General features: G+C 37.9%; 46 protein-coding genes, 1 tRNA gene and 1 pseudogene (1 of these 48 running past the window's edge). 36 read left to right on the forward strand and 12 right to left on the reverse strand.

Translation table 11 applies throughout. The features are described from left to right. The 13 genes and pseudogenes from ACFIKQ_RS07220 to ACFIKQ_RS07280 all read left to right on the forward strand — a co-directional run. Nucleotides 1-65, forward strand: a pseudogene (locus ACFIKQ_RS07220) (elongation factor Tu); the annotation flags it as partial. 47 nt (nucleotides 66-112) lie between these two features. Further along, nucleotides 113-188, forward strand: a tRNA-Trp gene (locus ACFIKQ_RS07225). 205 nt (nucleotides 189-393) lie between these two features. Beyond that, nucleotides 394-606: a preprotein translocase subunit SecE gene (gene secE / locus ACFIKQ_RS07230; protein ID WP_375636240.1), complete on the forward strand. Its 213-nt coding sequence runs from the start codon at nucleotides 394-396 to the stop codon at nucleotides 604-606. A 20-nt stretch (nucleotides 607-626) separates the two neighbouring features. Next, nucleotides 627-1,157, forward strand: a complete 531-nt coding sequence (gene nusG, locus ACFIKQ_RS07235) for a transcription termination/antitermination protein NusG (RefSeq protein WP_375647382.1) — start codon at nucleotides 627-629, stop codon at nucleotides 1,155-1,157. 149 nt (nucleotides 1,158-1,306) lie between these two features. Next, a complete protein-coding gene (gene rplK, locus ACFIKQ_RS07240) occupies nucleotides 1,307-1,735 on the forward strand; it encodes a 50S ribosomal protein L11 (protein WP_273723157.1) in 429 nt (142 codons plus the stop codon). Between the two features lie 4 nt (nucleotides 1,736-1,739). After that, the gene (gene rplA / locus ACFIKQ_RS07245; RefSeq protein ID WP_375636241.1) at nucleotides 1,740-2,444 is read left to right on the forward strand and encodes a 50S ribosomal protein L1; all 705 of its coding nucleotides are present in this window, start codon (nucleotides 1,740-1,742) and stop codon (nucleotides 2,442-2,444) included. 358 nt (nucleotides 2,445-2,802) lie between these two features. After that, nucleotides 2,803-3,321 (forward strand): 50S ribosomal protein L10, encoded by a 519-nt coding sequence (rplJ, locus tag ACFIKQ_RS07250; RefSeq protein ID WP_375636243.1) that lies wholly within the window; start codon nucleotides 2,803-2,805, stop codon nucleotides 3,319-3,321. A 101-nt stretch (nucleotides 3,322-3,422) separates the two neighbouring features. Next, a complete protein-coding gene (rplL, locus tag ACFIKQ_RS07255; protein WP_012755028.1) occupies nucleotides 3,423-3,794 on the forward strand; it encodes a 50S ribosomal protein L7/L12 in 372 nt (123 codons plus the stop codon). Between the two features lie 291 nt (nucleotides 3,795-4,085). After that, nucleotides 4,086-8,234, forward strand: a complete 4,149-nt coding sequence (rpoB, locus tag ACFIKQ_RS07260; protein WP_375656199.1) for a DNA-directed RNA polymerase subunit beta — start codon at nucleotides 4,086-4,088, stop codon at nucleotides 8,232-8,234. Between the two features lie 172 nt (nucleotides 8,235-8,406). Beyond that, nucleotides 8,407-12,618 carry a DNA-directed RNA polymerase subunit beta' gene (gene rpoC, locus ACFIKQ_RS07265; protein WP_375652981.1) on the forward strand — a complete coding sequence of 1,404 codons (4,212 nt, stop codon included), beginning with the start codon at nucleotides 8,407-8,409 and terminating at the stop codon, nucleotides 12,616-12,618. 473 nt (nucleotides 12,619-13,091) lie between these two features. Continuing rightward, the gene (locus ACFIKQ_RS07270) at nucleotides 13,092-13,478 is read left to right on the forward strand and encodes a MerR family DNA-binding transcriptional regulator (protein WP_375656200.1); all 387 of its coding nucleotides are present in this window, start codon (nucleotides 13,092-13,094) and stop codon (nucleotides 13,476-13,478) included. A gap of 210 nt (nucleotides 13,479-13,688) precedes the next feature. Beyond that, the gene (locus ACFIKQ_RS07275) at nucleotides 13,689-14,378 is read left to right on the forward strand and encodes a nitroreductase (protein ID WP_375644668.1); all 690 of its coding nucleotides are present in this window, start codon (nucleotides 13,689-13,691) and stop codon (nucleotides 14,376-14,378) included. A 344-nt stretch (nucleotides 14,379-14,722) separates the two neighbouring features. Next, nucleotides 14,723-16,114 carry an L-serine ammonia-lyase gene (locus ACFIKQ_RS07280; RefSeq protein ID WP_375652983.1) on the forward strand — a complete coding sequence of 464 codons (1,392 nt, stop codon included), beginning with the start codon at nucleotides 14,723-14,725 and terminating at the stop codon, nucleotides 16,112-16,114. Between the two features lie 1,746 nt (nucleotides 16,115-17,860). On the opposite strand, the gene ACFIKQ_RS07285 is transcribed toward ACFIKQ_RS07280, so the two are convergent. Together ACFIKQ_RS07285 and ACFIKQ_RS07290 are read right to left on the reverse strand one after the other, a co-directional pair. Continuing rightward, on the reverse strand, nucleotides 17,861-18,139 hold the full coding sequence (locus ACFIKQ_RS07285; RefSeq protein WP_375626277.1) for a hypothetical protein: 279 nt from the start codon (nucleotides 18,137-18,139) through the stop codon (nucleotides 17,861-17,863). A 32-nt stretch (nucleotides 18,140-18,171) separates the two neighbouring features. After that, on the reverse strand, nucleotides 18,172-19,521 hold the full coding sequence (locus ACFIKQ_RS07290; RefSeq protein WP_375636254.1) for a D-alanyl-D-alanine carboxypeptidase: 1,350 nt from the start codon (nucleotides 19,519-19,521) through the stop codon (nucleotides 18,172-18,174). 234 nt (nucleotides 19,522-19,755) lie between these two features. On the opposite strand from ACFIKQ_RS07290, the gene clpS reads away from it, so the two are divergent. Both clpS and clpA read left to right on the forward strand, forming a co-directional pair. Beyond that, nucleotides 19,756-20,127 (forward strand): ATP-dependent Clp protease adapter ClpS, encoded by a 372-nt coding sequence (clpS, locus tag ACFIKQ_RS07295; protein WP_375636340.1) that lies wholly within the window; start codon nucleotides 19,756-19,758, stop codon nucleotides 20,125-20,127. A 6-nt stretch (nucleotides 20,128-20,133) separates the two neighbouring features. After that, entirely contained in the window at nucleotides 20,134-22,485 is a 2,352-nt protein-coding gene (gene clpA, locus ACFIKQ_RS07300) for an ATP-dependent Clp protease ATP-binding subunit ClpA (protein WP_375656201.1), read from the forward strand. Nucleotides 22,486-22,492: 7 nt separating this feature from the next. Here the strand turns inward: clpA and ACFIKQ_RS07305 are convergent, their stop codons facing one another. Next, nucleotides 22,493-22,915, reverse strand: coding sequence for an HIT family protein (locus tag ACFIKQ_RS07305; RefSeq protein WP_012755038.1), 423 nt, complete (start codon nucleotides 22,913-22,915; stop codon nucleotides 22,493-22,495). Between the two features lie 133 nt (nucleotides 22,916-23,048). Then, entirely contained in the window at nucleotides 23,049-23,510 is a 462-nt protein-coding gene (locus ACFIKQ_RS07310; RefSeq protein ID WP_208439554.1) for a RidA family protein, read from the reverse strand. Nucleotides 23,511-23,655: 145 nt separating this feature from the next. On the opposite strand from ACFIKQ_RS07310, the gene ACFIKQ_RS07315 reads away from it, so the two are divergent. The 14 genes from ACFIKQ_RS07315 (at nucleotide 23,656) to lpxB (ending at nucleotide 37,760) form a co-directional block, all read left to right on the forward strand. Further along, nucleotides 23,656-24,492: a cell envelope integrity EipB family protein gene (locus tag ACFIKQ_RS07315; protein ID WP_375656202.1), complete on the forward strand. Its 837-nt coding sequence runs from the start codon at nucleotides 23,656-23,658 to the stop codon at nucleotides 24,490-24,492. A gap of 167 nt (nucleotides 24,493-24,659) precedes the next feature. Further along, nucleotides 24,660-25,439, forward strand: a complete 780-nt coding sequence (rpsB, locus tag ACFIKQ_RS07320; RefSeq protein WP_375644672.1) for a 30S ribosomal protein S2 — start codon at nucleotides 24,660-24,662, stop codon at nucleotides 25,437-25,439. Nucleotides 25,440-25,541: 102 nt separating this feature from the next. Next, complete coding sequence (gene tsf / locus ACFIKQ_RS07325) at nucleotides 25,542-26,465, forward strand: translation elongation factor Ts (protein ID WP_375636260.1); 924 nt, start codon at nucleotides 25,542-25,544, stop codon at nucleotides 26,463-26,465. A gap of 157 nt (nucleotides 26,466-26,622) precedes the next feature. Then, nucleotides 26,623-27,342, forward strand: coding sequence for a UMP kinase (gene pyrH, locus ACFIKQ_RS07330; protein WP_375636262.1), 720 nt, complete (start codon nucleotides 26,623-26,625; stop codon nucleotides 27,340-27,342). Between the two features lie 37 nt (nucleotides 27,343-27,379). Beyond that, a complete protein-coding gene (frr, locus tag ACFIKQ_RS07335) occupies nucleotides 27,380-27,940 on the forward strand; it encodes a ribosome recycling factor (RefSeq protein WP_375636264.1) in 561 nt (186 codons plus the stop codon). A 99-nt stretch (nucleotides 27,941-28,039) separates the two neighbouring features. Further along, nucleotides 28,040-28,183, forward strand: a complete 144-nt coding sequence (locus ACFIKQ_RS07340; RefSeq protein ID WP_375636266.1) for a hypothetical protein — start codon at nucleotides 28,040-28,042, stop codon at nucleotides 28,181-28,183. A gap of 503 nt (nucleotides 28,184-28,686) precedes the next feature. Further along, the gene (locus ACFIKQ_RS07345; RefSeq protein ID WP_375636267.1) at nucleotides 28,687-29,502 is read left to right on the forward strand and encodes a phosphatidate cytidylyltransferase; all 816 of its coding nucleotides are present in this window, start codon (nucleotides 28,687-28,689) and stop codon (nucleotides 29,500-29,502) included. A 15-nt stretch (nucleotides 29,503-29,517) separates the two neighbouring features. After that, nucleotides 29,518-30,666, forward strand: coding sequence for an RIP metalloprotease (locus ACFIKQ_RS07350; RefSeq protein ID WP_375647390.1), 1,149 nt, complete (start codon nucleotides 29,518-29,520; stop codon nucleotides 30,664-30,666). A gap of 203 nt (nucleotides 30,667-30,869) precedes the next feature. Next, on the forward strand, nucleotides 30,870-33,266 hold the full coding sequence (bamA, locus tag ACFIKQ_RS07355) for an outer membrane protein assembly factor BamA (protein WP_375636271.1): 2,397 nt from the start codon (nucleotides 30,870-30,872) through the stop codon (nucleotides 33,264-33,266). A 65-nt stretch (nucleotides 33,267-33,331) separates the two neighbouring features. Next, a complete protein-coding gene (gene lpxD / locus ACFIKQ_RS07360; protein ID WP_375636272.1) occupies nucleotides 33,332-34,378 on the forward strand; it encodes a UDP-3-O-(3-hydroxymyristoyl)glucosamine N-acyltransferase in 1,047 nt (348 codons plus the stop codon). A gap of 1 nt (nucleotide 34,379) precedes the next feature. Then, the gene (gene fabZ / locus ACFIKQ_RS07365; RefSeq protein WP_375626256.1) at nucleotides 34,380-34,847 is read left to right on the forward strand and encodes a 3-hydroxyacyl-ACP dehydratase FabZ; all 468 of its coding nucleotides are present in this window, start codon (nucleotides 34,380-34,382) and stop codon (nucleotides 34,845-34,847) included. A gap of 24 nt (nucleotides 34,848-34,871) precedes the next feature. Beyond that, the gene (lpxA, locus tag ACFIKQ_RS07370; protein WP_375647394.1) at nucleotides 34,872-35,696 is read left to right on the forward strand and encodes an acyl-ACP--UDP-N-acetylglucosamine O-acyltransferase; all 825 of its coding nucleotides are present in this window, start codon (nucleotides 34,872-34,874) and stop codon (nucleotides 35,694-35,696) included. A 2-nt stretch (nucleotides 35,697-35,698) separates the two neighbouring features. Beyond that, nucleotides 35,699-36,571 carry an LpxI family protein gene (locus ACFIKQ_RS07375; RefSeq protein WP_375652986.1) on the forward strand — a complete coding sequence of 291 codons (873 nt, stop codon included), beginning with the start codon at nucleotides 35,699-35,701 and terminating at the stop codon, nucleotides 36,569-36,571. Next, complete coding sequence (gene lpxB / locus ACFIKQ_RS07380; RefSeq protein WP_375644673.1) at nucleotides 36,564-37,760, forward strand: lipid-A-disaccharide synthase; 1,197 nt, start codon at nucleotides 36,564-36,566, stop codon at nucleotides 37,758-37,760. The genes ACFIKQ_RS07375 and lpxB overlap by 8 nt, the downstream gene beginning before the upstream one ends. 20 nt (nucleotides 37,761-37,780) lie before the next feature. Here the strand turns inward: lpxB and ACFIKQ_RS07385 are convergent, their stop codons facing one another. From ACFIKQ_RS07385 to gltX (ACFIKQ_RS07415), 7 genes are all read right to left on the reverse strand, one after another. After that, nucleotides 37,781-38,554 carry an amino acid ABC transporter ATP-binding protein gene (locus ACFIKQ_RS07385; protein WP_375644674.1) on the reverse strand — a complete coding sequence of 258 codons (774 nt, stop codon included), beginning with the start codon at nucleotides 38,552-38,554 and terminating at the stop codon, nucleotides 37,781-37,783. Nucleotides 38,555-38,632: 78 nt separating this feature from the next. Continuing rightward, on the reverse strand, nucleotides 38,633-39,340 hold the full coding sequence (locus ACFIKQ_RS07390; RefSeq protein WP_375636281.1) for an ABC transporter permease: 708 nt from the start codon (nucleotides 39,338-39,340) through the stop codon (nucleotides 38,633-38,635). Next, nucleotides 39,337-40,059 (reverse strand): ABC transporter permease, encoded by a 723-nt coding sequence (locus ACFIKQ_RS07395; RefSeq protein WP_375636283.1) that lies wholly within the window; start codon nucleotides 40,057-40,059, stop codon nucleotides 39,337-39,339. The genes ACFIKQ_RS07390 and ACFIKQ_RS07395 overlap by 4 nt, the downstream gene beginning before the upstream one ends. A 79-nt stretch (nucleotides 40,060-40,138) precedes the next feature. Further along, nucleotides 40,139-40,891: a transporter substrate-binding domain-containing protein gene (locus ACFIKQ_RS07400; RefSeq protein ID WP_012755056.1), complete on the reverse strand. Its 753-nt coding sequence runs from the start codon at nucleotides 40,889-40,891 to the stop codon at nucleotides 40,139-40,141. A gap of 493 nt (nucleotides 40,892-41,384) precedes the next feature. Next, nucleotides 41,385-42,137: a transporter substrate-binding domain-containing protein gene (locus tag ACFIKQ_RS07405; protein ID WP_375647400.1), complete on the reverse strand. Its 753-nt coding sequence runs from the start codon at nucleotides 42,135-42,137 to the stop codon at nucleotides 41,385-41,387. A gap of 729 nt (nucleotides 42,138-42,866) precedes the next feature. Continuing rightward, a complete protein-coding gene (gltA, locus tag ACFIKQ_RS07410; RefSeq protein ID WP_012755058.1) occupies nucleotides 42,867-44,162 on the reverse strand; it encodes a citrate synthase in 1,296 nt (431 codons plus the stop codon). Between the two features lie 263 nt (nucleotides 44,163-44,425). Next, complete coding sequence (gene gltX, locus ACFIKQ_RS07415; RefSeq protein ID WP_375656203.1) at nucleotides 44,426-45,856, reverse strand: glutamate--tRNA ligase; 1,431 nt, start codon at nucleotides 45,854-45,856, stop codon at nucleotides 44,426-44,428. Nucleotides 45,857-45,968: 112 nt separating this feature from the next. On the opposite strand from gltX (ACFIKQ_RS07415), the gene ACFIKQ_RS07420 reads away from it, so the two are divergent. The 7 genes from ACFIKQ_RS07420 to gltX (ACFIKQ_RS07450) all read left to right on the forward strand — a co-directional run bounded on the left by ACFIKQ_RS07420 (nucleotide 45,969) and on the right by gltX (ACFIKQ_RS07450) (nucleotide 56,301). Further along, nucleotides 45,969-48,233 (forward strand): ComEC/Rec2 family competence protein, encoded by a 2,265-nt coding sequence (locus ACFIKQ_RS07420; protein ID WP_375647401.1) that lies wholly within the window; start codon nucleotides 45,969-45,971, stop codon nucleotides 48,231-48,233. Nucleotides 48,234-48,702: 469 nt separating this feature from the next. After that, nucleotides 48,703-49,407: a ribose-5-phosphate isomerase RpiA gene (gene rpiA, locus ACFIKQ_RS07425; RefSeq protein ID WP_375636290.1), complete on the forward strand. Its 705-nt coding sequence runs from the start codon at nucleotides 48,703-48,705 to the stop codon at nucleotides 49,405-49,407. A gap of 111 nt (nucleotides 49,408-49,518) precedes the next feature. Continuing rightward, on the forward strand, nucleotides 49,519-50,088 hold the full coding sequence (locus ACFIKQ_RS07430) for a DUF2059 domain-containing protein (protein ID WP_375636292.1): 570 nt from the start codon (nucleotides 49,519-49,521) through the stop codon (nucleotides 50,086-50,088). Between the two features lie 205 nt (nucleotides 50,089-50,293). Continuing rightward, the gene (gene gor / locus ACFIKQ_RS07435; protein WP_375656204.1) at nucleotides 50,294-51,685 is read left to right on the forward strand and encodes a glutathione-disulfide reductase; all 1,392 of its coding nucleotides are present in this window, start codon (nucleotides 50,294-50,296) and stop codon (nucleotides 51,683-51,685) included. Nucleotides 51,686-51,753: 68 nt separating this feature from the next. Beyond that, nucleotides 51,754-53,133, forward strand: a complete 1,380-nt coding sequence (locus ACFIKQ_RS07440) for a class II 3-deoxy-7-phosphoheptulonate synthase (RefSeq protein WP_375636296.1) — start codon at nucleotides 51,754-51,756, stop codon at nucleotides 53,131-53,133. A gap of 122 nt (nucleotides 53,134-53,255) precedes the next feature. Further along, entirely contained in the window at nucleotides 53,256-54,917 is a 1,662-nt protein-coding gene (locus tag ACFIKQ_RS07445; protein WP_375636298.1) for an NAD+ synthase, read from the forward strand. A 10-nt stretch (nucleotides 54,918-54,927) separates the two neighbouring features. Beyond that, nucleotides 54,928-56,301: a glutamate--tRNA ligase gene (gene gltX, locus ACFIKQ_RS07450; RefSeq protein ID WP_375636300.1), complete on the forward strand. Its 1,374-nt coding sequence runs from the start codon at nucleotides 54,928-54,930 to the stop codon at nucleotides 56,299-56,301. 59 nt (nucleotides 56,302-56,360) lie between these two features. Here gltX (ACFIKQ_RS07450) and ACFIKQ_RS07455 read toward each other — a convergent pair whose 3' ends face one another. Then, a protein-coding gene (locus ACFIKQ_RS07455; RefSeq protein WP_375636301.1) for a DEAD/DEAH box helicase crosses the window boundary here: on the reverse strand, nucleotides 56,361-57,671 show its 3' portion. It continues 93 nt past the right edge of the window; only the last 1,311 of its 1,404 coding nucleotides appear in the window; its start codon lies beyond the right edge, outside the window — the gene reads right to left on this strand; it ends in the stop codon at nucleotides 56,361-56,363.

Raw genomic sequence — 57,671 nt, forward strand, 5'->3', positions numbered from 1 at the left:
GTTTTGCTATTCGTGAAGGTGGTCGTACTGTTGGTGCCGGTATCGTCTCTAAGATCATTGAATAAATAATGCTTGTTAAAGGGATGTTAAAAGTGTTTTAGTTTTGAGAATTAGGGGTATAGCTCAGTTGGTAGAGCGGCGGTCTCCAAAACCGCAGGTCGCGGGTTCAAGTCCTGCTGCCCCTGCCAAAGGGGAATAGAATTTTACATATAAGGGAGTGGATTTTGCTGCCTTTTTCGCTTTTTTTGATATAGGGCTTGTTTTTTTGTGTATGAAACGGTATTGAATAAGAAGTGAGGAAATTGCATAAGTCTGAAAGTTGGCTTTTGCATTTCGTTCTGTTTATTTTTTTTGTATAAAACACAATAGGGCTAGAGAGAGTATAGTGTGACGATGGCATCTAAAACCAATCCGATTACCTTTTTGAAGCAGGTTTATGCAGAAACAATTAAAGTGAAATGGCCTACACGTCGTGAGACGGTTATTTCTACTGTTATGGTTTTGTTGGTAACTGCGTTGGCTTCAGCTTTCTTTTTTATTGTGGATCAGGTTATGAATTTTGGTGTTTGGCGGGTTATTGATCTTCTGAAATATCTTTTTAGTTGAGAATGTAAGGAAGTGTGACTGTGGCAGCTCGTTGGTATATTGTTCAGGCATATTCAAATTTTGAAAAGAAAGTAGCGGAAGCTATTGATAAGGAAGCAAAGCAAAAAGGACTTGATCATCTTTTTGAAAAGATTTTTGTTCCAACAGAGCGTGTTGTAGAGGTTCGTCGTGGACGTAAAGTTGATGCTGAGCGGAAATTTTTTCCTGGTTATGTTCTTGTTCGTGCTGAGTTAACAGATGAAGTTTATCATCTTATTAAGAATACGCCTAAAGTGACAGGTTTTTTAGGATCGGATTCGCGTCCTGTTCCCATTTCTGATCGAGAGGTTGAGCAAATTCTCAAACAAGTTCAAGAAAGGGTTGAGTCTCCAAAGTCTTCTGTATTGTTTGAGGTTGGAGAGCAGGTTCGTGTTGCTGATGGTCCTTTTGTTTCGTTTAATGGAATTGTTCAAGAGGTTGAAGAAGAGCGCTCTCGTCTTAAGGTTGAAGTGCTTATTTTTGGGCGTCCTACGCCTGTTGATTTGGAATTTGGTCAGGTTGAAAAACTCTGATTAAACTTAGAGTAGTTTTAATTACTTTAAGGAAGGAGTGGGAGGTGATTTATGGCTTTTGTCGGCTTAATGATCCGAACCACGTGACTGCGGCGGGTAATGGGCAAGATAAATTGTCAGTATACCAGTGAAATTAAAGGCAGATTGTTATGGCAAAAAAAAGTATAGGTCAGCTTAAGTTGCAGGTTCCTGCAGGAGCTGCTACTCCATCTCCACCGATTGGTCCAGCTCTTGGGCAACGCGGTATTAATATCATGGAATTTTGTAAGGCGTTTAATGCAGCTACACAAGAAATGGAAAAGGGAGCACCGATTCCAGTTGTTATTACGTATTACCAAGATAAGTCTTTCACATTTTCTCTCAAGACGCCTCCTGTATCATTCTTTTTAAAGAAGGAAGCAAACCTGAAATCTGGTTCAAAAGAGCCTGGTAAAGTGTCTGTAGGAAGCATTTCTCGCGATAAAATTCGTTCGATTGCGGAATCAAAAATGAAAGATCTTAATGCGAATGACATTGAGGCAGCAATGCGTATGGTTGAAGGTTCTGCTCGCTCGATGGGCTTGGAAGTGGTGGGCTAATATTATGGCAAAAGTAGCAAAAAGAATAAAAAATATCCGAAAAGATATTGATTTTAATGAACTTTACGCTTTAAAAGATGCCGTTTCAATGGTTAAGGAGCGTGCAGTTGCTAAGTTTGATGAAACAATCGAAATTTCAATGAACTTGGGTGTTGATCCTCGTCATGCTGATCAAATGGTTCGAGGAGTTGCTCATTTGCCTAATGGAACAGGAAGAAATATTCGTGTTGCCGTTTTTGCTCGTGGGGATAAGGCTGAGGAAGCTAAGGCGGCAGGAGCTGATATTGTAGGGGCTGAAGATTTGTTTGAAAGCATTAATGGAGGGACTATAGACTTCGATCGTTGTATTGCAACACCAGACATGATGCCTCTTGTTGGTCGTCTTGGTAAGATTCTTGGTCCGCGGAGTTTGATGCCGAATCCGAAAGTTGGTACTGTAACACTTGATGTTGCCGGTGCTGTCAAAGCTTCTAAAGGTGGTGCTGTTGAGTTTCGTGTGGAAAAAGCTGGTATTGTGCATGCTGGTATTGGTAAGGCTTCTTTTGGTGTTGAAAAAATCGTAGAAAATATAAAGGCCTTTGCAAGTGCAGTCATTAAAGCCAAACCGCAAGGTGCAAAAGGTGAGTATATTAAGCGCGTTGCTGTTTCTTCGACTATGGGAATTGGTGTTAAAGTTGATCCAGCAACGGTTCGTTCAGAGCTAGTGTAAGCTGATTTATAATTTTATTTTGGGGTATGTGAATATCAAAATTGTATTTAAAATGCTGGTTTTGATCAGCATTTAGCTATCTAAGCTTTATAGGGCTTAGGTTATACCGGAAGAAATTCCGGAATATCCTGTCCGAGATTGTAGGTGATGCTTTTAAGTATCTTAATCAAAAAAAACCTGCATGAGACTGGGGTAAAAACTGAGAGTTAAAAGACTTAAAGGGTTTGAGCCAAGGTTGCCTTTGATCGTTATGCGTGAAAAAGGGGACAGGATCCTCATCGGTGACATGAAGTATTTTATGTTATCAAAGGTAACCAACAGGTTTGTTTTAAGCAAATCTGTTAAATGGAGAGAGACAGTGAATAGAGCGGAGAAACGCGAATTTGTTACATGGCTTAACGAGGCTTTTCGGAAGTCTGGTTCTGTTGTTGTTGCACATTATTCCGGTCTGACAGTTTCACAGATGAATGATCTACGTTCGAAAATGGGTGAAGCTGGCGGTGCCGTTAAAGTCGCCAAAAACCGTCTTGCTAAAATCGCTCTTCAGGGCACGGAATCTGAATCGATAGTGGGTTTGTTTACTGGACAAACACTTATTGCTTATTCAGAAGATCCAATCACAGCACCGAAAGTTGCTGTTGATTTTGCGAAAAGCAATGACAAATTTGTCATCCTTGGCGGTTCAATGGGTGCAACAAGTTTAACTGTAGATGCTGTGAAGTCATTGGCTTCATTGCCTTCATTAAACGAGTTGCGTGCAAAACTTGTGGGTATGATTTCTACCCCTGCGACCCGTATTGCACAGGTTGTTAATGCTCCTGCTGGTCAGGTTGCACGTGTCATTGGAGCATATGCTCAGAAGGATAAGGCGGCTTAAGGCTGTTTGTATTCACGTTTATGGAAGGGCTTTAATGCTTTTCTGTTTTTTTGGATAAGATTTAATAATGGTTCAAATCTTTTAATTGAAGGAATTTAAAAATGGCTGATCTAGAGAAGATCGTAGAAGACCTTTCTAATCTAACCCTTTTGGAAGCCGCTGAGCTTTCTAAGTTACTTGAAGAGAAGTGGGGAGTTTCGGCTGCTGCTCCTGTAGCTGTCGCTGCTGTTGCTGGTGCTGCTGCTCCAGCTGCTGAAGAAAAAACAGAATTTGATGTTATTCTTGTTGAAGGTGGCGCGCAAAAAATTAATGTTATTAAGGAAGTTCGTGCTCTTACTGGACTTGGTCTTAAAGAAGCTAAAGATCTGGTTGAAGGGGCACCTAAGCCTATTAAAGAGGGTGCTTCTAAAGAAGAAGCAGAAAAAATTAAATCTCAACTTGAAGCTGCTGGTGCTAAAGTAGAACTTAAGTAAATTTAATTTTATCGGCGGGCATTTATGTTCGCCGATTTTCTTTCTCTTAATACAAAGAGGAAAAATAATGAGTAAAAAAACCTTTTCCCAACGGTTTCGTAACAATAATGGGATAGGTTTGCACTATCCGTCCCTTCATCATAGAGTCAAAAAGATAAATGGCTTATGTTGATGGGGAAAGTTAAAGATGCTCATTATTGAGTATCAAGTGAACTGGTCTGCATATGCAGGTTAATGATATAAGGCTTTCAAGGTTGGTCTACCTTGAAGAGTAAAGATCAAGGAGCGACGATGGCTCAGACTCACGCAATGATGTCTCAATTCAATGGTCGTAAGCGCGTACGCAAATTTTTTGGTAAGATTCCTGAAGTAGCAGAAATGCCGAATCTTATTGAGGTTCAAAAAGCGTCATACGATCAGTTTCTCATGGTTGAGGAACCGAAAGGTGGACGACCAGATGAAGGTTTGCAAGCTGTTTTTAAATCCGTTTTTCCTATTTCAGATTTTTCCGGTACAGCTATGCTTGAGTTTGTTGGTTATGAATTTGATTTACCGAAATTTGATGTTGAGGAGTGCCGTCAACGTGATTTAACTTATGCTGCCCCATTAAAGGTCATATTACGTTTGATTGTTTTTGATGTTGATGAGGATACTGGCTCCAAAGATATCAAAGACATTAAAGAGCAAGGCGTTTATATGGGCGATATGCCTTTAATGACGACGAATGGTACCTTTATTGTTAATGGTACGGAACGTGTTATTGTTTCGCAGATGCATCGTTCTCCTGGTGTCTTTTTTGACCATGATAAAGGAAAGTCCCATTCATCAGGAAAGCTTCTTTTTGCTGCTCGTGTTATTCCGTATCGTGGTTCTTGGCTTGATATTGAGTTTGATGCTAAGGACATCATTTATGCACGTATTGATCGACGGCGCAAGATTCCTGTTACTAGTCTTTTGATGGCACTGGGTATGGATGCGTCAGATATTTTATCGACGTTTTATGATAAAGTGCCTTATGAGCGTGATGGAGAAGGATGGCGAGTTCCTTATTCTGTTGATCGCTTTAAAGGAATGAAGCTCATCTCTGACCTTATAGATGCAGATAGTGGTGAAGTCGTCGCGGAGGCTGGTAAAAAATTAACAGTTCGTACTGCGAAGTCTTTGGCAGAAAAAGGACTTAAAGCGGTTAAAGTTAGTGAAGATGATTTATTAGGTTGTTATCTAGCCGAAGATATCGTCAATTACGAAACAGGTGAAATTTACCTTGAAGCTGGTGATGAAATTGACGAAAAAGTATTAAAAATTTTGCTTGATGTTAGTGCTGATCAAATCAATATCCTTGATATTGATCACATGAATATTGGCGCTTATATCCGCAATACTTTGAAGGTGGATAAAAATGAAAGTCGGCAGGATGCGTTATTTGATATTTACCGAGTGATGCGTCCAGGTGAGCCCCCAACAATCGATACAGCAGAAGCAATGTTCCATTCATTGTTTTTTGATCCAGAGCGTTATGATCTTTCAGCTGTTGGGCGTGTTAAGATGAATTTGCGTATGGATCTTGATTGTCCAGACACAGTTCGAATTTTACGCCAAGAGGATATTCTCGCTGTTGTTAAGATGTTGGTTGAATTGCGTGATGGTCGTGGCGAAATTGATGATATTGATAATCTTGGCAACCGTCGCGTTCGTTCCGTTGGGGAGTTAATGGAAAATCAATATCGCATTGGTCTTCTTCGTATGGAGCGTGCGATAAAAGAGCGTATGTCATCGGTTGAAATTGATACAGTTATGCCACAGGATTTGATCAATGCAAAGCCTGCAGCAGCAGCAGTTCGTGAGTTTTTTGGGTCTTCGCAATTGTCGCAGTTTATGGATCAAACTAATCCATTGTCGGAGATTACCCATAAGCGCCGTCTTTCTGCTCTTGGTCCAGGTGGTTTGACTCGTGAACGTGCGGGTTTTGAAGTCCGTGACGTACATCCTACGCATTATGGTCGTATTTGTCCGATTGAAACACCAGAAGGCCCCAATATTGGTCTCATTAACTCCTTAGCAACATTTGCGCGAGTTAATAAATATGGCTTTATTGAAAGCCCATATCGAAAAATTGTTGATGGAAAAGTCACAAAAGAAGTTATTTATCTTTCAGCGATGGAAGAAGCAAAGCATTATGTCGCTCAAGCTAATTCTTCATTAGATAGTGAAGGTCGTTTTACAGAAGAGTTTGTTGTTTGCCGTCATGCTGGTGAAGTTTTAATGGCGCCGCGTGATCATGTTGATTTGATGGATGTTTCACCAAAACAGTTGGTTTCAGTTGCAGCAGCGCTTATTCCTTTTTTGGAAAATGATGATGCGAATCGTGCGCTTATGGGATCGAACATGCAGCGTCAGGCAGTTCCTCTTGTACGTGCTGAAGCGCCATTTGTTGGGACGGGAATGGAAGCCATTGTTGCGCGCGATTCAGGAGCTGCTGTGAGTGCAAAACGTAGTGGTGTTGTTGATCAAGTTGATGCTACCCGTATTGTTATCCGTGCAACAGAAGATTTAGATCCTTCAAAATCAGGCGTTGATATTTACCGCCTACAGAAATTTCAGCGTTCTAATCAGTCCACTTGTATTAATCAGCGTCCTCTTGTACATGTCGGTGATAGGGTAGAGAAAGGTGATATCATTGCAGATGGTCCATCCACGGATCTTGGTGATTTAGCTCTTGGGCGGAATGTTCTCGTAGCCTTTATGCCTTGGAATGGATACAATTATGAAGATTCTATTTTGTTATCTGAGCGCATTGTTGCTGATGATGTTTTTACTTCAATTCATATTGAGGAATTTGAAGTTGCAGCACGCGATACAAAACTTGGTCCTGAGGAAATTACGCGCGACATTCCTAATGTTGCGGAAGAAGCGTTAAGAAATCTTGATGAAGCTGGCATTATTTATATTGGTGCTGAAGTTCAACCAGGTGATATTTTAGTTGGAAAGATTACCCCAAAAGGGGAAAGTCCCATGACGCCGGAAGAAAAGCTTCTGCGTGCAATTTTTGGGGAAAAGGCATCCGATGTTCGTGATACTTCTATGCGTATGCCTCCAGGAACTTTTGGTACTGTTGTTGAAGTTCGCGTTTTTAATCGCCATGGCGTGGAAAAAGATGAACGTGCGATGGCAATTGAGCGTGAAGAAATTGAGCGTTTAGCAAAAGACCGTGATGATGAGCAGTCTATTCTTGATCGCAATGTTTATGCGCGCCTTACCGATATGTTGACAGGTAAAGTTGCTGTAGAAGGTCCGAAAGGCTTTTCGGGCAGCAAAAAGCTTGATAGTACAGTAATGGGGCATTATCCACGATCCCAGTGGTGGCAATTTGCTGTTGAGGATGAAAAACTTCAAAATGAAATTGAAGCTTTGCGCAAGCAATATGATGAATCAAAAGAAGCATTACAACGTCGCTTTATGGATAAAGTTGAAAAGGTCCAAAGAGGTGATGAAATGCCTCCTGGTGTCATGAAAATGGTGAAGGTTTTTGTGGCTGTGAAGCGCAAAATCCAACCAGGTGATAAGATGGCGGGACGTCACGGGAATAAGGGTGTTGTTTCACGTATTCTTCCCGTAGAAGATATGCCATTTCTTGAAGATGGGACCCATGCTGATATCGTCTTGAATCCGCTTGGTGTGCCTAGTCGTATGAATGTTGGACAAATTCTTGAGACGCATCTTGGTTGGGCATGTGCGGGGATGGGCAAGAAGATTGGTGATTTGTTAGAATTGTATCAAGAGACTGGGGATATATTGCCGTTGCGTCAGCGTATTGAAAATCTTATGCCTGATGATAATCAAAATGAACCAGTCCGTCAGTATGATAATGAAAGCCTTTACAAATTGGCATTACAGATGAAGAAAGGGGTTTCAATTGCAACGCCTGTTTTTGATGGAGCACATGAGTCTGATATTAACATGATGCTGGAGGACGCAGGCTTAGATAGTTCAGGGCAGGTTACGCTTTATGATGGTCGTACTGGAGAGCCTTTTGATCGTCCAGTAACGGTAGGATATATTTACATGTTGAAATTGCATCACCTTGTTGATGATAAGATTCATGCACGTTCTATTGGTCCCTATTCACTTGTTACGCAGCAGCCATTAGGAGGTAAGGCACAGTTTGGTGGTCAGCGTTTTGGTGAAATGGAGGTTTGGGCACTGGAAGCTTATGGTGCTGCATATACTTTGCAGGAGATGCTAACAGTAAAATCAGATGATGTGGCTGGTCGAACGAAAGTCTATGAGGCAATTGTGCGTGGTGATGATACATTTGAGGCGGGTATACCCGAAAGCTTTAATGTGTTGGTAAAAGAAATGCGCTCACTTGCTCTTAACGTGGAGCTTGATGATGCGCGCGAACTTATTGCACAGCGGGCATTGTCTGATACAGCAGAATAATAATTCAAGGAGCGCAGTAGAAAAAGACTGCGCTCTGATTGCTTTAAGAGGTTCAATAACCTTATTAAGGTTATACAGGTTATTTTTAAAAGTAAATGTATTTTAAAGAAGATCTGTTATAAAACAAATGAGATATTACAACAGGTTCTAAGAATCTTTGAAGGAGAACAGCATGAACCACGAGGTCATGAATCTTTTCAATCCTCAAGCGCCAGCGCAGACATTTGACTCTATTCGCATTTCTATTGCGAGTCCTGAGAAAATTTTGTCCTGGTCGTATGGTGAGATTAAGAAGCCTGAGACTATTAATTATAGGACTTTTAAACCAGAGCGTGATGGTCTTTTTTGTGCACGTATATTTGGCCCTATTAAAGACTATGAATGTCTATGTGGCAAATATAAACGCATGAAGTATAAGGGCATTATTTGTGAAAAATGCGGTGTAGAGGTTACTCTTTCGCGCGTACGTCGTGAGCGTATGGGGCATATTGAACTTGCGGCACCTGTTGCGCATATATGGTTTCTTAAATCATTACCAGGTCGTATTTCTACACTTTTAGATTTAACTTTAAAAGATATTGAGCGGGTTCTTTATTTTGAGAATTATATTGTAACCGAACCAGGATTGACATCTCTTAAGCTCCATCAGCTTCTTTCTGAAGAAGAATATATGCTTGCTATTGATGAGTTTGGAGAAGATCAGTTTACAGCTATGATTGGCGCTGAAGCTATTTACGAGCTTTTAGCTGGTATGGAGTTAAATAAAATCGCCAATGATTTGCGTCTCGAATTAGCTGAAACAACTTCAGAGTTAAAGCAGAAAAAACTGATTAAACGACTTAAAATCGTTGAAAATTTTCTTGAATCTGGAAATAAGCCAGAGTGGATGATTATGAAAACAATTCCGGTTATTCCACCGGATTTGCGTCCATTGGTTCCGCTTGATGGTGGGCGTTTTGCGACATCAGATCTGAATGATCTTTATCGGCGGGTTATTAATCGTAATAACCGATTGAAACGGCTGATTGAATTGCGTGCTCCTGGAATTATCGTGCGCAATGAAAAGCGTATGGTACAAGAAGCTGTTGATGCATTGTTTGATAATGGACGGCGTGGGCGTGTGATTACTGGAGCCAATAAACGTCCTCTCAAGTCCCTATCAGATATGTTGAAGGGTAAGCAAGGACGTTTTCGTCAGAACTTACTTGGGAAGCGTGTTGATTACTCGGGGCGTTCTGTTATCGTGACGGGTCCTGAATTAAAATTGCATCAATGTGGTCTTCCCAAAAAAATGGCTCTTGAATTGTTTAAGCCTTTTATTTATGCGCGGCTTGATGCAAAAGGCTATTCATCAACGGTAAAGCAGGCAAAGAAGCTTGTTGAAAAAGAACATCCAGAAGTTTGGGATATCTTGGATGAGGTTATTCGTGAACACCCTGTTTTACTCAACCGTGCGCCAACATTGCACCGTTTGGGGATTCAGGCTTTTGAACCTATCTTAATTGAAGGCAAAGCTATTCAACTTCATCCACTGGTGTGTACTGCTTTTAATGCGGATTTTGATGGAGATCAGATGGCGGTTCACGTTCCGCTTTCTCTTGAAGCTCAGCTTGAAGCTCGTGTTTTGATGATGTCGACCAATAATATTCTTCATCCGGCCAATGGTGCCCCAATTATTGTTCCCTCACAGGATATGGTCCTTGGTCTTTATTATCTTTCAATTGTTTCTGAAAAAGAACCAGGTGAAGGAATGGCTTTTTCTGACATAGGTGAGCTTCATTATGCCTTGGAAAATAAGGTTGTAACGCTTCATACGAAGATTAAAGGCCGTGTTAAGAATATGGGGAAGGATGGAAAAGAAGTTTCTAAACTTTATGATACGACACCTGGTCGTTTGATTATCGGTGAGCTTTTGCCAAGAAATTCGGATATCTCATTTGATATTGTCAATCAAGAAATGACGAAAAAGAATATTTCTAAAATGATTGATCATGTTTATCGGCACTGTGGACAAAAAGAGACGGTTATTTTTTGCGACCGTATTATGCAGCTTGGCTTTTCTTATGCTTGTCGTGCAGGAATTTCATTCGGTAAGGATGATATGGTTATTCCTGATAGTAAGCCGCGTTTAGTTGCAGAGACAGAAGCTTTGGCTAAGGAGTATGAACAGCAATATAATGATGGTTTGATTACACAAGGTGAAAAATACAATAAGGTTGTAGATGCTTGGGGTAAATGTACAGATCGCGTTGCAGATGAAATGATGAAACGTATTCAAGCCGTCGATTTTGATCCTAAAACAGGTCGTCAACGGCCGATGAATTCGATCTATATGATGTCGCATTCTGGGGCACGTGGTTCTGCTAACCAGATGAGACAATTGGCCGGTATGCGTGGATTAATGGCAAAACCATCGGGTGAAATTATTGAAACCCCCATTATTTCAAATTTTAAAGAAGGTCTAACTGTTAATGAATACTTCAATTCCACGCATGGTGCACGCAAAGGACTTGCTGACACTGCGTTAAAGACGGCGAACTCTGGTTATTTAACACGGCGTCTTGTTGATGTTGCACAGGATGCTATTATTTCAGCAGTTGATTGTGGTACCGCAAAAGGGCTTACCATGCAGCCAATTGTTGATGCAGGACAAATTGTTGCCTCCCTTGGGCAAAGGATTCTTGGTCGTACAGCGCTTGTTGATATTCTACATCCTGTCTCTGGAGAGGTTATCCTTGAAGGTGGAGCGATGATTGAGGAAGCTGATGTCGCGAAGATTGAAGAAGCTGGAATTCAATCTGTTCAAATTCGTTCTGCTTTAACATGTGAAACACGTCTTGGTGTTTGTGCAAAATGCTATGGTCGTGATTTGGCGCGTGGAACACCTGTTAATCAGGGAGAAGCCGTTGGTGTTATTGCTGCTCAATCCATTGGTGAACCGGGAACACAGCTCACTATGCGTACTTTCCACTTAGGAGGAACTGCGCAGGTTGTTGATTCATCTTATTTAGAGGCATCTTATGAAGGTAAGGTGGAGATTCGTAATCGTAATGTGGTTCGTAACTCTGAAGGACATTTGGTTGTGATGGGGCGTAATATGGCTATCCTTATCAAGGATGAGTTAGGAAAAGAGCGCGTTGTACATCGTGTTAGCTATGGTGCCCATATTTTTGTTGATGATGGTGATATGGTTAAACGTGGCCAACGTATAGCAGAATGGGATCCTTACACACGTCCAATTTTAACGGAAGTTGAAGGCTATGTGGGTTTTGAAGATATGATTGATGGTTTATCTGTCACTGAAACAGCTGATGAATCTACGGGTATTACGAAGCGTTTGGTGATTGATTGGCGCGCTAATCCACGTGGTGCGGATCTTAAACCAGCCATTATTATCCATGCAGATAAAGAAGGTGAATCCATTGCTAAATTGTATAAGGGAGGTGAAGCGCGTTATATGATGTCAGTGGAAACTATTCTTTCTGTTGAGCTTGGTGCTCATGTTAAGGCTGGTGATGTTATTGCTCGTTTGCCAATGGAAAGTGCCAAGACGAAAGATATTACGGGTGGTTTACCACGTGTGGCTGAGCTTTTTGAAGCGCGTCGTCCAAAGGATCATGCGATTATTGCTGAAGTAAGTGGTACGATTCGATTCGGCCGTGGTTATAAGAATAAACGTCGTATCATTATTGAACCAAATGATGAAACTCTTGAGGCAGTAGAATATTTGATTCCAAAAGGTAAGTTGTTTCACTTCCAAGAAGGTGATCAAATTGAAAAGGGAGATTATATCCTTGATGGTAATCCAGCACCTCATGATATCTTAGCGATTAAGGGGGTTGAAGCTTTGGCATCTTATCTTGTTAATGAGATTCAGGAGGTTTATCGTTTGCAGGGAGTTCTTATTAATGACAAGCACATTGAAGTGATTGTTCGTCAAATGTTGCAAAAAGTTGAAATTACTGAATCTGGAGATTCTGGTTATATTCCAGGTGATAATGTTGATCGTATTGAACTTGATGAAATCAATGATAATTTGATTGCAGAAGGGAAGAAACCTGCCTCTGGTAATCCCATTCTTCTTGGAATTACAAAAGCTTCTCTTCAAACGCCTTCTTTCATTTCGGCGGCATCGTTTCAGGAAACAACACGTGTTCTTACTGAAGCAGCAGTTTCTGGTAAAATTGATACTTTGCAAGGACTTAAAGAGAACGTTATTGTCGGTCGTCTTATTCCAGCAGGTACGGGGGGTACGATTTCTCAAATCCGTCGTATTGCTGCAGTTCGTGATGATTTGATTGTAGATGAGCAGCGTAAGTCTAGTAATAACGAAGTGGCTAAGGCTATGTTGACAAATATGACAACCCAAGCAGTTGCTGAATAATTTAAATATAACATCACATAATAAAAAAACGTCTGAACTTTCTATTCAGACGTTTTTTTATTTCGAAATGCAGAAGTTGCATATTTTCCTGAAAAATATCAAAAATTATAAGGCAATAGTTATTTTAAACATCTTTAGTAGCTTATTGTTTTGTAATTATGTGAAACTCAAAAGCCATATTCAAGGAAAAGAGTTGGTTATCTACAAATCAAATAATGATTGATTTTGAATTTTAGGAAAATTGTTGATTGATATCTTCTATAAAGATTTTAAAGGACTTATAATGAAAGATCGATAGTCTTTTCTATAATCTAAAAAATAATTGATTCTCTACTATACAATACTTGTATGACAAGAATGTATCTTCTTCTAAATTAGAATGCAGGAGAGTAGAGATTAGGGTGCTCACTAAGTATTATAAAAAATAGACATATTTCTTATCACAATGTGATCTATGAAGACAGAATAAAAAAATGTACGAATATTATTCAATTGGAAAATTAACACGTGAGTTTTCAATAACAGCTCGGACTTTGCGTTATTATGAAGAAGAGGGACTTCTTATTCCTTTTCGGCGTGGAAATACACGGCTTTATACACAAACGGATCGTCATAAGTTAAAACAAATTCTGCGTGCTAAAAGAGTTAAATTTTCGTTGTCTGAAATATCTGATATGTTGACAATGGTTGAAAAACCACCTGATGATGAGAAAAAGCTTAAGAAATTAATTGCAGGAATTCATAAAAAACGAGCTGATTTAAAGCAGATGCAGAATGATATTGATGATCTTCTACAGGATTTAGAACGAATTGAGGAGAGTTTTTTTGAGAGCTTAGCGGAGTTGGGGGTTAATCATTGATTATAAAATTTATTTCATCTGCTTTTAGACAATTTTCTTTTTATTAAAAGAGATAGGTTACACTATCTCTAAGGGGAATCTTTAACACTACATGAAATGTGTAAGTCATTTAAAGAAATAGAGTGTTCGAAAAAAGCTGCGAAGGTATTTTCGCAATATATTGTCCTTGATAAGTAAAAAAAATTATTTTTCATAAAGAAAGTAAAAACAATGGCAGTTTCTCCTATGAGTGTTTTTCAATCTATTTTATCACGAAAGTCAATTCGTGCTTTTACGGATCAGCCAGTTAGGTTGGAAACAATCAAAGAAATCTTAAAACTTGCAGCACGTGCACCATCTGGAACAAATATTCAGCCATGGCAAGTGATTGTGCTTACAGGAAGTGTATTACAGAAAGTAGGGCAAGAGCTTTCACAACTTGTGCTTTCAGGTGTAAAAGGAGAGCGTGAATATAGTTATTATCCACGTCAGTGGCGTGAGCCTTATATTTCAAGGCGTCGAAAAGTTGGTTTGGATCTTTATCAGAGTCTTGGAATTCAAAAAGGTGATGAAGAAAAAATACTTCATCAAAAGGCGCGAAATTTTTTATTTTTTGATGCACCTGTAGGACTCTTATTTACAATGGATCACGACATGGAAATGGGGAGTTGGCTTGATTTGGGTATGTTTATGCAGACCATTATGTTAGCTGCACGTGGATTTGGATTAGATACCTGCCCTCAAGCTGCTTTTGCTGATTATCATAAAGAGATTCGTACGCTTTTATCTATTCCTTCTGATCGCCATATTATCTGTGGTATGGCACTTGGTTATCGCGATATGAGTGCTCCAGAAAACAATTTTGAGACAGAAAGAGAATCGTTAGAAAACTTTGTACGTTTCATTGAAACATACCCATAAAATATTTTATATAATTAAGCATACGTTTTGAAGAACTTGGTGCATTATGCAAAATATTTCCGATAAGAATTTCGCATCCTTATTGAATTTTAATATTGCATATTAACACTTATTTTACTACGTTTGGAACATTAAGAGTGGTAACTCTAGGGGCATTGTCCGTTTTTTGAGGGTTGGCTAATGAAAAACACTATAGAAAGAAAGTGTTGGGTGGTAGCAAGACGAGCGACATTCGTGTTTATTGCTGTCATTTTTTTAGTTTATCTCGCAGTTTGATTTTAAACGGGACAAACGTTATGAAAAAGCATATATGCTCAAGCTGTACTATAGTTTTGAGGTGATACGTGTTTCTGTCTGTTTTTGAACTTTTTAAAATTGGGATTGGTCCTTCTAGCTCACATACGATGGGGCCGATGACAGCTGCTAATATGTTTTTGCAAAAGATAGGAGATTTTTCTCAGTCGTCTGATATTCAAGTTTCTCGTATACGTGTTTATCTTTATGGTTCTTTAGCTTTCACGGGTATTGGTCATGCAACAGATAGGGCTATCATATTAGGACTTTTAGGAGAAAAAGCTTCTACTGTTGATCCTGATAGCATGGGGATTTTGTTAGAAAAAGTTATACGTGAAAAAAAAGTGCAACCAGAAGGCCATCCCGCTTATCAGTTTGATGTGCAGCGTGATCTTATTTTTGAACGAAAGAAAATTCTCCCTGGACATACAAACGGACTAGCCTTTGAAGGACTTAATACTGATGGGAATGTTCTGTTGCGGCAGATTTATTATTCTATCGGTGGTGGCTTTGTTGTGACTGAGGATGAATTAAGCCATATGAATGATAATATACAACCAGAAACATTTGAGGTGCCATATCCATTTGATTCTGCTGGTGCAATGTTATCAATGGCAGAAAAATCAGGACTTTCAATTGCTGAAATGAAGCGCTTAAATGAAGAAACAAAGATAGAGCGTTCTTCTCTTGATACAGGGCTTGATGAAATTTTTTCAGCGATGACAAATTGCATTGATAGAGGTCTTTCACAAGAAGGTGAGTTGCCTGGTGGATTGCGTGTTCTAAGGCGTGCTAAAAAGCTGCATGAAACGCTTTTGGAAAATCAAAAGATAAATCGCAATTATCCACTTTGGGCAAATGATTGGCTTTCGGTATATGCCATAGCAGTCAATGAGGAAAATGCAGCAGGTGGTCGTGTTGTTACAGCCCCAACAAATGGGGCAGCTGGTGTTGTCCCAGCAGTTTTGCGTTATTATCTTCAATTTAATGATGATTCAGATCGAGAGGGAATACATAATTTTCTATTAACGGCAGCAGCTATAGGCGGTGTTATCAAACATAATGCCTCTATTTCTGGTGCAGAAGTTGGGTGTCAAGGTGAAGTTGGAACGGCATCTTCAATGGCCGCAGCAGGGTTGACCGCAGCGTTAGGTGGAACGCCAGCTCAAATTGAAAATGCGGCAGAAATTGCGCTTGAACATCATTTGGGAATGACATGTGATCCTGTTGCAGGTCTTGTACAAGTTCCTTGTATTGAGCGTAATGCAATGGGAGCTGTTAAGGCGGTAACGGCTTCTTCTCTTGCATTATATGGTAATGGAGATCATTTTGTTTCTCTTGATGCTTGTATAGAAACAATGCGCCAGACTGGTCATGATATGAGTGAACGCTATAAAGAGACAAGTAAAGGTGGTCTTGCAGTCAATACAATATCTTGTTAGGATCTGAAACATTTTTCAATCCATAACTGGAATTTTTGGGAGGGGAATCGTATTTCCTGATAAAGCTTATGCTTTTTTGTTACTTATAAATCAAAATTCCACTTTAATGCAACAGCAGCTTGAAATAAATTCGAGATGATTCAGTGTTTTCTTAACGAATAGTAGCTTTGGCATGCAAGTTTGGAGGGGGAGTACTATCAGTATCTATCTGATTTGTCTCTAAAATGGGAAAAAAGTCTAATTTGGAAAAAATAAAAAAGCGTAAAGTAAAATTAGTGATCAATCTGCCATTATTTTTAGCTGGATTTTGTGACTTTTAAAAGTTTCCATAGCCATATCTTTGAAGTAATGGAAGATTGTGCCTGAGTATCCAAGGAAAATTTGTTTTAAATCTGAATAATTATGATGAGGAGAGAGAGTTTTAAAGATTTTAATTTTTAGAAGTGAAGATCTTTTGATACCTAGTATGGTAAAAAATACCTTGAAAAGAAATGCTAATTTACAATAATTAAGAGATATATTGGAAATATCTTTTTTATTTATAAATTCTGTACCGTCAAAAAAACTAAAATAAATAATAACGGATACATTAAAAAATATTTATCAAAATTCTCATGAGAATAGAATGCACACGATAGAACATTATCGTGTTACTCATTCATGAGTTTGCTTTAAAGAAATATCTCTCAACGCTCCCAAACTCATTTCGCGATGGCACCTGTGAATGGTATAACAGTAAATCCATTGAGCTATCCCCATCTTTATGCTTAATAAAAAGAGTATGCTGGCACGATTATACACTTTACCAGCCCCCCTTGTATGGGGACCAAAGCCCTTGGCATTTGAAACGGTTCATTATAGGCATTTTGAGTTTTTTTGGTGCGGTCTCACGCCACACACTAATCTCGCTCGTAATATGCAAGAGAACGGTTTGGATTGATTCAACATAAACAAATTTCAAATGAGAGAATCTTACGATATTCGAGATTTTTATCTAACATGCAAAATAATGAACTATCTTTATAAATCAGTATCTTACATATGAATAGTATAATGTAAGTTTTCCATGAATGGTATAAAACCTATAGAGTATTAGCATCTTTATTTATAGAGGGAGAAAACCAGCACTATCATCCTTTTTTATAGTTTAATGCCAATCTTGCTCGTGATGAGCAAGCGAACGATTTTGACTGATTGAATATAAGAAGGAAAATAAGAGAATTTTACGAAAACCTCTTATTCAATATGCAAAAAATAAATTATAAATTAAAATCTTATGGAAATCGTTATCATGATATTTAATCTGATAATTTCTTTTACGTTTTTTCATCGATAGTATTTGTATTTTCCAATTTGCTTTGTCTGTTGAAAGAAATAAAAGTAAGAGGAGTTAGGTTATTTTTTACAGCGTTTATGTTGTAGGGGGAATCGTTATTAAGAGGGAGTTTCTTTATTGAACTTTTACAATAATCCCTAAAATGGTAAGCTTTCATCCAATGAAGCTATTCATTTTTTCCAAAAAGATATCAAGGATAATTTTTATATTAAATCCAAAAGTGGAAAAATATTGGGTGTTTTTTTATGTCCTTAATAATGGTTTTATTGAAAACTTGGAGGTATTGGATAGTTGGAAAAGCTATCAGTACAATTCCATAATTTAAGAAAAAAGTATGTTTATCAAAGGGTTTTCTAAGGCTGTAGATAATGGTTAATAATAAAATAATTTTTTAGAGATGGTCTGTAGAATTAAATATTTGTTGCTCCTAGACGGATTTTGATAGGCACATTACCAGTTTGGCTAGCAACGCGTAAATGAATGCGTACAGGAGGCATTATGAGACGACGGTTGCGTATTGTTTGGCAAATGAGAAGGTTAACAAGAGATTGTGTATCTAATGCAGTCGAATTATATTTTAAACCAGTAAGTTTTGCGGCAGCATCGTGAAGAGAACGCAATGAAAGGAGGGATGATTGCTTCAATAAAATTTCTTTTTTATGGAATGAAGCAAAAGCATTATCTGTCATAATACTATCCTTAACGCAGAATTCAAAAATTTTTAGTAGGCTACAGTATAGCAGTTAAAATTTGCTTTCTTTAATGTAGAGCAAGCATCAAATGCAGCTTTTTTTGATTGAAACCCTGTAAAGCGCGCTCGGTAATAACGCTGCCCATTTTTTTCAAACAGTTGCATGTGTGAAGATGCATGCTTTAAAGTAGAAAAAGCTATATTTTTTGCTTTTAAAAGTAAAGTTTTTGCTTGTTCTTCACTAGGAAGAGAACCAATTTGGATAGCCCATCCGGCATTTGTGGACAAAGAGGCTGTTACAATTTTATGAGTCTCAACCGGTATAGTTTTTTGAGGGTTTGGTATTGGTATAATTACCTTATTTACAGCCGTTATTGCGGTATTGGAGTTTTTAGGTTGTTCTGCAAATGCTGTCAACATAGTCGAAATTTCATCATCAAAATTACTTGAATCAGCTTTAATAGTCGGTATAGGAGTATTGGCGCCAGTCGGTAAGTGATAGCGTACAGAAGCCATTAAACGTTCACCACTTTTCATTTGGCTTGCTTTGGGCAAATATTGATTCAATAGGCTAGCCATATGCTCGTCACGTGCAGTAGATGATTTACCTCCCATAACAACAGCGACAACAGAGCGCCCATCAAGACGCATTGAAGTTGCTAAATTAGAACCTGACATTTGTGTGTATCCTGTTTTAATTCCATCGACACCTTTCATTATTTTAACGAGTTTATTGTGGCTGTTAATTTTATGCCCACGGAAATTAAAACTTTTTGTTTTGAACAATTTATATTGTTTTGGAAAATGTTTACGTAAAGCTAATGACAAAGTCGCTATATCTCGTGCTGTAGAATAATTGTGCACATCCGGAAGTCCTGAAGCATTTGCGAAATGTGTATGTTTCATGCCAAGTTTACGAGCTTTTACAGTCATCATTTGAGCGAATTTTTTTTCACTACCTCCAAGATATTCTGCAATGGCAGCAGCAACATCATTTGCGGATCTTGTAATGAGTGCTTTAGCTGCTGATTCTGCAGAAATTGTTTGGCCTGCTTTAAACCCAATTTTTGTCGGTGGACGCATTGCTGCATAATGTGAAACAGGAATTGGTGTATTTGGTGTCACACGACGCATCTGCATAGCTTCAAAGAGTAAGTACAATGTCATCATCTTTGTTAAAGAAGCAGGATAACGTTTCAGTGTTGCATTGGCTTGAAATAGAGTTTTTCCCGTAGTAGCATCTATAACAATAGCCGCATACTTATCAGGATAGGCTCCTTGAGGTGTAGCTGATGCCCAACAGTAAGAAAAAGCTAACACAACAAAAGAAATTGCTATTGTTTTACAGTAGCGCATAATTTTTTGATAATTAATATACACTTGCAGTATCCTATTTCTCCATTTATCCTGAAAAACTTCTATAAAGCTTCCTTTTCTGTAATTTGTTGATGCAGTTTAGACGAATGGTATTACTAATTTGTTTACAGAAGTTATTTTATGAGTGAGTGATTGAAGTCTAACCATAGAGGGAATCTTTTTCTAATACATACAGGTATTGCAATAGTCATGAAAGAATTTAAAATTAATAAAAAATGTGCTGCATGGAAAACGATAATGGGACAGATCCTCATAATAAACTCTATAGCTCATATTATGCATAATGAAAAGGGCAAGAATTGGGACGAAGTTAGGCATGGTGCGGTTATAATACCTAAGGCTAGAGCAAAACTCGAAAAACCTAAATTATGTCGAGTTTTTTTGCTTAATGATGATTACACACCTATGGATTTTGTTGTTTTCGTTTTGAAGAACTTTTTTAAAAAAAGTTTCGAAGAGGCAACGCGAATAATGTTAAATGTTCATCACAGTGGGATAGGAGAATGTGGAACTTATACTTATGAAGTGGCTGAAATGAAAATATTACAAGTGAGGGAATGTGCGCGTCAAAATGAACATCCGTTACAATGTGTAATGGAATGGAAGTGAGGAATTATGCCATCTTTTACACCTAGTCTTGAAGAGGTTTTGCATCGTGCATTAACAATTGCTACTCAAGCACGGCATGAATACGCAACATTAGAGCATCTTCTACTTGCGCTATTAGATGATGCCGATGCAAATTCCGTTATTCAGGCTTGCCAGGTAGATGTAGAGGAATTGCGAGAGCGCTTAACCAATTATCTTCGCTCAGAGTTAGATGAACAGATTAGAGCTGATGAGGATACAAAGCCTACAGCTTTTTTCCAGCGTGTTATCCAACGTGCGGTGATTCATGCACAATCAGCTGGAAAAGATGAAGTGTCGGGGGCAAATGTTCTTGTTGCAATTTTTTCTGAACGTGAAAGCCATGCAGCATATTTTCTTCAAGAAATGGGAATGACACGCTATGATGCTGTACGTTTTATTTCGCATGGTATCACACGTGATGATGGGTTATCCATGTTACTTGAAGGACTTGAAGAGCAATTAGATCAGCAGATTTCGGATAATGGTGAAAGAGGAACAAGTGCTTTAACGAATTATTGTGTTGACCTTAATTGTAAAGCACTTAATGGAAAAATTGATTTATTAATTGGCCGTGAAATAGAAATTTCACGCATGATTCAGATTTTATGTCGAAGGTCAAAAAACAATCCGCTTTTGGTTGGTGATCCTGGAGTGGGGAAAACCGCTATAATTGAGGGATTAGCAAAGCGCATTGTTGATGGGCAAGTGCCTGAAGTTTTATCAAATGCAACAATATTTTCTCTTGATATGGGGGGACTTGTTGCTGGTACACGTTATCGCGGTGATTTTGAAGAACGCTTAAAGCAAGTTATTAAAGAGTTTGAGCTGTATCCAGATGCTATTTTATTTATTGATGAAATTCATACCTTAATTGGAGCAGGAGCGACATTAGGGGGAAATATGGATGCAGCAAATCTTTTAAAACCTGTATTATCTTCTGGAACTATGCGATGTATTGGTTCGACGACTTACAGAGAATATCGCAAATTCTTTGAACAAGATCGTGCTTTAGAGCGTCGTTTTCAGAAGATTGATATTAATGAACCTTCTGTTACAGATGCGATTAAGATTTTGCAGGGGATGAAGCCTTACTTTGAAGATTTTCATCAGATTAAATATACAGATCAGGCGATGAAGGCATCCGTAGAATTATCTTCACGTTATATAATTGACCGTAGGTTACCTGACAAAGCAATTGATATTATTGATGAAAGTGGCGCAGCGCAAAAGCTTTTGCCACAAAAACAACGCAAGAAGAGTATAGGTGTTAAAGAAATTGAGGCTACTGTTGCTACAATTGCAAGAATTCCACCAAAAACAGTTTCTCGGAATGATCAGAAGATATTGAGTAAGCTTGAAAGAGAACTCAAACATGTTGTTTATGGGCAAGATCAGGCAATTTCCGTCTTAGTTTCATCCATAAAATTGGCGCGAGCAGGTTTACGCGAACCGGATAAACCAATAGGAAGTTATTTATTTTCAGGACCAACAGGTGTAGGAAAAACTGAAGTTGCAAAACAGCTTGCATCATCTTTAGGCATTGAATTATTGCGTTTTGATATGTCAGAATATATGGAACGGCATACGGTAGCACGTTTAATCGGAGCTCCTCCAGGTTATATAGGGTTTGATCAAGGAGGTCTTCTTACAGATGCTGTTGATCAGAAGCCTCACGCAGTCCTATTGCTAGATGAGATTGAGAAAGCACATCCAGAGTTATTTAATATTTTATTGCAGGTAATGGATTATGGTAGATTAACAGATCATAATGGTAAGAAAATTGATTTCCGCAATGTTATTTTGATTATGACAACCAATGCTGGCGCTTCAGATATGGCAAAATCAGCTATTGGATTTGGGAAAGTACATCGTGATGGTGAGGATATAGAAGCAATCAATCGGTTATTTACACCAGAGTTTCGTAATCGGTTAGATGCAATTATTCCGTTTGCACCGTTATCTCATTTAATCATCAATCAGATAGTGCAAAAATTTATTTTTCAGCTTGAAGCACAATTAGCTGATCGGGGAATTTGTTTTGAATTAAGCCCTTCTGCAACTTTATGGCTTTCCAATAAGGGATACGATTCTCAGATGGGAGCACGCCCATTAGGGCGTGTTATACAAGAATATATTAAAAAGCCATTAGCTGATGAAATTTTATTTGGAAAGTTACGCAAAGGTGGCATTGTTCGCGTATTGACACAAAAATCAAATGGCAAAAAAGAAAGCTTACAGTTAGAAATTTCATCTTCCGATATATCTGCAAGTTCAAAGAAAAGTAAAATGGAAAATTTTACAAAAAAACGTGTAGGAAAAAAAAGCACAACAACTTAAGAGTGTGTTATAAGGCTGCACGGATTTTCTTTGCATTCTCTTCAAGTATTTCTGTAGGCGTTATTATATTATTATGAGGGGTAAGTTCTATTCCCTCCATACGTGGTATAATATGGAAATGGAGATGATAAACGGTTTGTTGACTAGCTGCTTCATTAAATTGCATGACAGTTATGCCATCTGCTTGAAAGGCTTTTTTGACGGCATTTGCAATTTTTTGAACAGCTTTAATAACAGGAAATAATGTTTCAGTATCTGCATCAAGTAAGTTTCTAGAGCCTTTTTTAGGAATGACCAGCGTATGACCTGGTGCCTGTGGCATGATATCCATAAATCCAATAACATCATCATCTTCGTAGACACGAACAGAAGGGATTTCATTGCGAATCAATTTAGCAAAAATATTGTTATTGTCATAAGCTTGTTTCATACAAATATTTCCTTTTATTGTAAGTTTAAGATTTTAATTAAAAACGAAAAAATACAAAGTTTATCAGAGTTTAAGACAAAGAAGTATTTTGACTTTAGTTATATTTAGGATGGTGCACTGTCTTAATGAAGGCTTAGATTTCTATGATGGCTTCAACTTCTACAGGAACATCCATAGGAAGAGAGGCAACACCAATAGCAGAACGGGCGTGTTTTCCAATTTCACCAAGGATATTGACGAATAAATTAGAAGCTCCATTGGCAACAAAAGGAATATCGGTAAAATGAGAATCTACAGCCACAAAAACAGTAATTTTTACCACACGTTTTATTTTATTTAAGTCACCTAGAGTTGCTTGGAGTTGAGCGAGAATATTGAGAGCGCAAGCTTCGGATGCTTTTTGGGCTTGTTCGGTATTCACAGTTGCACCAACTTTACCGATGGCTATTGGTTTTCCATTAATAAGAGGGAGTTGTCCAGAAATAAAGAGTTGATTGCCACTTTGTGAAGTGGTGATGTAATTGGCAAGGGGGGAGATTACTTCAGGAAGAGTGATTCCGAATTTCTCTAAGTTTTTTTCAATCATATTGGTCATAATTTAAACTCCATAGCTGCTCTATAATACATTCATTGTATAATCTATTTTTTGATTTAAGGAAATGTGTGGTTAATTGAGAAATTAGCCTTTTTTGCCTTATTGTATGATGTTATGCAACGGGGATAAAGTTTGGAATTTGGGAATGATTAGATCATTATTTATAATAATTTTATATATTGTTTTTTTATGTATAGCGAGAGCTGAAGAGCCTATTTTTATTGTGCCTCATCGAGCAATTTATGATTTTCATCTCGATAGCGTTTCTCATGACATGACAATTTCTGCGATGTCAGGGCGAATGGTTTACGAGCTTACTGGTTCGGCATGCCAAGGCTATAGCACACGTTTTCGTTTTATTAGTCGTGTTCACATTGAAGATATGCCGGTACGTTTAACGGATCAACAGACGACGAGTTATGAAACAGGAGACAGCCGTGCATTTCATTTTAATATTACAGATCAAGAGGGAGAAGAGGTTGCGCATCGTGCTGAGGGAGTTGCGGAGCGTACTCAAGATGGTATTATAGTTACCTTAAAAAAGCCAAAGGAAAAAGAGTATAAGCTTGCAATGGCTGAATTTCCAATGATGCAACTAAAAAATATTATCCGCCATGCAAAAGCAGGGCATCATTTTTACAATGTTACTGTATTTGATGGGACAAATAAAGCAGATAAAGTTATAAAAGAAAGTATTGTCATAGGGGAAAAGAAGGCGCTTTTATCTGATAGCGAAACGGAAAAAGTGAGAAAATTGGATGAAGACGAATATTGGCCTGTTACAATTTCTTATTTTGATGATGGAGAAAATAAAGATGGTTTGCCGGTTTATCGTAGTAGTTTTCTCTTAAATGAGAATGGTATCATGCGTGATCTTCATATAGATTATGGAACTTTTTCAGTGCGTGCAAAATTGAACAGTCTCGAATTCTTGGAACTTGGAAAAGATCTTAATCAATGTGAAAATGCAAATATTAAATGATTAAAGAAAATGACTTGAAAAAGAATCAAATATTAGTATGTTTGCGCTATTCCACACGCGGAGTTTGGGTGTTTGCAAATAATTTGTGAGAAAATTCTAGCAAGCATCCGCCGGTAGTAGGTTTTCCTGCTTTTTCCGCGGAGGTTGAACCGGAAAGGATAAGATTTATGGCACTACCCGATTTTACTATGCACCAGCTTTTAGAAGCAGGTGTGCATTTTGGTCACCAGACTCATCGTTGGAATCCCAAAATGACTCCCTATATTTATGGTCAGCGTAATAATATCCATATTATTGACCTTGCTCAGACCGTTCCGCTTTTATACCAAGCGCTTAAACTTGTTTCAGATACTGTTGCGCGTGGTGGTCGTATTCTCTTTGTTGGTACGAAACGGCAAGCATCTGATATTATCGCTGATGCGGCGAATCGTTCTGCCCAGTATTACGTTAATGCACGTTGGCTTGGCGGTATGCTCACAAACTGGAAAACGATTTCCAATTCGATACATCGTTTGCGAAAGCTTGACAAAATTCTTGCTGCTGAGGCGCAAGGTTTTACCAAAAAAGAACGTTTAAATCTTGAACGTGATCGTGAAAAGCTTAATCGTGCGCTTGGTGGTATTAAAGATATGGGATCTGTTCCAGATCTTATATTTGTCATCGATACGAATAAAGAAAATATTGCCCTTCAAGAAGCAAAACGTTTAGGCATTCCTGTTATCGCTATTATTGATACCAATTGCGATCCTGATGACGTAACGCATCCGATACCAGGTAATGATGATGCTTCACGTGCAATTTCTCTTTATTGCGATCTTTTTGCTCGTGCCGCCCTTGATGGTATTGCACGCCAGCAAGGAGCAATGGGTATCGATTTAGGAGCTCAAGTTGATGCGCCTGTGGAGCCTATTTTGGAAGAAAATGCGGTTTCAGAAGTTTCTGAATAATATAAAACGCCTAATTAAGGTACTTTTATTGTCTAAAGAAGAAGTTATAGGCGTGCAGAGGGGTTTTGCACGCTTTCACTATTACAGAATAAAGAGGCAAATATGAGCATTACTGCTGCACAAGTAAAAGAACTTCGAGAACTATCTGGCGCTGGTATGATGGACTGTAAAGCCGCTCTAGCTGAAACCAGTGGTGATATGGAAGCTGCTGTTGATTGGCTTCGTAAAAAAGGAATAGCTAAAGCAGATAAAAAGGCCGGTCGTACAGCGGCTGAAGGATTAATCGGAGTCGTATCAAAAGATTTAAATGCGGTTTTGGTTGAGATTAATTCTGAAACAGATTTTGTTGCACGCAATGCCGGATTCCAAGATATCGTGCGCAATGTAGCAACTGCTGCTTTAGATACGCCAGGTGATGTTGAATCTGTTTCTGTTTCTCTTTATCCAGGTTCTGAGAAGACTGTAGAGCTTACGATTAAAGATGCAATTGGTACAATTGGCGAAAATATGACATTTCGTCGTTCCGCTAAATTGTCTGTTGAGAATGGTGTTGTTGCGACTTATATACACAATAGTGTAGCTGATGGTCTTGGTAAGCTTGGTGTTTTGGTTGCGATTGAAACAACAGGAAATAAAGGGGCTGCTCTTGCTTTTGGTCGGCAGGTTGCGATGCATATTGCAGCAACCAATCCCTTAGCGCTTACAGCACAAGATGTTGATGCTGCTGCTGTTGAACGTGAAAAAGCAATTTTTTCAGATCAAGCACGTCAGTCTGGAAAGCCTGAAAATATCATTGAAAAAATGGTAGAAGGACGTATGCGTAAGTTTTTTGAAGAGGTTGTTTTGCTTTCTCAAGCTTTCGTTATGAATCCTGATATGACTGTTGAGGCAGCTTTAAAGGATGCTGAAAAATCAATTGGCGCACCAGCAAAAATTACAGGCTTTATTCGTTTTGCATTGGGTGAAGGTGTGGAAAAAGAGGAGTCTGATTTTGCTGCAGAGGTTGCTGCTGCTGTAAAAGGCTAGTTATTGCAAACTCTTGATCAGAGATTTAAAATCATATCGTTGGTTGTAGAATCTCTGATGGGAGCAATGTAATTGTTGAGAGGGCGTCACGTGAAAAAAGTGGTGCCCTTCGTGATGTCAAAAGCAAAAAGTCAATGTGCTTTTGGGGAGATTATTAATGGCATTAGCACTTCCGTATAAACGTATTCTTTTAAAGGCTTCTGGTGAAGCTCTTATGGGGGGGCAGAGTTTTGGCATTGATGTTTCTGTTGTAGACCGTATTGCCGCTGATATTGCAGAAGTGCGCACAATGGGGGTAGAAGTTGCGGTTGTTATCGGTGGGGGAAATATTTTTCGTGGCGTTGCTGTTGCTTCGCGTGGTGGGGACCGAGTGACAGGGGATCATATGGGAATGCTTGCAACTGCTATTAACTCTTTAGCATTGCGAACATCTTTGACAAAATTAGGGGTTGAAACTGTTGTACTCTCTGCGATTGCTATGCCACAAATTTGTGAAAGTTTCTCGCAACGTAAAGCAATAGCTTATATGAATCAGGGAAAAGTTGTTATTTTTGCGGGTGGTACAGGAAACCCATTTTTTACCACTGATTCTGCTGCTACTTTACGTGCAGCAGAGATTGGTGCGGATGTCCTTCTTAAAGGAACACAAGTTGATGGTATTTATTCAGCAGATCCAAAGATAGACCCTACGGCTAAGCGTTTTGACCAATTAACACATGTTGAAGTTTTACAATGGGGGTTATCTGTTATGGATTCAACGGCGGTCACTTTAGCACGTGAGAACAATGTACCGATTATTGTGTATTCCATTCATGAAAAAGGCGGTTTGGCTAAGGTCTTGAATGGAACAGGACGCTTTACAATAGTATCGGAATAAGGGTAAGCTTCAAAGGACAATTGAAGGAGACAGAAATATGAATGTTACATCAATTATGGATGATCTGAAACGTCGCATGGATGGTGCTATTGCGGCTTTTAAACATGAATTAGGTGGTTTGCGGACTGGACGTGCATCGGCCAGTTTATTAGAACCGTTGACCGTTGAATCTTATGGTTCTGTTGTGCACATAAATCAGGTTGCTAATATTTCTGTTCCCGAACCTCGGATGCTTTCTGTTTCTGTATGGGATAAAACGATGGTAGGAGCTGTAGAGCGCGCTATTCGCGATTCTGGTCTTGGTTTAAATCCCATAACTGATGGTACGAATTTACGTATTCCTTTGCCTGAGTTGAATGAAGAGCGCCGTAAAGAACTTGTAAAAATTGCACATCACTATGCAGAGCAAGCGCGTGTTGCTACACGTCATGTTCGTCGGGATGGTATGGACAATTTGAAAAAGTTAGAAAAAGATGGTGAAATTGGACAAGATGAAGCCCATAGTTTGTCTGAAAAAGTTCAAAAACTCACAGATGAAACGATTGCTGATATTGATAAAATTTTAGCCGTAAAAGAATCTGAAATTATGCACGTTTAAGACGGTTTTGTCGCTAGAGAAAGATGTTATACTTCCAGCCTGTAAATTGTTTCTATGGATAATAGTAGGAAGTAGAGTGCTCTGTGATAGCAAGGTGTGATGCAGGAAGGTATTTTATCGTTTTATCATCTTGATATGGGAGGGATTGATTTGAAAGGGCAGATGTTTTTATTTTTTAATCTGCATGGTAAATCAAGCTCTTTGCAGGAAGACACTATTGAGCAGCATGGTGAGGGCTTTTAGTTTAGCATGTCTTTGTTAAACTACATAATGAAAGTATTATTAGAAATTATTCAAATATTCTAAGATGAGGGTTGGGGAAAGAATATAACGCAAAAAATAAGCCTAACCTTTCTCTTATTTTCCCATTATAAAACATGTGAGTATAATCGATCAAGCAGATGTTATGTGGCGTAATTCGTTTTTCAATGACGAATAGTTGATAGAGAAGTGTTGTTATACGAAAGCTATATTAGTTAATTCATATGGGAGATAGATAGCTGCTTTTTCATTTTATATTTGAGAAAATATTAAAAAAAATATTTTAGGATTAATCCTGACGGAGATTTTTGAAGTTGGTTTCATTGATTATTGGTCTCAAAAGCGCTATCTTTGTAGACTGAATTATTTATGATAAATTATAAGAGAAATTTATACAAGTATGAAATAAAAATACTGCGTAGGGAAGTTTTTCTTGCGTCAATTTTAGAGCTTGTATTTTCTATTTTTATTGTTTGGATGTTGTTTTGTCTAATTTGGTTTATCGTGTTCTGACAGCTTTTGTGTTTGGCGTTATTGCGTTGTATCTAACATGGTTGGGAGGAATCTTCTTTTTTTTATTTGTATGGTGTATTGGCGGTTTTGTTCTTTATGAGTGGATGAGTATTACTAAAGAGAAATGGTGTATTTTACAAAAAATATTAGCAAGTACCTTTTATTTGATCTTTGGCTTTTTTTTAGTGTTGAGTGTATCTGCTTCATTGATTTTTTGTGTTTTAATCGTTTTGGCTGCGGTGTTGGCTATTATATCTATAAAAAAGAGTGGTTGGGTTTTTTGTGGTTTTTTATATGCATCTTTTCCTGTTGTTGCTTTATGCTTTCTACGGGATCATGAAATGTTGGGGTTCCAAGTTGTTATTTTCTTATTTACGATAGTGTGGGGAACAGATATTGGTGGGTATTTTATCGGACGTGCATTAGGGGGACCTAAATTAGCACCACAATTTTCTCCTAATAAAACATGGTCAGGAGCACTTGGTGGTACATTTGTCGGAGTTTTCGGTGGTATATGGGTTTCTTTTGGATTTTTTGATATAAATTTAGCAAGTTTTTTTGTGCCACTTCTTACACTTGTTTTGTCAATTGTTTCACAATTGAGTGATTTAGGGCAATCATGGCTCAAAAGACGGTTTTCTGTTAAAGATTCTAGTTCTTTATTGCCTGGACATGGTGGTTTTATGGATCGTATAGATGGATTGGTAGGGGCAGCTTTTCTTCTTTATTTAATTGGTTCATTTATGTCTGATATGGATGCACCTTTTAATCTTTTTAGTATGATCTAATTGGGAGAAGGTAGTTTGGGACTTTTAAATTATATCGTCACTATGGGTGATTTTCTTTTAAGAAGTTTGAGTATTCTTTTCATCATTATGATTATCATTTTTGTGCACGAATTTGGGCATTATCTCATTGGTCGGTGGTGTGGTATTAAGGCGTTAGTTTTTTCGCTTGGATTTGGGCCAGAAATAGCGAGTTATACAGATAAGCATGGCACGAAGTGGCGCTTAGCACTTATCCCCGTAGGAGGGTATGTAAAGTTTGTTGGGGATGAGGAAAAAATCGATATGGTATCATCCCAATCATCTCTGATTGTTGATGGTTCATTTGCTAGTGCGCATGCTTGGAAAAAAGCAGCAACTGTTTTTGCCGGTCCTTTTTTCAATGCCCTTTTTACTGTTGTTATTCTAACATTTTTTTTCTTTATCTATGGTCGTGTAGCCATTGAGCCCGTTGTTGGTTCTTTGGTAAAAGATAGCCCTGCTCTTCAGTCCGGTTTGGAGTTAGGTGATCGTTTTGTTGAAATGGATGGACGACGGGTTGAAAGTTTTGAAGATTTGATGAATTATGTAGCTTTTCACGGAAGAGAACCCATAGAGTTTAAAATAGAACGCATGGGGCGATTCTTTACAACGGTGATTACCCCGAAAATCGTTGAGCGAGATGATGGATTTGGTAATCGAACACGAAGTGCTATGATAGGTGTAGGTGTTCCTATTGATTTAAATAATCCTGCACATTTAGATCCAACTTATATAAAACATATTCGCTATGGTTTTGTAACAGCTGTAAGAGAAGCGTCAGATCGTACTGTGTTTATCGTCACTCAAACCGTTCTTTTTATGAGTCGTTTAATAGGAGGAAAAGAGGACCGTTGTCGGCTAAGTGGACCTTCTAAAACCGTTAAAATTGCTTGGAAAGTGAGCGAGACAGGTTTTGTTTCTTTGTTGAATTTGGCAGCTTTTCTTTCAATAAGTGTTGGGCTTATTAACCTTTTTCCGATTCTACCGCTTGATGGTGGGCATCTTTTATTGCATGTCATTGAGGTCATTACTAGGAGGAAAATATCTGCTAAAATTCAGGGAATTATTTTTCGTTTAGGTTTTTCCATTCTTCTCCTTTTTATGATCTTTGTCTTTTTTAATGATTATTTTTGTTGGTTTAGCTAATTAAATTATGGAAAACGCTTTATAAATTGAGTAATAATAGCGAAAACAAATTGAAGGTTGTTTACCATGTCTGCAAAATGTTGTGGCGTCGTACATTATAATGAGTAATTAAGGAATGAAAAGTCTCGCTGTAAAAAGGTTGTTATGGCAGTTAGCTTTTTAAGGCATCATGTCCAAGGAACAAGAGTAAGGTAAAAAAGCCAATGACTACAAATTCAAAGTTTTTAAATGCAGCATCTGTATTGGTGTTAAAGATGGGGATGATTGCCCCGGCAACGGTTTTTATGTCAATTGCTGCGGTTGGAGAAATGCAAGCGTCTGTAGTCCGTTCTATTGAGGTTCGTGGGAATAAGTTTGTAAGTTCTCAGGCGATTCGAGACAATATGGGGATTAAGGCTGGACAAGGGGTTTCCAGTGCTGATGTTGATAATGCTGTGAAGAATCTTTTCGAATTGGGTTTATTTTATGATGTTAAAATAAATCCGGTAGGTGATAAATTGGTTGTATTCGTAAAAGAATATGAGGTTGTCAATCAGATATTGTTTCAGGGAAATAAATCTTTTAAAGACCCAGATCTTAAGCGGTTTATTTCTTTAAAACCGAATGAGCCTTTTAATTCTGCTAAGCTTTCTGCTGATATAAATACAATTCGTGAAGCTTATAAAACTCTTGGTCGTAATAATATCACTGTCAACGTTCAAACGATTAACCTTGGAAAAGGGCGAGTTAATGTAGTATTTAATGTTGTTGAAGGGCAAAAAACAAAGATTGGTGATATCACTTTTAAGGGGAATAGTGTCTTTGGAAGTCGTCGTTTGCGTGATGTGATTTCAACAAAAACTTCAGGAATTTTTTCGAAGTTATTGGGAGGTGATGTTTACAGTGAAGAGCGTCTCGCTGCTGATGAAGAAGCTTTACGTCGCTTTTATTATAATCGTGGTTATGCAGATTTTCGTGTAGTCTCTTCTAAAGCGACTTTTGATGCAGCAAGCAATACATATAAAATTTCTTTCGTTCTTGATGAGGGTGTGCGCTATAAAATTAGTGATATTCAGGTTGAAAGTGATGTTGATGGAATTGACGTTCAATCTGTGAAAAGGGTGCTTAAAACCCAGCCAGGTGATGTTTATAGCGCAGAAGATATTGAACAGTCTGTTGCAATTATTAATAACAAGGTTGCTGATTCGGGATATGCTTTTGCTAAAGTTGAGCCGCGGGGAAATCGTAATTTAGCAAATCATACAATTTCAATTTTATATAATATTGAACAGGGTACACGTGCTTATATTCAGCGTATTGATATACGTGGCAATGAGAAAACGCGTGATTACGTCATTCGCCGTGAGATTGATTTAAACGAAGGGGATGCTTACAATCAAACTTTATTACAGCGGGCAAAACGTCGTCTAGAAAGTTTAGGTTTCTTCAAAGCCGTTAATATTTCAATGGTTCCCACAGATCAATCTGACCAAGTTATTTTGGTAATAGATGTCGTTGAAGCTTCAACAGGAGATCTCTCTCTTTCTGGAGGATATACAACAGGGGGGACAAGTCCTGGTATGTCACTTGAAGTTTCTGTTACCGAACGTAATCTTGGGGGACGTGGTCAATATGTTCGTTTAGGATTAGGTGCGGGGCAAGAAAAATCTCGTAATTATAATTTATCATTTGTTGATCCTTATTTCTTAGGGTATCGTTTATCTGCTGGCGTTGATGTTTTTCGTAGTACTTACCGTGCTGATAAGGCCTATGATGTACGACAGACAGGTGGATCGCTACGGTTTTCATTACCTATTAATAATCAATTATCTGCTAATGTAGCTTATTCTTATGTACAGGAAGAATATGATTTTGGCGGAGAGTACGATTTTGACAAAGAGAGTGACGTAATAGAATTATATGGGAAATATTCTGGTGCGATTGTTCAAGCTGCAAAACAAAGCCCTTGGAAACGTTCATCAATTAGTTATGGTTTCACCTATAATACGATTGATGATATGAGATCCCCCCATGATGGATGGTACGTGCATCTTCTTCAGGAATATGCAGGGCTTGGTGGAAGTGCAAAGTTCTTGAAGACCACGGGTAAGGCGATGATGTACAAGACTCTTTCTGACCAGAAGGATATTGTTGGTTTGCTTTCCTTTGGGGGTGGTTATATCCACGGAATGGGCCGAGATGGTGTTCGTATTTTCGATATGTTTAAAGCGAATACTGATATGATTCGAGGGTTCAAATATAATGGAATAGGTCCGCGTCAGGTTTCCAGTAAGGGTGAGGTTTATTTCTTGGGGGGAACAACATATATGAATGCGACTGCTGAAGTACAGTTTCCTATCCCTGTTGTGCCTGAAGGGTTCGGGTTGCGCGGTGCTTTATTTGCGGATATTGCCACGCTTTATGGCAATAATTATAAAGCCGTTTTTAAGGGTGAACCGTCTGTTACCAATACCAAAAGTGCTTGGCGTTCATCTGCAGGTGTGAGTTTGATGTGGGATTCTCCGTTTGGTCCTTTGCGTTTTGATTATGCTTGGCCAATAACGAAGCAGGAAGGTGATCGTTTGCAACAATTGAATTTTGGTATTTCTACGAAGTTCTGATTTGAGTGATTTTAAGAAGGAAAAACTTGAAGAGAATAGCTTAAGCTGGGAGAGAAAGTGTTTTGATGGCGGATACATTTTTTTTTACGCCGTCCCGGCAATTGACAGTTGCAAATGTTGCTGAGTTGACGGGTGCAAAGCTTCTTAATCCAGAGTTTTCTCATAAAGTTATCAATACTCTTTCTTCACTTGAGAGTGCTGTGGAAGGTTCTCTTGTTTTTGTAGAGCATCGGAAGTTTTCTGATGCTTTACTGGACAGTTCCGCTGTTGCTGTTTTTTGTACGAATGAGATTGTTTTTAAAGTTCCCGAAACTATGGCAATTTTGGTAACATCCACACCACAGCGTGACTTTGCTCAGATTGGTCGTATTTTGTTTCCAGATTCTGTCAAGCCAATGCCTTGGTTAGGATCGAAGGGGATTTCATCGCATGCGCATATTCATCCAACGGCTAAGTTGGCACATGATGTGTGTATTGAAGCGGGAGCTGTTATTGGTAGAAATGTTGAGATTGGTGCAGGAACTCTCATTTCATCCACAGCTGTTATCGGTGAAAATTGCCGTATTGGATGTGACTGCTATATTGCTCCTAAGGTAACAGTTCAGTGTTCTATAATAGGTGATAAGGTTCAGCTTTATCCTGGTGTTTGTATTGGGCAAGATGGTTTTGGTTATGTTGGGGGCGTTTCTGGAATCGAGAAAATTCCACAGCTTGGTCGCGTTATTATTGAGGATGGTGTAGAAGTTGGTGCGAACACGACAATTGATCGTGGGACATTTCAAGATACTGTTATTGGTGAAGGAAGCAAGATTGATAATCTTGTACAAATTGCCCACAATGTAAAAATTGGCCGCTATTGTCTTATTGCTGCTCAATGTGGCATTGCGGGAAGTACATCGATAGGGGATATGTCTCAGCTTGGCGGGGGTGTTGGAGTAGCCGATCACATCATAATAGGTAAATGTGTTCAGATTGCTGCTCGTAGTGGTGTTATGAATGACATTCCGGATGGCGAAAAATGGGGAGGTAGTCCAGCGCGACCATTTAAACAATGGTTTCGTGAAGTAGCGACGTTGCGCAGTATGGGAAAAGTTAAAAAGGAGAAACGCTGATATGATCAGCAGTGAAAAGACTAAAAACTTAGAGGCTGTCGATATTGAAAAACTATTATCAATATTACCGCACCGTTATCCGTTTTTATTAATCGATCGTATAGTTGATATTGATGGTGAACAAGGAGCTATTGGTATTAAAAATATAACGATTAATGAGCCGCATTTTACGGGACATTTTCCCGCAAAGCCTGTTATGCCTGGAGTTTTGATTTTAGAAGCTATGGCACAAACGGCAGGAGCAATAGCACTTTTAAATTTAGGCAATAAGCAAACAAATTTAGTTTACCTTATGACGGTTGATAATGCGAAATTTCGTAAGCCGGTTATGCCTGGTGATCAGCTCAAGATTCATGTTCAGCTTTTGAAAAAAAGATCTGGTATGAGACGTTTTTCGTGCGTTGCAAAAGTAGAAGATGTCCGCGTCGCTGAAGCAGAAATTGCTGCGATGATTGTCGAAGAAGAATAAACGATATTTGATGGGAATTTAAAAATGTCCGGTACAAAAATCCATCCAACTGCTCTTGTGGAGAAGGGAGCGCAGCTTGGTGAGAATGTACAAGTTGGACCGTTTTGTCATATTAGTTCAGATGCTGTTATTGGTGATGGATGCAGTTTGATGAGTCATGTTGTGATAATGGGGAAGACAACGTTAGGAGCCAAGAGTAAAGTATTTTCTCATGCAGTTTTGGGGGGAGATCCGCAAAATAATAAACATAAGGGAGAGGCTACGACTCTTTCGATTGGTAAAAACTGTACGATTCGTGAAGGCGTAACAATGCATAGGGGTTCCGATTCGAGTGTAGGAATGACAGTTGTTGGTGATAATTGCCAATTTTTTTGTTATGCGCATATCGCTCATGATTGTCATGTAGGGAATCATGTAACATTCGCAAATAATGCGATGATAGCTGGTCATGTTATTATTGGTGATTATGTGATTATTGGTGGGGGTGCTGCTGTGCATCAATTTGTTCGTGTTGGGCATCATGCATTTATTGGTGGTGTATCGGCATTGGTTGGTGATCTCATTCCCTATGGAACAGCTGTTGGGGTACAGGCAAAACTTGCTGGCCTCAATATTATTGGCATGAAGCGTGCAGGACTTGAGCGTCAAGATATTCATGCACTCCGTCATGCGGTTGCCATGCTTTTTGATCATAGCAAACCATTTAAAGAGCGTGTCAGTGATGTTGCTTCTTTCTATTCTTTTTCTCAGGCTGTTCTTGATATAGTTAATTTTATTAAGGAAGAAGGAAAACGTTTTTATTGTACACCAAAATTTGAAGGTGATAGAATAAAAGAATATAAGGATTAAAAATGCCTATTTGGGGAGCCAGAGGTTTTCTTTCCGGCCGTACTGCTATTATAGCAGGAAATGGTGTTCTGCCGATTACTGTTGCGCAGGCTCTTGAGAAGAATGGAGAGAATCCTTTTCTTGTGCTTTTGCGTGGTGAGGCAGATTCTGTTCTTTCTCGCTATGAGCATTGCGAGCTATCAATTGTAGAGTTAGCGCGACTCATTAAAATCTTAAAAGAGGCTAGAGTTTATAATGTTGTTTTGGCAGGTGGTGTGAAAAAGCGCCCACTTCTTAAACAATTGCGACTGGACTGGACAACATTTTTAGCTCTTCCTAAGTTAATCGGAGCTTTGAAGAGAGGGGATGATGCGTTATTAAAAGCTTTTATACGGATTATTGAAACGTATGGTTTTCGTGTTGTTGGTGCTCACGAGATAGTCGCAGATCTTTTAGCTCCTATGGAGTTTGATTTAACAGTGCGGCGTGCTACGCAAAAAGAGAAAAAAGATATTTTTTTAGCAGCAGAAGCAGCAAAGCTTTTAGGTCAATTAGATATCGGGCAAGCCGTTGTTGTTGTCCAAGGAAGGGTGGTTGCACTGGAGGGCGCTGAGGGAACTGATAATATGTTATGGCGTGTTTGTGAAATGCGAGAAAGAGGGCAAATTCCCCTTAAAGGTGGCGTTCTTGTAAAATGTGCAAAACCACAACAGGATAATCGCGTTGATTTACCATCAATTGGGCCCGCGACAATAATGAATATTGCAAAAAGTGGTTTATCTGGTGTTGCAGTGGAGGCAAATAGAAGTCTAATATTATCGGTGAAAACAACAATAGAAAAAGCCAATAAATATTCTCTATTTATAGAGACATTTGAAAAGTTTGCTCATGAATAATTGTTTCTTAAAGATTGCTGTGGTTTCAGGGGAGGAATCTGGTGATTTACTTGCGTCCGATTTAATTTCTTGTTTATCACAACAAACAGGATGCAATATTCATTTGATTGGTGTTGGGGGGAGGCATTTAAAGGCATTAGGTTTAAAAAGCTTTTTTGATTCCCATGATATTGCTTTAATAGGTTTAAAGGAGGTGTTGAAAAAACTACCATTATTGTTGCTACATATTCGCAATTTATCCAAATTTATTGCACAAGAACAACCTGATTGCCTCATTATTATTGATAGTCCTGATTTCACGCATCGTGTTGCAAAAAAGGTGCGCGTTTTAGCGCCTTCTATTCCTATCATTAAATATGTTGCACCAACCGTTTGGGCATGGCGTCCAGAGCGTGCTAAAGCTATGCGCAAGTTTGTTGACCATGTTTTAGCGGTTTTTCCTTTTGAAGAAAAGATTATGCAAGATTTGGGTGGTCCTCCCACGACTTATGTTGGACATCGTCTTTTGACATATCCTCCCCTTTTGATAGTTCAGTCAGAAAAAAAATGCCAATTAGAACAAAGAAATTTGAGCGATACACAAACATTATCGCCTACATTAGTTATTTTGCCAGGATCACGCAATTTAGAAATTCGTTCTTTAATGCCTATTTTTCGAGAAACAGTAGAGATTCTTGTACAACGTATTCCTCATTTACGTATTATTTTACCAACATTACCACGTTTAGCGGATAAAATTCGTGATTTTGTACAAGGCTGGAAAAGCAAAGTGGAAATTGTAGTTGGTGAAGATGCAAAATGGCGTGCTTTTGCACAAGCAGATGTTGCACTTGCAGCATCTGGAACGGTTTCACTTGAATTAGCATTAGCTAAAATTCCAACAGTCCTTTGCTATAAACTTGATCGTTTTTCTAAATTCTTTATTTTCCCTAAAATAATTTTATGGAGTGCAGCTCTTCCCAATATTATTTCTGATAAGCCTATTGTACCGGAATATTTTGATGAATTTTTACGCCCTGGTATGTTAGCAAGACAAGTAGAACAACTTTTGTTTAATCCTTTAATACGACAGGCACAACTCGATGCCTTTGAGATGGTAGAACAGAAAATGAAAACTGAAGTACCATCGGGGGGTGTTGGCGCACAAACAATTATCACTCTTTTAAAAAGCAGGAATAAAATTGTATAAATAAAGCAATATGTTAATGATTAATATTTAATTTTAGCAAGAAAATTACAAGCACGTTGGCTTTTAGGATTAGTAAAAAATTCTTCAGAGGCTGTATCTTCAACAATTTTTCCATTTTCTAGAAAGAGTATTCTTTCTGAGACTTTACGTGCGAAGCCCATTTCATGGGTAACACAAAGCATTGTGATCCCTGTATCGGCCAATCGAGCCATCACGTCTAAAACTTCTCCCACACTTTCTGGATCAAGAGCAGAGGTTGGTTCATCAAAAAGCATGACTTCAGGTTCCATACAAAGTGCACGGGCAATCGCAACACGTTGCTGTTGCCCACCAGAAAGTTGTAAAGGATATTTTTCACAGTGTTTTTCAATACCAACATGCGTTAAGTAGCGAATTGCCCGTTCTTGTGCTTGTTGTTTGGAAAGTCCTTGAACTGTCATAGGTGCTAAAATACAATTTTGTATAACGCTCATGTGGGGAAATAAATTAAAGTTCTGAAAGACCATTCCTATCTTACGAAGAACATTTTTTTGCTGTTGTATAGGAGCGGTATGGATATCAACATTATGGATACAGATTGAACCTTTTTGTGCTTGTTCTAATTGATTAATACAACGGATTAACGTTGATTTTCCTGATCCCGATGGTCCACAAATAACGATATGTTCACCAGCTTGAACATTAAAGTTGATATCATGTAGGACCTGAAAGTTTCCATACCATTTATTTAGATTTCGAATAGAGATCACAGGGTTTTTACAGGGAGAGATCGATTTATTATTTTTCAAATTCATCTTATTTTATTCTTTCATTGATGAATAACTTGATTAATTCAACATTTTTGTTTGTAAAGTTTTTTATGATCATTTTATTTACCGTAAATATCGAGTGAGGCGCTGTTCGATAAAAACAATAAAACGATGAATGAGTTCAACGATAAAGAGATAGATAAGAGCAGCCCAAACGTAAACTTGAAAATCGAAAGTCCGTGAATAAGTGAGTTTAGCAACCCCCATTAAATCATAAACAGTAATAAGTGAGGCAAGAGCACTGGATTTAATCATTAAAGTCAACTCATTTCCTAGGGGGCGTAATGCTACAATCATTGCTTGTGGAAGAATAACTCTAAAAAATGTGACAGAGTTGCTTAGACCTAAAGCTTTTGATGCTTCACGTTGCCCAGTTGTTACGGATAGAAAACTTCCTTTAAAGATCTCAGATTGATAGGCAGCAGAATTGAGAGTAAAAATAAAAAGACAACAATACCACGCGTTTTTAAAAAACCACCACAAACCAACCTGCTGCCAGAAGTCATTCATTGAACCAAGTCCATAATAAAAAAGGAAGAGTTGAACTAATAAAGGAGAGCCACGGAAAAAATAGACATAAGCATTTGCACAATACTGTAAAAATGTATTTTTTGATAAACGTGCAAAAGCGATAAGCATACCAAGAAAAAAACCAAGAGAACAAGAAATAGAAACAAGCTCAACAGTAACAATAAAGCCATTAATAAATTTTGGTCCATAATGGCTTAAAAGATCAGGATTGAAAAGGAAATAAAGCCACTCAGGAATCATTGACGTAGCACCTTTTTATCGCCTATTTGAGTGTATGTTTCCAAATGGCGTAAGATTGCAGTAAAAACCGCTGAAAATAACAAATAGAGTAAGCATGCTACAAGATAAAATAGCATGGGTTTATTGGTAGCAGCGACAGCTAAGTTCGTTTGTCGCATGAGGTCAACAAGTGCGATGGTTGAAACAAGGGATGTATCTTTCAGTAAAGTAAGCCAATTATTAGAAAGTCCTGGCAAGGCATTTCGGATGAGCTGAGGGAAGACAATACGAAAAAATGTGGTTGACCGTGAAAGGCCTAAAGCTTTAGCCGCTTCATATTGGCCTTTATCAAAAATATTAAATGCTCCAAGCCAAACTTCACAAGAAAAAGCTGCAAGAACCATACTAAGCGCAAGAACACCAGCAACAAAAGCATTGATACTGAACATGATTTCAAAATTAAAATAGTCCAAGACATTTTGAATAAGGCTTTGTAACCCGTAGTAAACTAAAAACAAAGTTAAAAGCTCTGGTAGTCCACGAAATACCGTTGAAAAGAGGCGTGCCATCGCTTTGGCCATCTTAATATTGGATCGAATCATCACTGCATTTAGAAGACCTAGAGGAAGTCCTAGAAGTCCACAACATAATGCCAATGACAATGTCATTCCTGCACTAGAAAGTATAACCGCTCCCCATCCACCATTGCTAAATGATAGCAATGCTAAATTTTCAATCATTCTTGTGTTCCTCATGAAAGAGTTAGATAATATTTTTTAGAAATAACCAGCGGGTTTTATTTAAACATCATATTGATATTTAATAGATATCACTTGTAAAATATTTTCTCATAATTTTCTCATAAGTTCCATCTAAACGGATTTCTTTTAGCGCCTTATTGAACTTATTTTTAAGATCATTATTATTTTGACGCAGTGCAATTGCAACAGGAAATTTTGTTTCTTCTAGAGTTCCTAGGAGGAGACAGCAATCTTTTCCTTCATTTTTAAGCCAATTTAATGCTTGTAATTTATCAACAATAATCACATCAAGTCGATGATTTAAAAGGTCACGATTCACTTCTATTGTGGAAGGGTAGAGTTTAATTTTCACCTCTTCAGAAGCATAATGATCTTCTGCATAGAAAGCTTGTGTTGTATTTGATTGTACACCAAGATTTTTACCTCTAAAGTCTTGTGTTGAGATTTCTTTAATTCCCGAAGCTTTGGTAACAATAACAGCCAGTGCTGTATCGTAGTAAGGATCTGTGAAGTCAATTTTTTGTAAGCGCTCTTGTGTAAGAGAGAGGGAGGCAATGATAGCATCATATTTTTTTGCAATAAGTCCAGGAATCATTCCCTCGAAGTCTTGTGTGACAACAGTACACTCAACATTCATTTTTTTACAAAGTGCATAAGATATATCAATATCAAGTCCCTGCAATTTATTATTTGAGTCAATATAACTAAAGGGAGGGTAGGTGCCTTCACTCGCAATTTTTAATGTTTTCGCATCAGCCAATTGGGTGAATAGTGCGGCGCTTATTATAAGAGCTCCTGCTAATAGTTTCATGATGTTCTCCTATTGGATAAGCGGGCAAATATGAAATCACTATGTTTTTATAATCTGTAAGCTTTTTGGGAGCAATTCAAAAATTTATTGATGTTTATTTTAGATCATTATGTTGGACATTATTATCAAAAAAATTATCTTTTTTATTGATAAAAAAAGAATAAATATCTTATTGCTTGTATGATAGGTTAATTTTCACGAAATGATAGATTTGAATCATTTCATGAGTAAAAACTAAGGATTTTTCTTGAAAGTAAGGCTATTCAATTTGAACATAAAGAAAAAATTAGATTTTGATACGATAAAAATACAACCTTATTGTTGTCATTATATTCTATAAAATGTTTAGATATCGAGGAACAATTAAAAACTATTTTGATAAATGTAAATTTTCTTATAAAACTGCCGAATTTCCAATTATCTTTGCATGTCCAATAAAGAGTTAAAAAATACTCCTTAAATATAAAAACTGAATTTTAATTCATAGTGATATCTAATCGATACTGAAAGTAAAATATTTTTTCATAATTTTTTCATAGGTTCCATCGGCGCGGATTTCTTCTATTGCTTTATTAAAACTGTTTTTAAGATCGTTATTATTTTGACGGAGTGCAATTGCAACAGGAAATTTTGTTTCTTCTAGAGTTCCTAGGAGGATACAGCAATCTTTTCCTTCATTTTCAAGCCAATTTAATGCTTTTAATTTATCAAAGATAATGATATCAAGCCGATGGCTTAAAAGATCACGATTAGCTTCTATTGCTGTAGGATAAAGTTTGATATTCACTCTTTCAGAGGCATAATGATCTTCCGCATATGCAGCTTGTGTTGTATTCGATTGTACTCCAAGATTTTTACCTCTAAAGTTTTGTGTTGAGATTTCTTTAATTCCCGAATTTTTGGTAACGATAACAGCGAGTACAGTATTGTAGTAAGGATCTGTAAAATCAATTTTTTGTAAGCGCTCTTTTGTAGGAGAAAGGGAAGAAACGATAGCATCGTATTTTTTGGCAAGAAGACCAGGAATCATCCCCTCGAAGTCTTGTGTGACAATAGTACATTCAACATTCATTTTTTTACAAAGCGCATAAGATATATCAATATCAAACCCTTGAAGTTCGTTATTTGAGTCAATATAACTAAATGGCGGATAAGAGGCATCGCTTGCAATTTTCAGCGTTTGAGAATTGGCCGATAGGGTAAACAGTGTTGCGCTTATTATAAGAGCTCCTGCTAATAATTTCATTATGTTCTCCTATTAGATAAGCTGGCAAATATGAAACCATCATGCATTTTTATAATCTGTAAGCTCTTTTGGAGCAATGTAAAAAATTTATCTGGGTTCATTTTGCTATCATTATGCTGGATATCATTATCAAAAAAATGATTTATTTTTATCAAGTATGGGAATAAAAAATACAGGAAAGAAGTACAGCTCTTGTTGATTATATGATGATTTTTAATATTTTTATTTAAAAATCAATAAGTTAGATTTAAAAGGAAAAATATTAACTTAAATACAAAGAAAATTTCAGCTCTGAACAGGATAAAATGTAAAGTATTTTTATTCTAATCTACTTGAAAAGGGATAAGAAGTTTTTGGCATTTTAAAGAAGCACTTAATGTAAGCCTTTTGCAATTTTATCTGGAGAAGATAGAAAGTAAAATTCTGACATTGCTAGATTTTAATATGTAATAAGGTTTTTAAACATGAGGGAATGACAGGAAATACACTTCCATTAAAGATAATGAGAATTATAAGGTAAAATTTTCAATTTCTTTTTGCTAAATGTTTGGCTAATTTGCAGAAGAGTATTCTCAATTTAAAACTTAGAATTTTTTAGTAAATTTTTATGATGATGTTACCTCTGTAGAAAGAGTTTTAAAATCACGTTTTATAAAAATTCTCAAAGGATAATTTTTGGATTATTTTCAATAAAGCTTCAGTAAACTGAAGCTTTATTGATTTCTTTTTTTAATTTGCACGTTCATCTATAGGAACATAGTCACGCATAGCATAGCCTGTGTAGAGTTGTCGAGGACGACCAATTTTTTGTGCAGGGTCTTCAATCATTTCTTTCCATTGTGCCACCCACCCGACACTGCGCGCCAATGCAAAAAGAACAGTAAACATTTCAGTTGGAAAACCTAGAGCTTTTAATGTAATGCCGGAATAGAAATCAACATTGGGATAAAGCTTTTTCTCAATAAAATATTCATCACTTAAGGCAATTTTTTCAAGTTCTATTGCAATATCAAGAAGCGGGTCATCTTGAATGTTGAGTTCTTTTAAAACTTCATGACAGGTTTTTTGCATGATTTTTGCACGTGGGTCATAATTTTTATAGACACGGTGCCCAAAGCCCATAAGGCGGAAAGGATCATTTTTATCTTTTGCACGTGCAATAAATTCAGGAATTCTTTCAATAGAACCTATTTCTTGTAGCATTTTTAAACATGCTTCATTGGCACCACCATGTGCTGGTCCCCAAAGGCATGCAACACCTGCTGCAATACAGGCAAACGGATTAGCACCCGAGGATCCAGCAAGACGTACCGTAGATGTAGAAGCATTTTGTTCATGATCTGCATGAAGGATAAAGATTTGATCCATCGCCCGAGCAAGCACAGGGTTTGTTTTATATTCTTCACAAGGAACAGCAAAGCACATACGGAGGAAATTTGCAGCATAACTAAGATCATTACGTGGATAAACAAATGCTTGTCCGATACTGTATTTATAGGCCATAGCAGCAAGCGTTGGAACTTTTGAGATAAGACGAACAGAAGCAATCATTCTCTGGTGAGGATCTGTAATATCAATAGAGTCGTGATAGAACGCAGACATAGCGCCAAGGCAGGCAACCATGACGGCCATAGGATGAGAATCACGGCGGAAGCCATGGAAGAAGCGTGCAAACTGTTCGTGTACCATGGTATGCTGCATAATACATCGATCAAATTCATTTTTTTCTTGCTGTGTTGGGAGTTCACCATAAAGTAAAAGATAACAACTTTCGAGAAAGTCTCCTTTTTCAGCTAATTGATCAATAGGATAACCACGATAAAGCAATATGCCTTTATCACCGTCGATATAAGTAATTTTTGATTCACAAGAAGCTGTTGAAGTAAAACCAGGATCATAAGTAAAAATATCGGCTTTTTTGTAGAGAGAAGCAATTTCAATGACTTCAGGTCCACTCGTGCCTTTACGCAAGGGAAGCTCTACTTTTTTATCATTCACAATAATATATGCGTTATTCTCAGACATTCGGTATTCCTTTCAGATCCTTCACTGCTAAAAATTAAGACTCTGCTTCATCAGAGTGGGGGATGTATAACTGAAGCTTTTCTTACTTATATTTAATGGTAGATTGCCTCTAAAAGTGAGTACATGCAATCTAAAAATATTTCCTTATTGATCATTATTACTCAATAAAAAATGTATTTCAATGATATAACATAAAAAACTCTTCTAGGGCGCGTTGAGATATCTGTATAGATCCCTATTTGAGGAAATATACTCAGTACACATTATGAGCATATTGTTGTGATAAGTTGGTCCTTGATGCGATGAAGGGATTCATCGCGTCCTAATAAAATAAGAACATCCAAAACACCTGGTGATGTTGCAGATCCTGTAAGAGCTGCGCGAAGTGGTTGGGCAATAGATCCAAATTTGAGATTCTGTGTTTGTACACAAGAGCGAAGTGTTTCATCTAGGTTTTTTGTATCCCAAGAGGGGCAAGCTTTCAGGGCAAGATAAAGATCATTTAAAATGGTTCGTCCATTTTTATCTAAGAGCATTTGTGCTTTTTCATCAAGTTGTAAAGGTCGTTGCGTAAAAATGAAGGAGGCATTGTCAATCAGTTCGCACAGTGTTTTTGAACGTTCTTTCAAATGTGGGATTGCTTTTAAAAATTGAATACGGCGTTTTTCATCAAGTCTTTCAATAATTTGTGCTCCCCTATCGGTTTCTGGTAGAATATTAAGAGCGGCATCAAAAAGTTCTTGATCATTACTCATGCGCATATAATGTCCGTTGATGGAATCGAGCTTTTTGAGATCAAAACGAGCAGCACCTTTGTTAATATCCTCAATGTCAAACCAAGAAATCATATCTTTAAGCGACATCAGTTCGTCATCACCATGACTCCAACCTAAACGGACAAGGTAATTGCGCAAAGCAGCAGGAAGATATCCCATTGTTCGGTAGGCATCAACACCGAGTGCACCATGCCGCTTTGATAATTTTGCACCGTTTTCACCATGGATAAGAGGAATGTGTGCCATAACAGGAATATCCCATCCCATTGCCTTAAAGATGATCATTTGTCGGGCAGCATTGGTAAGATGATCATCCCCACGTATAATATGTGTGATGCCCATATCATGATCATCAACGACAACAGCATGCATATAAGTAGGCGAACCATCAGAACGCAAAATAATAAAGTCATCGAGATCTTTATTAGGAAAACGAACATCACCTTGAACACGATCATGTACAATCGTTTCTCCTTCTTCAGGGGCTTTGATGCGAATAACAGGCTTAACACCTTTAGGAGCTTCAGAACGATCACGGTCCCGCCAACGTCCATCATAACGTGGTGGGCGCCCTTCTGCACGGGCTTTTTCACGCATTTCAGCTAACTCCTCAGGTGAAGCATAACAATAATATGCTTTGCCGTCTTTGACCAACTGTTCGGCGATTTGTCGGTGACGTTCAGCACGTTCAAATTGCGAAATAGGGGTGCCATCATAACTAAGCCCCATCCAGTGTAAGCCATCTATAATAGCTTTTACAGCTGCTTCTGTTGAGCGCTCTCGGTCTGTATCTTCAATTCGTAAAAGCATTTTTCCACCGGTATGTTTTGCATAAAGCCAATTAAAAAGAGCAGTACGAGCGCCACCAATATGAAGGAAGCCAGTGGGTGAAGGGGCAAAACGAGTAATAACAGACACGAAATATTTTCCTTTAAACTGAGATATTACTTATAGAACTTTATAGAAAAATCATGTTAGCATAGGTGATGGGGTGTGCAATAGCCATATTGCGAGTTAAAGTGGGGGGCGGATGTTTTATCAAAGTAAAGTTAAAGAGGGTTTATCCGAAAAATCTGTTACAGAAAGAAAAAAGCCATGTCAAATAGGGCAGAGTATTTTTTCTAGATATGATGATGCAAAGAACGGCAGTTATAACCAACAAAAACTTTTTTTATTGACACTCTCAAAAGAAGTAATCATTCGTTTTCGCAAATGGCTAGAAGATTGTATCAATAAAGAAGTTTCTTTTGGTATCCTTTTTTCGCTGATTTTAATCTTTTTTGCTCTAGGAATCATTTTTTATTTTCATTTAGAGTGGGAGCCAAGTTGGGGACAATTGGGGGCGTTGGTCAGTATTTTTCTGGGAATATTCTATGTTGCACGTTTTTATCGAAAAATATGGATTCCCGTGGGATTTTTGTTTTGTATTATATTGGGTGTTTTGGCGGCAAAAATAGAAACGTGGCGTATTGCAACACCCATGTTAAGCAGTGACATCGTCACCACATTGACGGGAAGAATTGTTTCTATTGAGTTAGGCACCAAAGGGGGATTTCGTTTAGTTTTGGATGTTTTGAGTACAGAAAAGCCCATATTATGCCATAGTCTTCATCGTATTCGTTTATCGGCAAGATATTTGCCATCTGGCTTAGCAATTGGTGATGGACTATATGGGAAAGTTAAGATTCGTGCATTTTCTGGGCCAGTGCGTCCAGGAGGCTACGACTTTAGTTTTCATAATTACTTTAAAAGAATTGGGGCACAAGGCGTTTATTTAGGAAAACCAAGAAAAATATCGGTTTCGCAGCCTGATGGAATATTCGCTATCATTCTACAGAAAATTGAAAATTTACGCACGAAGATGACACAAAGAATCCGTATAGCCCTTGAAGGAGAAAAGGGGAGTGTTGCTGCTGCTCTTATAACAGGGCAGCGTGCTGGCATTTCAAATGAGACAAATGAAGCATTACGTACGGCTGGATTAGCCCATATTTTATCAATATCCGGTTTACATATGGCGTTGTTAAGCGGCATAGTTCTTTTGAGTATCCGTAGTTTTTTAGCATTTTTTCCAGTTTTTTCTTCCTATTATTCCAGTAAAAAATTTGCTGCTATCGTTGCGTTTATGATAACAGCTTTTTATTTGTTATTGTCGGGCTTAGCAATATCAGCGCAAAGAAGTTTTGTGATGATTGCTGTTATGTTGGTTGCTATATTGTGTAATCGCTCTGCTATAACAATGCGTAATTTTTCTATTGCAGGGTTGATAACTCTGGCGATGACACCCCATGAAATATTAGGTCCTAGCTTTCAAATGTCCTTTTCTGCGACTGCTGCTTTGATCGCTTTTTTTGATTGGTGGAGTGGAAGATCATTTTTTCGTAAAAGAAAAACAACACCCTCTTATGTTGGAGGAGGAGTGATAAATTTTGCTTTCTTATCGATGCTTTCAACATGTGCTTCTTCCCTTGTTGCAGGGAGTGCAAGTGGAATTTATGCTGCGTATCATTTTTCTAATACGGCATCTTTGAGCATTATCAGTAATGCTTTTGCTTTGCCTGTCATTTCAATTTTCGTCATTCCTTTTGGATTAATTGCAGTCCTCGCAATGTTAGGAGGATTCGAATGGCTCCCCCTTCAAATTATGGGGTTTGGTGTTGATCTTGTGATAAAGATTGCGCATGTTATCAAGGCTATTTCTCCTGGTTTGAATCCTGGTTTTATGCCGTTATCTGCGTTGGTTTTATTGAGTATAGGCTTGGTTGGACTGACTTTTTGCAAAACACTCATCCGGCTCTTTTTTAGTTTGTTTATTTTGGCTGGTATTTCTATTTGCGTAATGCATTCACCTGTACAACTGATTATAGCAGATAATATGCGTCTCGTGGGCGTTATCCATGATAAAAAATTATATATTGATCGTTACCATATTTCTAAGTTCACGACATCCATATGGAAAAAGTCATTTCGTGTGAATGAAACGATTAAACCAACAAAATATGGTCCTTCGTTGCACGGACAATTTATTTGTGATTATCATGTATGTACGTCATTATTAGAGAATGGATTAAAAGTGGTTGTTTTACAGAGAGAAATAGATCAATGTGTAGAGGCAGATATTCTCATTCATACATTTGTAATGCGTAATCCAACATGTTATAAGAAGGCAAAAATAATATTTACGCCTCAACAATTGTTATCACGAGGAAGCGTTATGATGACCAAAGGTGGAGATATTATTTGGTCTTCGCTAGGGTTTCATAGACCATGGAATATGCACAGACAGCATTCATAAAAAATATAATCTATCATATTTTGCTTCACATTTGGATAATGACAAAACAAAAAATAATAGAAGACTCTTCTGATAAAATTTTGCGGTATTTAAATTAGTAAGTTTATCAAAGTTATTGAAACGAGATAATAATCTACAGTTTTCTAGAAATAGATGATTTTTATATCTGATCATTTTAAATTTTTCAAAAAATTGATATGTGCATCCTATTGATAGCACAAGATAAATCAAAAATTCTTATTGAATGAGAAAAATGCTAATAAATTTTCTCAAAGAAATAAAAAAGATAATTGTTGATTATTCTATTTTATTCTTATCATATATTTCTATAACGAGTAACATCTCTTCAAGCAAAAGATGATGGTAAATTTAAATAGATTGCGTCAAGAGGTTATCTTTTATTATCATTATTATCGGTGGTAATAGGGGTGATAAATGCTGCTTATACGGATAAAAGGCAAAGTCATTCATGGATGTTCAGCAGTTAAAAAAAATGGCAGCTATTAAAGCGCTTGAATTTATTGAAGATGATATGCGGCTTGGTATTGGATCTGGTTCGACAGTCAATGAATTTATTCGTCTTCTTGGTGGGCGTGTTGCGGATGGTTTGCGAGTGACTGGTGTTGCTACTTCACGATATTCTGAACAACTCTGTCGTAAGTTTGGAGTGCCTGTTAGCACTTTAGAACAAATACCTGAACTGGATCTTGATATTGACGGAGCAGATGAAATTGGTCCTGAGATGATGCTCATTAAAGGTGGAGGGGGAGCATTGTTGTATGAAAAAATTGTAGCATCGGCATCTCGTGCAATGCTTGTCATTGCTGATGAAACAAAGGTGGTAAAACGACTTGGTGCTTTTGCACTACCAATTGAAGTTAATCCATTTGGTATCCATACAACATGCAGAGCCATCGAAAAAGTCGCTGAGGATTTAGGGCTTTCTGGAGAAATTGCATTGCGAATGAATGGAAAAAATCCTTTTGAAACAGATGGTGGCCATTTTATTCTTGATGCATTTTGGGGCTGCATTTTGCAACCAAAACCATTATCGGATGCACTTCTTGCCATTCCTGGTGTTGTTGAGCATGGACTTTTTTTGGGATTGGCTTCACGTGCAATTGTAGCTATGGCTGATGGTCAAACAAAAATTTTAGAATCTTTTGATTTTTAGAGAAGACAGTTTCATGACGATATGTTAGCACAATACAATAAATCAAAGAGTATTGAAATTTTGAATAAATAACGCATTTGAATTATAATTAATTATCGGGGTAATCATTAAATGAAAACAATATTTTCTTTTCAGCGTTTTGTCGTATATTTAGGTGTAGTTGCCGTTTTCGTTGTGAATATTGGAATGGCTTATGCACAAGGTGTGAGCGATCAGCATTTAGCTTCAGCTAGAAAGGCTATAAGTGCCATTCACGCAACGGATCAGTTTGATAGTTTTTTACCAAATGCGGTAGATGATCTTAAAACTGCACTGATGAGGGCTGATCCAAATTTGGCAGAGACTATTTCTGATATTGTTGATAAGCAGGCGCTTGCTTTAATTAAAAGGCGCTCTGATCTAGAAAAAGAGATTGCTCATGTATATGCAAAATATTTTACTCAAAAAGAGCTTGATGCAATAACGGCATTCTACAATTCTGATACCGGTAAAAAGTTTTTGACAGAGGTCCCCAATATCGCACGTGATTCTTATTCAGCATTTGATGCATGGCGTTCTGCGCTTATGCGGGATCTTGTAGAAAATGTGAAAAAAGAAATGTCTGAAACAGTTAATTTGAATAATTCTACTATGCCTACAAATATGCCTATAAAATCAGAATCTTCAGAAAATAAAAAATAGCTTGATTGATATCATGACAACCAATGGGCAATTTCTGATTTTTTAAATAGCGGCGGTTTTTCCGCCGTTTTTAATATTTTAATGAGAGTAGGTCTTTTTAGAATACGGCTTTATAAAAAAATGCTTCTTCAAAAGAAAAAAAGACTTTCATTTGATAATAAATGATCTTAGCCTATTCTTGCAGATACATAAGAAGGAATAATTCGTGGGCTCTTTTGACTTTGATTTATTTGTTATTGGAAGTGGTTCTGGTGGAGTACGTGCAGCACGGCTTGCTGGAGGACTTGGTAAGCGTGTTGCTATAGCAGAGGAATATCGTATAGGGGGTACTTGTGTTATTCGTGGTTGTGTTCCCAAAAAACTTTATGTTTATGCATCACAATATGTAAAAGAATTTAAGAAAAGTGTTGGTTTTGGGTGGAAATGTGCGGATCCAATTTTTAGCTGGGAAAAGTTGGTTGCAGCTAAAAATAAAGAAATATCAAGGTTAGAAGGGCTGTATCGTAAGGGATTAGAAAATAACAATGTGCATATTTATGAAAGTCGTGCTACTTTTATAGATGATCACACATTAGAGCTTTCTGCCACGGGTGAGCGGGTAAGTGCGGAAAAGATTTTGATTGCAACAGGGGCAAAATTTGCACCAAATACTCCCATAGAAGGCGGTGGATTTTGCCTCACTTCTAATGAGATTTTTGACCTTGATCAACTCCCAAAATCGATAGTCATTGTTGGTGGAGGGTATATTGGTGTTGAATTTGCTAATATTTTTCATGAATTGGGGGTAAAAACAACGCTGCTCCATCGTGGTGATTTAATCCTTCGTGGTTTTGATCATGATTTGCGGCAATTGCTTAGCGATGCAATGATTGAAAAAGGGATTTCTATTTTCTATGGCGTAACAATTTCTAAAGTGCAGGCTGCAGAAAATTGTTATGAAGTTGTTTTATCAAATAGGCAAACGATCGGTGCCGATCAGATTATGTTGGCTACGGGGCGTGTACCAAATACAACAGGTTTAAGACTTGAGCGAGCAGGTGTTCAAGTGGATGAATTTGGTGCAGTTGTTGTTGATGAAAGAATGACAACGAATGTACCCCATATTTGGGCTGTTGGTGATGTAACAGGTCATATTCAATTAACACCTGTTGCGATTCATGATGCAATGTGTTTCGTGAAGACTGCGTTTGAGAATATTCCCACGACACCTGATTATGATTTAATTACGACGGCAGTTTTTTCTCAGCCAGAGATTGGAACAGTTGGTCTTTCAGAAGAAGATGCGGTACGTCGTTATAAGCGTCTTGAAATTTATCGTACAGTTTTTCGTCCTATGCGTAATGTTTTTTCTGATAGTTCAGAGAAAATGCTTATGAAACTCATTGTTGATGGTGAAAGCCGTATTGTTGTGGGCGCTCATATTTTAGGGGAAAACGCTGGTGAGATGGCACAGCTTATTGGGATAGCTCTCAAAGGAAAGCTGACGAAGGATATCTTTGATGAAACGATGGCAGTGCATCCAACGATGGCAGAAGAATTGGTAACGATGTATAAACCAAGTTATATATATGAAAATGGGAAGAAAATAGAAAGTTAAACAGCATATATTGCGGTAAAAAGCTTTTGATATGCCAATCTGTAAGATTAATCTTTAGAGAGAGTGTAATGATAAAAGAATGGGCACCTGACTCTTGGAGAACAAGGCCAATTAAACAAGTTCCGACTTATCCGGATAAGTCTATGTTAGAAGATGTTGAACGAAAACTGAGAAGTTATCCTCCTTTAGTTTTTGCCGGTGAAGCACGTGATTTAAAAAATGAATTAGCAGCTGTTGCAAAAGGACAAGCTTTTTTATTGCAAGGTGGTGATTGTGCCGAAAGCTTTGCAGAACATGAAGCTGATAATATCCGTGATTTTTTTCGTGTATTTTTGCAAATGGCAATTGTTTTAACCTTTGGTAGTTCTAAACCGGTTGTTAAAATTGGTCGTATTGCTGGTCAATTTGCAAAGCCCCGCTCTTCTGATATCGAAAGCAAAGAGGGAGTTGAATTTCCTGCTTATCGGGGGGATATTATTAATGGCATTGAGTTTGAAGCCGATTCTCGTATTCCAGATCCGCAACGGATGTCTATGGCTTACCGCCAATCTGCGGCAACACTTAATCTATTGCGTGCTTTTTCACAAGGTGGCTATGCTAATTTAGAAAATGTACACACATGGATGTTGAGTTTTGTTTCTAACAGTCCGCAGGGGGAACGTTATGAATTATTGGCAGAGCGTATTTCTGAAGCAATTGATTTTATGCGTTCTATAGGGATTACATCCAAAACACATTCTTCATTGCGTGAAACATCTTTTTATACCAGTCATGAAGCACTTTTGCTTGGTTATGAAGAGGCTTTGACTCGGATTGATTCAACTTCAGGAAATTGGTATGCAACATCCGGTCATATGTTATGGATTGGTGACCGTACACGTCAGATTGACCATGCTCACGTTGAATATTGTCGCGGCGTTAAAAATCCTATAGGATTAAAATGTGGTCCTTCCATTGAGTCTGATGAGCTTTTAAAATTAATTGATATTTTAAATCCAGAAAACGAGCTGGGGCGGCTTACTCTCATTACGCGTTTTGGGTATGATAAAGTTGAAAGTTATCTGCCTAAACTCATCCGTGCCGTTGAACGTGAGAAGCGTGCGGTTATATGGTCATGTGATCCAATGCATGGCAATACGATTACTGCCAATGGTTATAAGACGCGTCCCTTTGATTATGTTTTAAAAGAAGTAGAGAATTTTTTTGCAGTACATCGTGGAGAGGGAACTTATCCAGGAGGTATCCATATTGAGATGACAGGTCGTGATGTTACTGAATGTACAGGAGGGGCGCATGCTATTTCTGTAGACGATTTATCTGATCGTTATCATACGCAATGTGATCCACGGTTAAATGCAGATCAAGCGTTAGAATTGGCTTTTCTTGTTGCTGAACTCCTTAAAAAAAATCGTGTGACTGATTCGTTAGGAGTTGCTGCTGGTGGGTAGGAAAATTTTTCCTAATATACTTTTAGGTCATTATGGCAGAAGAGAATTTTTAAAAAGTGATATTTCCTGATGATGAAGAGTAAAGTTGTGGTTGCTAAACTGATGAAATGATACAAAGGCTTATGAAAAATGATTTTCGGGTATCAATTGCCCAATTAAATCCTATTGTTGGTGATATTGAGGGGAATTTTTCTTTAGCTGTCATGGCACATCAAAAGGCCAAAGAAGAGGGGGCTGATCTTGTTTTATTCACGGAACTTTTTATAAGCGCTTATCCGCCGGAAGATCTTGTTCTAAAACCTGCTTTTACAAAAACATGTGAAGAGACTGTTAAGAAATTAGCAAAGATAACCGTAGGCGGACCAGGAATTGTCATTGGTCTTCCATTAAGACGCAATGGCAATATTTACAACGGTGTCATGCTTCTTGATGAAGGGCGAGTCATTGCCGAAAGTTTGAAGTTTGATTTACCTAATTATGCTGAATTTGATGAAAAGCGTTTATTTTCTTCAGGCCCACGACCTGAGCCTCTTATCTATCGTGGGGTAGGACTAGGAATAGTGATTTGTGAAGATATTTGGAATGATTCTTCACTTTGTGCGGAGCTTGGTAATAAAGGAGCGGAAATTATTCTTGTCCTTAACGGATCTCCCTACTATCGTAATAAAACCTTAAAACGTATAGATGTTGTTCATACGCAAGCTCTACGATCTAGGGTACCAATTATTTATGCTAATCAAGTTGGAGGTCAAGATGAGCTCGTTTTTGATGGTGGGTCTTTTGCCTTGAATGGAGAAGGAAAAAAGATATTTCAAATGAAGCACTTTGATAGCCATATTGCTTTAAGCCATTGGCAAAAAATAACGACGGGATGGCACTGTATTTCAGGTCCTAATGAAAGTCTTCTCAATGGATTAGCGGCCGATTATCAAGCTTGTGTTTTAGGTTTGAGAGATTACGTTAATAAAAATCGCTTTAAGGATGTTATTCTTGGTCTTTCAGGAGGAATTGATTCAGCCCTGTGTGCGGCAATGGCGGTGGATGCTCTTGGCTCTGAGAGAGTTCGCACCATTATGATGCCTTATCACTATACTTCACAAGAATCGTTAAAAGATGCTAAAGAATGTGCACAACTTCTAGGATGTCATTATGAAATAATACCGATTGAGCAACCTGTTGAAGCTTTTTTAAAGACAATGGCGCCAGTTTTTCTAGGGTTACCCCCTGATATAACAGAAGAAAATCTTCAAAGTCGTATACGCGGTACACTTTTAATGGCTCTTTCAAATAAATTCGGTTCATTGGTGGTAACGACAGGCAATAAGTCGGAAATGGCTGTGGGATATGCGACACTGTATGGTGATATGAATGGCGGGTTTAATCCTCTTAAAGATATTTATAAAATGCAGGTTTATGCATTAGCTGAGTGGCGCAATAAAAATCACTTGCACAATTTGAGAGGACCAGAAGGGATTGTCATTCCATCCAATATTATAGAAAAAGCGCCTTCTGCAGAGCTGCGGGAAAATCAAAAAGATGAAGATTCTCTACCGCCTTATCCTATTCTAGATGATATCTTGCAATCTCTTGTAGAAAATGACATGAGTATTTGTGATATTATTAAACGTGGGTATTCACGGGAAACTGTTGAGAAAGTTGAACAGCTTCTTTATGGTGCCGAATATAAAAGACGACAATCTGCACTCGGTGTAAAAATCAGTTACAAGAGTTTCGGACGCGATCGTCGCTATCCCATAGTTAATCATTTTCGCGATAAAAATTGAGTATTATTTTATGGTTAAAGTTCGTTTTGCTCCCTCTCCAACAGGTTATATTCATATTGGCAATATCCGTATTGCGCTTTTCAATTGGCTTTATGCGCAAGCGCATAATGGAGCATTTATCTTGCGCTATGATGATACAGATGTTGAACGTTCTAAACAAGAATATATCGATGCTATTGCTGTTGACCTTGAATGGCTTGGTATTCAACCAGATGCAATTTATTACCAATCTAAGCGATTTAATCGATATGATGAAGTTGCGGAAATTCTCAAACAACGCGGGCTTCTTTATCCCTGTTATGAGACTGCAGAAGAATTAGAACGGCGTCGTAAAATCCAGCTTTCACGCAAATTGCCTCCTATTTATGACCGTGCAGCATTAAAATTGACAGCAGAAGAGAAAAAAAACTTTGAATCACAAGGTCGTAAACCCCATTGGCGTTTTCTTCTCCCTAATTTTGAAAATGATCCTCTACAAACAAAGCGAACAGCAGTTTGTTGGAATGATGCAGTAAAGGGAAAGCAGACGATTGATTTGGCTTCTCTTTCAGATCCTGTTCTCATTCGTGAAGATGGAAGCTATCTTTATACATTGCCGTCTGTTGTTGATGATGTAGATATGGCTATTACGCATATTATTCGTGGGGATGATCATATTACAAATACAGGCGCTCAAATTGCTCTTTTTAAAGCTCTTAATGCAGAATTACCGGTTTTTGGTCATATCAATTTATTGGCGACAGTTTTAGGAAAAGGACTTTCAAAACGTAACAATGATCTTTCTATTCGTTCTCTACGGGAAGAAGGATTTGAATCTATAGCTGTTCAATGCCTTGCCGTTTTGATTGGGACATCGCAAAATGTGCATCCCTATCCCAATCAAGCAGCGCTTTTAGAGCATTTTAATCTCCAAGATACGTCAAGATCCGTTGCAAAATTTGATATTGCTGATCTTCTTGCTTTGAATAGTCATCTTGTCCATGAGTTAAACTATGAGGAAGTAAAAATGCGCCTTAAAAAACTTTCTATTGAGGGAGATAAGGCGGAATATTTCTGGAACGCGATAAGAAGTAATATTAATAAAGTCAATGATGCTGTTTTGTGGTGGAAAATAATTCATGATGAACAGAATTTTGATACAGTGGCACTAGAGGATCGTGCTTTTGTGCGCCAATCACTCGATTTCTTACCTGAAGGTGCTTTGAATGAGGAAAGTTGGAAAATTTGGACAACAGAATTAAAAGAAAAAACAGGACGTAGTGGGAAAGCTTTGTTTATGCCATTACGTCAGGCACTTACTGGGATGGATCATGGACCTGAAATGGGAAAAATTTTGCCGCTCTTGGGACGTGAAAAGGTAGCAGAAAGACTCTCTAGGAAATAAGAGCGGCTTTTTTAAAAGCATTTCGTTCATTTTACTCTTAAAGAGAGTAAAGAACGGGTTTATTTACACGTTTTTATAAGCATGAAAGCAGGAATATCATCACCAAATCCAAGGGGCGTGTAATTCTTATTTTTTCGTGGGCGTTGTTGCTCAGATGGCTTCTCTTTATTATTTGCATTTTTGATATATTCTGTTTTATTCTCTTCTACAGATTTTTTAGTGTGAGCAACAGGCTCTTTTTGAGCAGTTTTCTTTGATGATTTTGAAGATTTTTTCTTTACAACAATATCTTCTGTTTGATCATCGGCTATTAAAGTTGAGAGATCTCCATTGAGCCATTCAATTTTTTCATTACTCATTTCCTCAATGGCATTGATATATTTTTGATCAGCTTTTGTGACAATTGTAAAAGCTTTTCCGCTACGATTTGCACGCCCTGTACGACCAATTCGATGGATATAGTCTTCAGCATGTGTAGGAACATCATAGTTAAATACATGACTTACAGCTGGGATATCAAGTCCACGGGCGGCAACATCAGATGCAACAAGAAGTGTGAGTTTATTGTCTTTAAAATCGGCCAATGTGCTCATGCGCGAGTATTGGTCCATATCTCCATGAAGTGCACCTACACTAAAATTATGCCTGACGAGAGATCTAAAAAGTTCAGAGATATCTCTTTTTCGATTACAGAAAATAATAGCGTTTTGAAGCTCAGCACCTTCATTATGAATAAGTTCTCGCAAAACAGCTCTTTTATCCCATGACTTACTTCCAGATTTGACGAGCCGTTGTGTAATTGTGGTTGCGGTTGAGGATGCTTTTGTAACTTCAACAGATACAGGAGAATGTAAAAATTGTTTCGTTAGTTTTGTAATTTCTGGCGCCATTGTTGCAGAAAAGAACAAAGTTTGACGCGTAAAAGGAGTTAGCTTACAGATGCGTTCAATATCAGGAATAAAGCCCATATCCAACATGCGATCCGCTTCATCAATAACAAGGATTTCAACGCCCATCAGGAGCAGTTTACCGCGCTCGCAATGATCAAGAAGGCGCCCTGGTGTTGCGATAAGAACATCAGCTCCCCGTTCAAGTTTGCGATCTTGGAGTTCAAAAGAAACTCCACCAATCAAAAGAGCAACATTTAAACGATGATTTATTCCGTATTTATCGAAATTTTCTTCAACTTGAGCTGCAATTTCCCGTGTTGGTTCTAAGATGAGCGTACGGGGCATTCGTGCTCTTGCACGACCTTTTTCAAGGAGAGTGAGCATAGGCAATACGAAAGAAGCGGTTTTACCTGTTCCCGTTTGGGCGATTCCTAAAACGTCTTTTCTTTGAAGGACATGCGGAATTGTTTCACTTTGAAT

It is taken from the genome of Bartonella sp. MR63HLJHH, from assembly GCF_042194155.1.
GTDB classification, from domain to species: domain Bacteria; phylum Pseudomonadota; class Alphaproteobacteria; order Rhizobiales; family Rhizobiaceae; genus Bartonella; species Bartonella grahamii.

Bases quoted from the DNA above. Each gene is read 5' to 3' on its own strand.
- secE (WP_375636240.1), top strand. From the start codon at position 394: ATGGCATCTAAAACCAATCCGATTACCTTTTTGAAGCAGGTTTATGCA.
- rplK (WP_273723157.1), top strand. From the start codon at position 1,307: ATGGCAAAAAAAAGTATAGGTCAGCTTAAGTTGCAGGTTCCTGCAGGA.
- rplA (WP_375636241.1), top strand. From the start codon at position 1,740: ATGGCAAAAGTAGCAAAAAGAATAAAAAATATCCGAAAAGATATTGAT.
- rplL (WP_012755028.1), top strand. From the start codon at position 3,423: ATGGCTGATCTAGAGAAGATCGTAGAAGACCTTTCTAATCTAACCCTT.
- rpoB (WP_375656199.1), top strand. From the start codon at position 4,086: ATGGCTCAGACTCACGCAATGATGTCTCAATTCAATGGTCGTAAGCGC.
- rpoC (WP_375652981.1), top strand. From the start codon at position 8,407: ATGAACCACGAGGTCATGAATCTTTTCAATCCTCAAGCGCCAGCGCAG.
- ACFIKQ_RS07270 (WP_375656200.1), top strand. From the start codon at position 13,092: ATGTACGAATATTATTCAATTGGAAAATTAACACGTGAGTTTTCAATA.
- ACFIKQ_RS07275 (WP_375644668.1), top strand. From the start codon at position 13,689: ATGGCAGTTTCTCCTATGAGTGTTTTTCAATCTATTTTATCACGAAAG.
- ACFIKQ_RS07285 (WP_375626277.1), bottom strand. From the start codon at position 18,139: ATGACAGATAATGCTTTTGCTTCATTCCATAAAAAAGAAATTTTATTG.
- clpS (WP_375636340.1), top strand. From the start codon at position 19,756: ATGGGACAGATCCTCATAATAAACTCTATAGCTCATATTATGCATAAT.
- clpA (WP_375656201.1), top strand. From the start codon at position 20,134: ATGCCATCTTTTACACCTAGTCTTGAAGAGGTTTTGCATCGTGCATTA.
- ACFIKQ_RS07305 (WP_012755038.1), bottom strand. From the start codon at position 22,915: ATGAAACAAGCTTATGACAATAACAATATTTTTGCTAAATTGATTCGC.
- ACFIKQ_RS07310 (WP_208439554.1), bottom strand. From the start codon at position 23,510: ATGACCAATATGATTGAAAAAAACTTAGAGAAATTCGGAATCACTCTT.
- ACFIKQ_RS07315 (WP_375656202.1), top strand. From the start codon at position 23,656: ATGATTAGATCATTATTTATAATAATTTTATATATTGTTTTTTTATGT.
- rpsB (WP_375644672.1), top strand. From the start codon at position 24,660: ATGGCACTACCCGATTTTACTATGCACCAGCTTTTAGAAGCAGGTGTG.
- tsf (WP_375636260.1), top strand. From the start codon at position 25,542: ATGAGCATTACTGCTGCACAAGTAAAAGAACTTCGAGAACTATCTGGC.
- pyrH (WP_375636262.1), top strand. From the start codon at position 26,623: ATGGCATTAGCACTTCCGTATAAACGTATTCTTTTAAAGGCTTCTGGT.
- frr (WP_375636264.1), top strand. From the start codon at position 27,380: ATGAATGTTACATCAATTATGGATGATCTGAAACGTCGCATGGATGGT.
- ACFIKQ_RS07340 (WP_375636266.1), top strand. From the start codon at position 28,040: ATGCAGGAAGGTATTTTATCGTTTTATCATCTTGATATGGGAGGGATT.
- bamA (WP_375636271.1), top strand. From the start codon at position 30,870: ATGACTACAAATTCAAAGTTTTTAAATGCAGCATCTGTATTGGTGTTA.
- lpxD (WP_375636272.1), top strand. From the start codon at position 33,332: ATGGCGGATACATTTTTTTTTACGCCGTCCCGGCAATTGACAGTTGCA.
- fabZ (WP_375626256.1), top strand. From the start codon at position 34,380: ATGATCAGCAGTGAAAAGACTAAAAACTTAGAGGCTGTCGATATTGAA.
- lpxA (WP_375647394.1), top strand. From the start codon at position 34,872: ATGTCCGGTACAAAAATCCATCCAACTGCTCTTGTGGAGAAGGGAGCG.
- ACFIKQ_RS07375 (WP_375652986.1), top strand. From the start codon at position 35,699: ATGCCTATTTGGGGAGCCAGAGGTTTTCTTTCCGGCCGTACTGCTATT.
- lpxB (WP_375644673.1), top strand. From the start codon at position 36,564: ATGAATAATTGTTTCTTAAAGATTGCTGTGGTTTCAGGGGAGGAATCT.
- ACFIKQ_RS07385 (WP_375644674.1), bottom strand. From the start codon at position 38,554: ATGAATTTGAAAAATAATAAATCGATCTCTCCCTGTAAAAACCCTGTG.
- ACFIKQ_RS07390 (WP_375636281.1), bottom strand. From the start codon at position 39,340: ATGATTCCTGAGTGGCTTTATTTCCTTTTCAATCCTGATCTTTTAAGC.
- ACFIKQ_RS07395 (WP_375636283.1), bottom strand. From the start codon at position 40,059: ATGATTGAAAATTTAGCATTGCTATCATTTAGCAATGGTGGATGGGGA.
- ACFIKQ_RS07400 (WP_012755056.1), bottom strand. From the start codon at position 40,891: ATGAAACTATTAGCAGGAGCTCTTATAATAAGCGCCGCACTATTCACC.
- ACFIKQ_RS07405 (WP_375647400.1), bottom strand. From the start codon at position 42,137: ATGAAATTATTAGCAGGAGCTCTTATAATAAGCGCAACACTGTTTACC.
- gltA (WP_012755058.1), bottom strand. From the start codon at position 44,162: ATGTCTGAGAATAACGCATATATTATTGTGAATGATAAAAAAGTAGAG.
- ACFIKQ_RS07420 (WP_375647401.1), top strand. From the start codon at position 45,969: ATGTTTTATCAAAGTAAAGTTAAAGAGGGTTTATCCGAAAAATCTGTT.
- rpiA (WP_375636290.1), top strand. From the start codon at position 48,703: ATGGATGTTCAGCAGTTAAAAAAAATGGCAGCTATTAAAGCGCTTGAA.
- ACFIKQ_RS07430 (WP_375636292.1), top strand. From the start codon at position 49,519: ATGAAAACAATATTTTCTTTTCAGCGTTTTGTCGTATATTTAGGTGTA.
- ACFIKQ_RS07440 (WP_375636296.1), top strand. From the start codon at position 51,754: ATGATAAAAGAATGGGCACCTGACTCTTGGAGAACAAGGCCAATTAAA.
- ACFIKQ_RS07445 (WP_375636298.1), top strand. From the start codon at position 53,256: ATGAAAAATGATTTTCGGGTATCAATTGCCCAATTAAATCCTATTGTT.
- gltX (WP_375636300.1), top strand. From the start codon at position 54,928: ATGGTTAAAGTTCGTTTTGCTCCCTCTCCAACAGGTTATATTCATATT.